The organism is Rathayibacter sp. AY1E8, assembly GCF_002931415.1.
Classification (GTDB): domain Bacteria; phylum Actinomycetota; class Actinomycetes; order Actinomycetales; family Microbacteriaceae; genus Rathayibacter.
In genome coordinates, this window is the sequence record NZ_PSVI01000025.1 from 1 (window position 1) to 52,978 (window position 52,978).

Here is a 52,978-nt window from a genome sequence, read left to right on the forward strand (position 1 = left end):
GCGCCGCCCACGGCCGAGCCGACCCGCACGCCGGCTCCCGCTCCGGCCGGCGCCCCGCAGGCGCCCTCCGAGAGCACCTCTCCCGACACCGAGGACGCCCCCACCGGAAGCTGACACCGGAAGCTGACACCCGACCACTCGCCCCACCCGCCCCGCTCGCGGCGGGAACGCCGACGGCCCGGAGGACACTCTCCCCCGGGCCGTCGGCGTCCGTCAGCGCGCGTCGCGGCGGCGGCGCGTCACTCCGAGCGCGAGCGCTCCGCCGGCGAGCAGGGCGAGGGCCGCCGCGGCGGTCCAGCCCGTCTCGACGCCGGTGCTCGCGAGTCCCGAGCCGGTCCGCGGAGGAACGGCGCCGGCCGGAGCGGGAGCCGGCGTGCGGGTCGGCTCGGCCGTGGGCGGCGCGGTGGGCTGCGCGGTCGGCGCCGTGGTCGGCTCAGCCGTCGGCGCCACCGTCGGCTCGACAGTCGGTCCCGGAGTCGGCACCGTCCCCGCCCCGAACACGGACTCCGCGGAGCCGAGCGACGCGAGCACCGTCTCGCCGTTCGCGTCGTCCACGCCGTCGTTGTCGGTCACCGCGAACACCTCGCCGGAGCCGGTGATCCCGAGACCCTCGAGCTTCTCCTGGGTCCAGCCGTTCCCGGCCTGCAGCGCGGGCAGCACGTCGACCGCGAGGGTCTTCTCGAGCATCGGCAGCGTCTCGCCGATCGCCGCGCCCGCCTCCGTCGGCAGCGGCACCGTGTACACGGCCTTCAGCGCGGCGTCCGGCCCGTTGAGCTTGTCGCGCTCGATCACCGCGAGCGTGCCCGCGGGGGTCAGCGTGATCTCCGAGAGCCCGTTCCAGTCGCCGTCCGCCCCGGACACGGCCTCCAGCGGGTAGCCGAAGAAGCTCCAGCTGTCGGCGGCGACGTCGTAGCGCCCGATCCGGACCACTCCGTCGGCGTCGATCGAGGCCTCGCGCTGCAGCGCCGTCCAGACGATCTCACCGGCGGCGCCGTCCTCGACGGTCACGCCCTCGAAGCCCTGCTTGCCCAGCGCTGAGGCGAGCTCCGCGGGCAGGGCGATCCGCTCGGTCACCGCGGCGTCCGCGTCGAGTCGCAGGAGCGCGTTGCCGTCGCCTGTCCCGCCCTCCGTCACGGCCCAGAAGCCGCCGTCGACGCGGGCGGCGATCCCCTCCAGATCCAGAGCGGCGGGCTCGCCGCCCTCGGTCACCGTGAGGGTCGTGTCGAGCAGCGCCGGCGAGACGGAGGTGTCGATCGAGTGGAGTGTGCTCGGCGCGTAGGCGCTGTCGCTCACCGCGTACAGGCGGTCGGGCGCCGCCGGATCGGTCGAGAGGCCCGAGAGCGCGCCCCAGGGCAGCGGCGATCCGTCGACGTCGGCCGACAGCACGGTCGGGAACGCGGGGGCGGAGGCGCCGAGCGCGTAGAGCTGCACGCTCGCGCGGACGGCGGCCTCGGCGTCGTCGGTCTCGCTCGAGACGACCAGCAGGTCGCGCTCGGGCAGGGCGAGCAGCCCCTCCGGGCCGGGCGTCGACGGCAGCGCCTGCACGAAGCGCGGCGCGGTCGGCTCCGACACGTCGTAGACGGCCACGAAGTTGGCCCGCTCGGCGCCGACGAACACGTAGGGGACGCCGTCGAAGGTGGCCGAGAGCAGGCCCTCGGGCTCGGAGCCCTTCGCGTCGGAGCGCTTGTCCGGGTAGAGCCCGAGGCGCACCGCGAGGTGGTCGAACGAGTTCCCGGCGTCCCACTGCACGGCCCCGGTCGCGGCGTCGAGGATCGACCAGCCGCGCGTGCCGCCCTTCCAGTCGCCCTCGTTCGCGATCGCGACGTGGTCGTCGCCGACCCAGCCGATCGCGTCGGGCTCGCGCGGGACGTCGGTGATCGAGCCGGTCAGCGAGATCGAGTCGTCGTCGAGCGTGTCGATGCCGCTGACGGAGGCGGTGCCCGCGGTGTACGAGGCGGTGACGGAGCGGGTGGCCAGGTCGACGATCGCGACGGCGTTGTTCTCCTGCAGCGTCACGGCGACGGCCGTGTCGGCCGGGTTGATCGAGACGTACTCGGGCTCCGGGTCCGACGGGGTGTCGAGGCCGGCGAGACCGGTGAGGTCGACGTGCTCCGGCACCCAGGCGGAGGGGTCGCCCGCGAGGTCCATCACCACGAGCTCCCCGGCGGGCGCCTGCGGGAGGTCGCCCTCCTCGCCGCCCTCGGGGGCGAGGTCCTCGTCGCGCTGGTTCTCGATCGCGATGACCGCGGTCGAGCCGTCGGTGGTGACGTCGATGGAGTCGGGCTGGCCGCCGAGCTCGATGCTCGCGACGGGCGCGAGGTCGTCGGCGTGCAGCACGCTGACGTGGCCGGAGGGGTTCGCGAAGTCGCCGTCGCTCGTGTCGACCACCGCGAGGACGTACTCGCCGGTCGCGTAGACCGACGTCGGCTCGCCGCCCACGCCGACGCCGCCGCGCGGCTCGGGGGCGTCGGGGTCCGAGATGTCGAGGACGTCGATGCGCTGCCCGGCGGAGTCCGTCGAGTAGACCAGGCGGCCGTCGGGCGACGCGCTCGAGATCTCGGCGACGGCGGAGTCGGCGGACGGGTCGGCCGCGTTGAGGTAGGCCGGCACCGTGGCGATACGGGTGAAGAAGGAGTCGCCCGCGGCGGAGGCGGGCAGGGCCGCGGCTCCGAGGGTGCAGCCGGCGAGGGTGACGGTGAGGGCGAGGGCGGCGGTGCGGGTGCGGGTATGACGAGAGGACACGGGTCTCCTGAGCGGCTTCGAAGGAACCCGCCCACGCTGGCCGCCCCCGGTGAACGCGCCGCCGCCCGCAGGTGTCCGCCCGGCGAACGCGCGGTGGCGGAGCCGCGACCGGGCGGGGTCTCGAGACGCCGCGTGCCGCAGTCCGCCGGCACGGACGCCTCGAGATCCGCCAGGCGGCGTGGTCAGCGCGCGAGGCCCTCCGCGGCCGAGCCCCAGGAGCCGAGGGCCGCGCGGACGCGCTCGTCGCGCGCTAGCGTCAGCGCCTCCGCGTACCCCTCCTCCAGCACGTCGTCGAGCCGCACCCGCGCACCCGTCTCGGAGGAGCGGACCGCCGCCTCCACCATCGCGAGGCTCCGCACGTTCGAGTGCACCTCGCCCGAGGGGACCGCCCCCGAGCCCAGCACCCGCACGAACTCCGCGAGCGAGCCCGCGATCTCCTCGGGCACGGGCTCGAGCGTGGCGGTCCGCACCGCCTCCGACTCGCGCGACTGCCACTCCGGAGCGCCGTCGCCGTCCCAGTGCGCGGTGCCGCCGGCCCCGTTCACGCGCCAGTCGCCGTTCCACGAGGTCTCGAGACCGTCGGCGCACCAGCTGCCGGTGTAGCTGAAGCGCACTCCGCCGGCGAACTCGAACACGGCGCTCGCCGCGGCTCCGTCGGCGTACCAGCTCCAGCCCGGGTTGTACTCCTCGCAGTAGACCGCGACCGGGTCGCTGTCGAGCAGGTACCGCGCCGCGTCGAAGGCGTGGATCGCCATGTCGACCAGGAGCACGTGGTCCATCTCGTCGCGGAAGCCGCCGAAGCGGGGCGCCTTCGCGAAGTGCACGGAGGCGGTGCCCAGCTGCCCGAGCCCGGCGATCTGCTCGCGGAAGGCGGTGATCGCCGCGTAGTAGCGGCGCGACTGGCTGGTCATCAGGAGCCGGCTCGAGGCCTCGGCCGTCGCCGCGAGCACCAGCGCCTCGGCGATGGTCGGCGCGATCGGCTTCTCGGAGAGCACGGGCAGCCCGGCGAACAGCGCCTCCGAGCTGACGGGCAGGTGCGCCCGCGGCACGGTCACGTTGACCACGGCGTCGGCGCCGGAGCGCGCGGCGACCTCGGCGACGGAGGTGCCGACCGCGACCGGGCCGACCCCCTCCTCCTCCGCGGCAGCCGTGGCGAGGTCGACGTCGAGGTCGACCAGGCCGACGAGCTCGGCGTCCGGGGAGTCGCGGATGGTGCGGATCCAGGCGCGGCCCATCGCGCCGGCGCCGACCTGGACGAGGCGGACCGTCATCGGACGAGCGCTCCCTCGTAGTCCTGGCCGTTGTGGAAGTCCTCGGTCTCGTAGCGCTGCAGCACCGGGAGGCGGCGCTCGGGGCGCGAGGAGCGCACCCACTCGACGCCGTTCGCGATCACGCGGCGCACCTCGGCCTGGTGGTAGACGGGGTAGTCCTGGTCGCCGGGGGAGAAGAAGAAGATGCGCCCGTGGCCGCGCTTCCAGGTCATGCCGGAGCGGAAGACCTCGCCGCCCGAGAAGGTCGAGAGGAACACGAGCTCGTCGGGCGCCGGCACGTCGAAGAACTCGCCGTACATCTCCTGCTGCGGGATCAGGAAGGGGTGCGGGATCCCCTGGGCGATGGGGTGCGTGGGGTCGACGGTCCAGACCAGCTCGCGGTCCTGCTCCGAGCGCCAGCGCAGCGTGCAGGTGGTGCCCATGAGCTTGCCGAAGATCTTCGACCAGTGGCCGGAGTGCAGGACGACGAGGCCCATGCCCGAGAGGACGTGGCGCTGGACGCGCTCGACGATCTCGTCGGAGACGTCGCCGTGGGCCATGTGGCCCCACCAGACGAGCACGTCGGTGGCGTCGAGGACGTCCTCGGTGAGGCCGTGCTCGGGCTCGTCGAGCGTGGTGGTGGAGACGGAGGCGCGCTCGCCGAGGTTCTCGCGGATGCCGTCGGCGATCGTGCTGTGCATGCCGTCGGGGTAGATCGCGCGGACCTTCTCCTCGATCTGCTCATGGCGGTTCTCGCCCCAGACGAGGACGCGGACGGGGGAGGAGGGTGTGGTCACGGTGTTCCTTCTTCGACGGTGGAGACGGTGCGGCAGTGGGCGGCCCGACACGGGGTTAACCGCTTTACCGGCCGCGTCTCCTAGGATGCGGGAGACGTCCGCCCCGCGTCAACCACGGCCGGGCGGCGCGAGCGGAGGAGGCGCGGTGGCCACGATGAGAGATGTCGCGCGCCTCGCGGGGGTCTCGATCGCGACGGTCTCGTTCGTGGTCAACGACACCAAGCCCGTCTCGCCCGAGACCCGCGAGCGGGTGCGGGCGGCGATGCACGAGCTCGGCTTCCGGCCGCACGCCCTGGCCCGCGCCCTCGCGCGGCGCCGCTCGGGGATCGTCGCGGTCGTCTATCCGCTCGTGTCGAGCCGGCCGCTCAACACCGCCACCTCGTTCCTGCTCGGAGCCGCCGAGGCCGCGGCGGAGCAGGACCACTCGATCGTCCTGTGGCCGACGGTCGGCGGCTCCGACCGCCTCGCGGACCTGCGCGCCGACGGCCTGATCGACGGCGTCGTGCTGATGCAGGTCACCAGCGAGGACGAGCGCGTGCCGGTCCTTCGGGACTCCGGCACGCCCTTCGCCCTCATCGGGCGCACCCGCGACCCGTCCGCCCTCGACTGGGTCGACATCGACTTCGAGGGCATGGTCGAGGAGGCGCTCGGCCGGCTCGCCGGCCTGGGGCACGCGCGGGTGGCGCTCGTGCTCGGCCCGGACCGCGACGCCGCGGCCGACTTCGGCCCCTACGCGCGCACCCAGGAGGCGTTCGCGCTCGCCTGCGCGGCCCGCGGCGTCGAGGGCGTGCTGCTGCGCTGCGAGGAGTCGCCCGCCGGTGGCCGCACCCTCGCCCGCTCGTTCGACCCCGCCTCCGCGACCGCCGTGGTGATCGTCAACGGGGGCGCCGCCGTCGGGTTCGCGCACGAGGTGCGGCACCGCGGGCTGCGCGTGCCCGAGGACCTCTCGATCGTCCTGCTCGCCTCCGACCCCGACGTCGCCGACCTGGCCGACCCGGCGCTCGACCTGCTCGTCGCGCCCGGCCGCGAGCTCGGCCGCCGCGGAGTGGAGGCGCTGCTCGCCCGCCTCGCCGACCCGGCGGCGCCGCTCCTCCAGGAGCGCATCGGCGGCCCGTGGCGCCCCGGCGGCTCGGTCGCCCCTCCGCACTGACGGGCGCCCCGGGAAGCCCCGGGAGCGCGCGCTACGGCACGATCGAGTCGATGTAGCCGCCGTCGACGCGCACGGCGGCGCCCGTGGTGGCCGAGGCGAGCGGGGAGGCGAGGTACGCCACCATGTGGGCGATCTCCTCCGGCTCGATGAGGCGCTTCAGCAGAGACTGCGGCCGGTGCAGGCGCATGAACTCGCGCTGCGCCTCCTCCCACGGGAGCTCGCGGTCGACCAGCTCGTAGACGAAGTCCTCGACGCCGCCCGTGTGGGTCGGCCCGGCGAGCACGCTGTTCACCGTCACCCCGGTGCCGGCGGCGGCCTTGGCGAAGCCTCGCGAGACGCCCAGCAGCGCGGTCTTCGACACTCCGTAGTGGATCATCTCGGCGGGCGTGACGACGGCGGAGTCGCTGCCGATGTAGAGGACGCGGCCCCACTCGCGCTCCATCATCCCCGGGAGGTAGGCACGGGTGAGGCGCACGCCGGTGAGCACGTTGACCTCGAAGTAGCGGCGCCACTCGTCGTCGTCGATGGAGAGCGCATCGGCGGAGCCGAAGATCCCGAGGTTGTTGACGAGCACGTCCACCTCCGCGGCCGCGCGCAGGAGGGAGGCCGTGCCCTTCTCCGTCGACACGTCGGCCGCGACTCCGCGCACCCGCGCCTCCGGCACCGCCGCGCCGACGGCCTCGATCGCCCGGCGGATCGACCGCTCGGAGCGGGCGTTGACGATCACCTCGGCGCCCGCCTCCGCGAGCGTCGTCGCGATGGCCAGCCCGATGCCCTGCCCCGACCCCGTGACGAGGGCCGTGCGCCCGGTGAGATCCAACCCGATCATGCTGCTCCGCTCCGCGCCGCCGCCCGCCGGCCGCGCTCGGGGTCGAGCATGCCACCGAGCCCTGACATCCGGCCCGCTTCCGGCTGAGGACGCCCGCGGGTCGCCGCGGCGTCGCTCGGAACGGCGGAGACCGTTGCCAACCGGACACTCGTGCGTTACGGTCTAATCAATCGGCAATACGTATTAGCCAAGGGTAGTAGGCCGATAACCCAGACTGTCGACGAGGACGAGGCGGACGCGTGACCCCGATGCAAGCAGATGTCGCCGTGATCGGCGGCGGCCTCGGAGGAGTGGCGGCGGCGATCGCCCTCGCCCGCAACGGCCTCTCGGTCGTGCTGACCGAGCAGTACCCGTGGCTGGGCGGCCAGCTCACCTCGCAGGGCGTCCCGCCGGACGAGCACACCTGGGTCGAGCAGTTCGGCGTCACCGCCGACTACCGGCGCCTCCGGGACGGCATCCGCGGCTACTACCGCCGCAACTACCCCCTCACCGCCGAGGCGATGCGCGACGACCGCCTGAACCCCGGCCGCGGACTCGTGAGCAGGCTCTGCGCCGAGCCCCGCGTCGCCGTCGCCGTGCTCGACGAGATGCTCGCCCCCTACCGCTCGAGCGGAGCGATCCGCGTCGTCACCGGCGTCGTCCCCTTCGCCGTCGACGGCGGCCCGGGCCGGATCGAGCGCGTCCTGCTGCGCGACCCGGTCTCGGGCGAGGAGCTCGCCGTCTCCGGACGGTACGTGGTCGACGCGACCGAGACGGGGGAGCTGCTCCCCCTCACGGAGGTCGACTACGTCACGGGCTCCGAGTCGCGCGACGAGCACGGCGAGCCCAGCGCTCCCGCCGTCGCCGACCCGATGAACGTGCAGGCCGTCACCTGGTGCTTCGGCTTCGACAGCGCGGACGGCGACCACACCATCGAACGCCCGGCCGACTACGACTACTGGCACGAGTACGAGGTGCCGTTCTGGGGCGGGAAGCTCCTCTCCTTCACCGCGCCGAACCCGAGGACGCTGCGCCCCGAGACCCGCACGATGCACGTGAACGCCGTGGGCGACACCCGCACCGCGGACCAGCGCGCGCAGGGCGGGGACACCGACCTCTGGATGTTCCGCCGGATCCTCGCGACCGAGACCCTCCGACCGGGCGCGCTCGACAGCGACATCGTGCTCGCGAACTGGCCGATGCTCGACTACCTCGACAGCTCGATCCTCGACGTGCCGGAGCCGGAGAAGCACCTCGCCGGCGCCCGCGCGCTCTCGCTGTCGTACTTCTACTGGCTCCAGACCGAGGCGCCCCGGCCCGACGGCGGCCGCGGCTGGCCCGGGCTCCGGCTCCGCGGCGACGTGATGGGCACCGCCGACGGCCTCGCGCAGGCCCCCTACATCCGCGAGTCCCGCCGGATCCGCGCGCTCACCACCGTGCGCGAGCAGGACGTGTCCGTCGCCGCCCGCGGGACGGGGAGCCCTGCGCGCTTCGACGACTCCGTCGGCGTGGGCATGTACCGGATCGACCTGCACCCGACCACCGGAGGCGACAACTACCTCGACGTGGAGTGCTCGCCGTTCGAGATCCCGCTCGGCGCCCTCGTGCCGCGCACCCCGACGAACCTGCTGCCCGGGGGCAAGAACATCGGGACGACGCACATCACCAACGGCGCGTACCGCCTCCACCCCGTGGAGTGGAACATCGGCGAGGCCGTCGGCGAGCTGGCGGCCCTCGCCCTCGCCGAGGACCTGTCGCCCCACGAGATCGCCGCCGACCCCGCCCTCGTCGCCCGCCTGCAGGCGAGGCTCGAGTCGCGCGGCGTAGAGACCCACTGGCCCGACGTCGTCGGGTACTGACCGGGAACACCGAGAAGACCATTGGAGAAAGAGAGACGATGAGACCAGCGAAGAAGCTGATGGCCTCGCTCGCCGCAGTCGGAGTGATCGCCGCCCTCTCGGGCTGCGGCGCCGCCGGCGGCGGGGACGACTCAGCACCCGTCGCTCTGAGGATGTCCGTCTGGACCTCCGACGAGAAGCAGCTCGCCCTGTTCGACTCGATGGCCGACGAGTACATCGCCGACCACCCCGAGACCGAGTCCGTGACCTTCGAGTCCCTCCCGTTCGCGGACTACAACTCGACCCTGACCACGCAGGCCGCGGGCGGCAACGCCCCCGACCTCGCCTGGGTGGGCGACATCGCGAAGGATCTGATCGACGCCGGAGCACTCGCTCCGCTGACCGAGACCTTCGAGGGGACCGAGGGCTACGAGTACGACGACATCCTGCCCAGCGTGGCGCAGTCGTTCAGCCAGGACGGCGAGCTCTACGCGTACCCGTTCTCCAACTCGCCGTTCGCGCTGTACGTGAATCAGGACCTCATCGCGCAGGCCGGGCAGACCGTCGACCCCGCGACGCTCAGCTGGGAGGACGTCGACCGCATCGGCGCGGCCGTCAACGAGTCGACCGGCAAGGCCGGCTACATCATCCGCGACTTCGACTTCTCGGGCTGGCTGAGCCTCGCGAACCTCTGGGCGGGCTGGGGAGCCCAGCCGTGGAGCGACGACGGGACCCAGTGCACGATGGACTCGCCCGAGATGGTGGAGGCGTTCCAGTTCTTCCACGACTCGGTCTACGTCAGCGGCGCGACCCCCGGACCCGGCGTGACGGCGGACTTCTTCGCCGGCGACGCCGCGTTCACGACCGCGCAGGTCTCGCGGGCGAGCCTGCTCGACGGCTCGTTCCCGTTCGAGATCTACCCGCTGCCCGTCGGCCCCGCCGGCGAGTACGGCAACATCGGCCAGGCCGGCATGGCCGCGCTCGCAGGCGGCGACCACGTGGAGGAGGCGACCGGCTTCCTCTCGTTCATGACCAACCCGGAGAACTCCGCCAAGCTCGCGCAGTTCTTCCCGCCGCCCCGCGAGTCGCTGCTGTCCGGTGAGGAGCTGGCGAAGGTCAACACCCGCCTCAGCGCCGAGCAGCTCGACCGCGTCGTGGTCGACGAGCTGGCCGACGTGTCCGCCACCCCTCCGGTGACGAGCCCTGCCGAGATCACCTCGGTCGGCAAGACGGCGCTGGACCGCATGTGGTCGGCCGACGCCGACGTCGCCGAGGTGCTCGGAGGCGTCTGCGACGCCATCGCGCCCGTCCTCCAGGGGAAGTGATCCCGTGACCGCGACCTCGACGGACAGCCGCCGATCCGCTCCCGCCGGCGCCTACTGGAACCTCCGGCGCCGCGACGCGCTCGCCGGCTGGCTCTTCATCGCGCCCCAGCTGCTCGGTGTGATCGTGTTCGTGCTGCTGCCCGTCGGGCTCGCGGTCTGGTTCAGCCTCAACGAGTGGAACGTCTTCACCGGCTCCATGACCTTCGTGGGCGGCGAGAACTACGAGCGGGCGATCAACGACCCGAGCATCGGCGCGGTGCTCGGCACGACCGCGGTCTTCTCCGGGGGAGTGGTCGTCCTGAACCTCGCCCTCGGGCTGGGCCTGGCCGTGCTGCTCAACCGGAGGATCCCGGGCGGCGCCCTGTTCCGCACGCTCTTCTTCTCGCCCGTCGTCATCTCGGTGGTCGCCTGGACCCTCGTCTGGGGCTTCCTCCTCCAGGACAACGGCGCGATCAACGGCCTGCTCTCGCTGGTCGGCCTCGACGGGCCGAACTGGCTCCAGGAGGGACCCACCGCGATGGCGAGCGTCATCGTCACGCAGGTCATCCGCAGCGTCGGCGTCAACATGGTGCTCTTCCTCGCCGCGCTGCAGGGGGTGCCGGGCGACCTCTACGAGGCGGCCCGCCTGGACGGCGCGAGCCCCCGCGCGATCTTCTTCCGGATCACGCTCCCGCTCATCTCGCCCACCCTGCTCCTCACCGGCATCCTCACGATCGTCGGCTCGCTGCAGGCGTTCGCGCAGGTCGCCGTCCTGACCGAGGGCGGGCCGGAGCTGTCGACGACAGTGCTCGTCTACTACGTGTTCCAACAGGCCTTCGAGTTCAGCGACATCGGCTACGGCGCGACGCTCTCGCTGATGCTGCTCCTCTTCGTCCTGATCCTCACGGTCGTGCAGTGGCAGCTGCGCAGGAAATGGGTCTTCTATGAGAACTGACGCCGTCGTCGAGCAGGGGACCCCGCTCACGCCACGCCTCGAAGCCGTCCCGGAGCCGCCCGTCAAGCGCCGCCGCGGCCGCAGCCCGCTCATGACCGCCCTGCTCGTCGTGACGCTGATCCTGCTCGTGCTGCCGTTCGCGGTGCCGACGTTCTGGATGATCGCCTCGTCGTTCAAGCCGGTGAACGAGATCTTCTCGAACCCGCCGACCCTGCTGCCGGACTCGCCGAGCCTGGCGGGCTACGCCGAGGCGTTCCGGTTCCAGCCGTTCGCGCTCCAGTACTGGAACAGCCTCTACATCGCGGTCACGGTCACCGTGGTCACGCTGCTGGTGTCGAGCCTGGCCGGCTACGCCTTCGCCCGGATCCCGTTCCCAGGCCGCAACGCGGTGTTCCTCGTCGTCCTGACCGGCCTGCTGGTGCCGACGGAGGTGACGATCATCCCGCTGTTCCAGATCTTCCGGCAGCTCGGCTTCATCGACACCCACGTGCCGCTGCTGCTGGTGCCGATGGTCGGAGCGCCGGCGGTGCTGGGCACGTTCATCATGCGGCAGTACTTCATCGCGATGCCCGGCGAGCTCGAGGAGGCCGCGCGCCTGGACGGCCTCGGCCGCTTCGGGATCTGGCGGCGCATCTTCCTGCCGCTGTCCAAGCCCGCGCTGTCGGCCGTCGCGATCCTGACCTTCCTCGGGTCCTGGAACATGTACCTCGAGCCGACGGTCTACCTGACCTCGCCCGAGCTCTTCACCCTGCCCCAGGCGCTCACCCGCTTCACCGACGCCTACGGCGGGGAGATGTGGGACGTGCAGCTCGCCGCGGCGACGATGACGGTCGTGCCCGTGCTGGCCGTGTTCCTCCTCGCTCAGCGGCAGTTCGTGGAAGGGCTCGCGCACTCCGGTCTGAAAGGCTGACCCGGTGTTCACGGATCGCCCCCTCGCCGCCCTCCGCGAGTTCCGTGCAGAGGTCGCGGAGCCCGACGACTTCGACGCCTTCTGGCGGGCCACCCTCGCGCTCGGGTGGGAGGGCGGCTCCGCCGTGAGCGCCGCGCCGGTCGACGCGGGCCTCCCGCTGGTGCGGGTGCGGGACGTGCGGTTCCCCGGCTTCGCGGGCGAGCCGATCGCCGCCTGGCTGGTGACCCCCGCGGTCGACCCGGGCGCCCCGCTCCCCGTGGTGATCGAGTACCCCGGGTACGGCAGCGGACGGGGCCGGCCGATCGAGCACCTCTGGATCGCCTCCGCCGGGTACGCGCACCTGGTCGTCGACGCGCGAGGCCAGGGAGCCGGCCGCCTCGCCCGCTCCGGAGCCACCCCCGACCCCCACGGCAGCGGACCCGCGTACCCCGGGGTCACGACCCGCGGCATCGAGTCGCCCGAGACGTACTACTACCGGCGCCTGATCGCGGACGCGGCGCTCGCCGTCGACGCGGTGGAGGCGCTCCCCGGGCTGGACCCGGACCGCGTGTCGGTCTTCGGCGGCAGCCAGGGCGGAGCGCTCGCGACCGCCGCGGCGGCGCTGCGCCCCCGGGTGCGCGCGGCGATCGCCCTGGTGCCCTTCCTCTCCGACGTCCTGCGCGCGACGACCGTCACGAACGAGGCTCCCTACGTGGAGATCGCCCGCTACCTGGCGACCCGCCCCGAGGACCTCGACGCCGTCGAGCGGACCCTCTCCTACGTCGACGGCGTCCACTTCTCGCGGCGCCTGCGCTGCCGGGTGCACCGCTCGGTCGGCCTGATGGACCCGATCTGCCCGCCCTCGACGGTCTTCGCCTCCCACAACGTCTCGGGCGGCGAGACGTCGATCGACGTGTGGCCGTACAGCGGGCACGAGGGCGGCGGGGTCGGCGACCGCGAGCGGGCGCTGGAAGTGCTGCGAGAGGTCCTGTGACCGGACGGGCGTGACCCCGCGTCTCAGGACGTCGGCGCCTCCTCCATCCCCAGCCGCATCGCCAGGTCCATGGCGCGCAGGCGGGCCGGCGAGACGTCGTAGGGCAAGCTCCGGATGATCTCGCCGGCGCTCCGGGCGCGGGAGCCCTGTGCGGGATCGGGGGCCGGCGCGGGGTCCTCGGGCGGGTGCGCCTCGTCCCACGCGTCGAAGATCGCCTCGTCCTCCTCGAGCTGACCGGACTCCTCGACGACGCGCATCAGCCGGGCCTCGAAGGCGTGCCGCTCCCGCGCCACCTGCTCCACCCGGGGGTCGTCCTCGGCGACCGTGTCGTCGAGGGCCTCCTCGGCGGCGTCGACGCGGTCGGCCTCCGCCCGCAGCGCCGGATCGGCGGCCAGGACCACGAAGCGGCCGGCCTGGGAGACGGCGCCCAGCGGGCCGAACATCCGCTCGGTGACCAGCAGGGTGTCGAGGTCGGCCTGGCGCAGCGAGCCCTCGGGTGCGCCCTCGAGGCGGCGCGAGACGATGTCGTCGAGCAGCCCCAGCCGGCCGCCGAGGGTCCGCATGCGCCGGACCGAGGCCCGCTTCCGCTGCAGCTCCTCCTCCTGCGCGGCGAGCGCGTCGTCCAGCCGCGCGAGGACGCCCGCGACCTCGTCCTCGCGGTCGGCGCTGTCCTCGGCGCCGGCCGGGGCTGCGACGGCGAAGGCGTCCCGGATGTCCTCGAGTGCGACCCCGGCGTCGGCCAGGCGGCGGATCCAGAGCAGCCGGATGATGTCGTCGTAGCCGTAGCGCCTGCGGCCGTCTCCGCCCCGCTCGCGCTCGGGGAGCAGGCCGAGCCGGTGGTAGTGGCGGATCGCCCGCGGAGTGACGCCGGCGAACGCGGCGGCGTCGCCGATCTGCACCTGGCGGGGCGGGGCGGGGAACGACTGCATGGGGGGAACCTCTCCGATCGGGACGGTGTGCATCGAGCAGACCACATGACGCAGGGGCAGGAGCAAGCCGACCCGGCCTGCTCCCGCCCCTCGTCCCCTCGCGCTCAGCGCGCCAGGCGCACCGTCGCGATCTCGAACGGACGCAGCTCGAGCCGCACGTCGGCCGACTCCGCCTCGACGGAGCTCTCAATGCGGACCTGCTCGGTCTGGCGCTCCATCAGGTCGGTGCGGGTGACCGCCCGGACGGCGAAGGCGGCGCGGAGGGTCGCTGCGGCGCGGCGGCCGAGCGACTCGTAGAGCCGCACGATCACGTCGCCGCTCCCGTCGTCCGCCGCCTTCACGGCCTCGACGATGACCGAGGGGTCGTCGATCGACACCAGGGGAGCGACGGGCGCGGCGCCGGTGAGCCTGCGGACCGGGGTGTTCAGCGCGTAGCCGGCCTCGACGGCGTCGGGCAGCTCGGCGCCGACCACGAGCGAGACGGCGAGGCGGTGGCGGCCCTGGTCGGCGTCCGGGTCGGGGAACAGCGGCGCGCGCAGGAGCGAGAGCCGGACCGTGGTCGTCGGGGTGCCGGCCGCGGCGCGGTCGCGGGTGATGTCGTGCCCGTAGGTGGAGTCGTTGACGACCGCGACGCCGAAGCCCGGCTCGCCGACGTGCACCCAGCGGTGCGCGACGGTCTCGAAGCGGGCGGCGTCCCACGTCGTGTTCACGTGGGTCGGGCGGTGCACGTGGCCGAACTGGATCTCGGACGTCGCCCGGTCCGAGAGCAGGTCGAGCGGGAAGGCGAGCTTGAGCAGCTTGCGGCGCTCGTGCCAGTCGATGTCGAGGCCGAGGTCGACGGCCGCCCGGCCGATCTGCAGCGAGACGGTCTGCACGACCGTGGAGCCGCCGAACGAGCGGGTGATCACGACCGCCGGCACCTCGCGGCCGAGCGGGTCGCTCACGGTGCCGGCGCGGACCGAGTCGACGCCGACGAGGTCCTCCACCGTGCGGCGGTAGTTGTCGTCGAGGTCCCAGGCGTCCCACTTGTTCGGGGTGTCGCGGTGGAGCTGGAGGAGCCCCGCGGCGGCACCGGCGGGCACGACCTCCCGGCCGCTCGCGAGGTCCACGACCGACTCGAGGAGCCCGGAGGCGCCGATCCGCACCCGGACGAGCCCGTTGTCGAGGACGTGGGCGTCGCCGTCGGAGCGGAGCGTCGGGGCCGAGTGCTCCGCGGCGGGGTCGGCCGCGGCCGCGCCGAGCGCCGGCACGCCCCCGACGGCGAAGGGGGAGGAGTTCACCAGCAGCTCCGCGGAGCCCTCGCCGGCGAGGGCCCGGACGGTCTCGGCGATCATCTCCTCGATCCGCTGCGCGATGCGGGCGTAGTTCTCCTCCGCCTCGCGGTGCACCCAGGCGATGGAGGTGCCGGGCAGGATGTCGTGGAACTGCTGCAGGAGGACCGTCCGCCACATCTCGCGCAGCTCGTCGGCCGGGTACGGGACCCCGGCGCGGACGAGGGCCGTGGTCGCCCACAGCTCGATCTCGCGGAGCAGGTGCTCGCTGCGGCGGTTGCCCTGCTTGGTGCGCGCCTGCGACGTGTAGGTGCCGCGGTGGAACTCGAGGTAGAGCTCGCCCGACCAGGTGGGCGCGTCCGGGTACTCGGCCTGCGCCTCCTCGAAGAAGCGGCGGGGCGTGGACAGCTCGACGGTCGGCGAGCCCTCGAGGCTGCGCGTGCGGCGGGCGGCCGCGATCATCTCGCGGTTGGGGCCTCCTCCGCCGTCGCCGTAGCCGAAGGGCACGAGCGACATGGTGCCGCTGCCCTTCTCGGCGTACTGGCGCTCGGCGCGGGCGAGGTCCTCGCCGGAGAGGTCGGAGTTGTAGAGGTCGACGGGCGGGAAGTGCGTGAACACGCGGGTGCCGTCGATGCCCTCCCACCAGAAGGTGTGGTGGGGCATCGTGTTGGTCTCGTTCCACGAGATCTTCTGCGTGAGGAACCAGCGCCCGCCCGCTCCGGCGATGATCTGCGGCAGCGCGGCGGAGTAGCCGAAGGAGTCCGGGAGCCAGACCTCCTCGGTGTCGATCCCGAACTCGTCGAGGAAGAAGCGCTTGCCCTCGAGCAGCTGGCGCACGAGCGCCTCGCCGCCGGGCATGTTCGTGTCCGACTCGACCCACATCCCGCCGACCGGCACGAAGCGGCCCGCGAGCACGTGGCCGCGGACGCGCTCGAACAGCTCCGAGTGGTCGCGCTTCAGCCACGCGTACTGCTGCGCGGAGGAGGCGGCGAAGACGAAGCCCTCCTCGCGCTCGATCAGGTCGCAGACGTTCGAGAAGGTGCGGGCCACCTTGCGGGCGGTCTCGCGGGCGGGCCAGAGCCAGGCGGAGTCGATGTGGGCGTGGCCGACGGCGTGCAGGTGGTGCACGCTGGCCGAGGCGGGGCGCTCGAGGACCGTCCGCAGCGCCTCCCGGCCCGCGGCGGCGGTGCCGGACACGTCGTCCGGATCGAGGACGTCGACGGCGCGGTCGAGGGCGCGGACGATCTCGGCGCGCCGCTGGGAGGACCCGGGCAGCTGCCCGATCAGCCCGACGAGCACGGCCATGTCCTGCTCCAGCTCCCAGACCTCCCGGTCGAGCAGCCCGAGCTCGAGACGGCGGAGGCGGTAGAGCGGGTCGGACGGCAGGGCGCCGTCGGCGGGGCGGCCGCCGAGCGCCGTGGGGGTGAAGGACCAGTCACCGGTGATGTTCGGGTTGGCGGCGGCCTCGATGTAGAGCTCGACCGTGCGGTCGCCCGCCTCGCGGCCGGGCAGCCGGTCGAGCGGGACCGACTGGTTGAACGGCTCGACGGCCTTCACGACCGTGCCGGTCGCGGTGAAGACGAGCCCCTCCGCCTCGAAGCCGGACTGGGCGCCGGTGTAGCCGAGGTCGACGACGAGCTCGGGCTCGCAGCCGTCGACGCCGACCCAGGAGGCGGGGATCTCGCCGCGCACGTGGAACCACACGGTGCCCCACGGGGCACCCCACGGCTCCCCGATGCGGGCGGGCGCGTAGGACGCGGCCCGCGCCTGCTCGAAGGGGACCGGCTCGCCCGGAGCGGTCCACGACTCGATCCCGAGCGGCTCGACCGCCCGGTGGATAGCCGGCCGGAGGCTCTCGGCGCGGAAGCGGGCGATGCGGGCTTCGATGCGGGTGCTGTCGTCATGCATGCGTTCTGGTGCTCGTTCCGTGTGCAGTGGGGGAGGGCGGCGGCGCGGAGGGCGCCGCCGCCCGGGGTCAGGAGGCGATGACGACGCGGTGCCCGTCGGGGAAGACGGCCACCTTCCGCCAGGTGTCGCCGGAGCGCTCCCAGCCCTCGTTGACCTGTCCGGCCGGAGGGGTCGGGATGGTCTCGGGGGCGCGGGCGACCGTGGTGTAGCCGGCCGCGCGCTCCACCCGGCCGCGGCCGAGCTCGAACGAGGTCAGGCGTCCGTCGTCGACGATCAGCGAGCCCTCGTCCACTCCCGCGGCGCCGCGCTCGATGAACGGGTTCACGAGGCGCGTCTGCGAGGAGTCGCTGCCCAGCACGATCGCCTTCTGCTGCGGGAAGCGGCCGAGGCTGAGCCCGTAGAAGCCGCCGAGGACGGTGAGGTTGCGCACCTCGAAGTCCGCTCCGCCGTTCGTCAGGCCGACGCCGAGGCAGTTCGCGCCCGAGGTCGGGAAGAAATTCGGGTTCACGATCATGTGGCTCGTGCCGGCCTCGATCAGCACCTCCCAGCCGTCGCGGGAGCCCTCCGAGCGGAAGTTGATCAGGGTCAGGCCGGAGTTGACCGAGCGCCGGTTCTCGTTGCGGATCGACCGGAGGCCGACCGTGCCGCCGATGGCCTGGCAGTCGAGCAGCGTCATGTTCGTCGGCGCGAGGAGGAAGCCGCCGAGGCCGGGGCTGATCGCCTCGACGTTGGTCATCGACCCGCCGATGGAGGCCTTGCCCGAGTCCTCCACGCCCCAGCCGGCGGGGGCGACGATCTTGATCTTGTTCCAGGAGTTGGCGTACGAGTACTCGTCGTCGACGCCCGACACGAAGGTGGCGCGCTCGCGGAAGATGCCCGACTTGCCGGTCTTCTGGATCCACAGGTTGCGGAACTCGCAGTTGACCAGCGAGCGCAGCGACATCCCGTGGCCGCCGGAGGGCGTGCCCGTCATCTCGAAGTCGGCGAGGACGACGCCGGTGGCCTTGTTGTTGTTGGCGGGACCGGCCGCGTCGCCGGTCTGGCCGGAGACGGTGAAGATGTCGCGGGTCGAGCCCTCGATCTGGACGATCCTCGTCTGGCGCATGCCGGCGCCGACGATCTTCGGCCCGGCGTAGCCGTAGGGCGGCCCGTTCTCGGGCTGCACCGGGTAGCCGCGGTAGTCGACCACGAGGCCCGTCACCCGGATCTCGCCGGCGGGCAGCGACACCTCGCCGCCCGGAGCGGTCATCGCCTTGTCGATGGCCGCCTGCACCGCGCGGGTGTTGTCGGCGCCGGCGCGGTCGTCCCAGCGGAACTCCTTGTCGAGCGGCGAGATCGGCCCCTCGGTGACGCTCAGGCGCTTCTTCTGCCCGGGAGCGTCGGCCGGGGGCGCGGCGGCGGCCGGAGTGGCGGCGCCGACGGCTCCTGCCGCGCCGGCGAGGGCGGCGGCGCCCCCGGCGAGGAAGAGGCGGCGGGAGTTGTCGGGCCTGCGCTGCGGATCGTGCTCGGGCTGCTGATCGGGCTTGTGCTGCCGATCGGGCCTCGGGGAGGCCGTGGTCTGGTTGTCTGGGTCTGCGGGATTCATCATCGTCGACGTTCCGCCCTCTCTCGCCCCGGATGGGCGTACGGCGATCCTTCGTCATCGGTAGCCTGAGGTCAAGACGTAATACCTATTACCAGGATGAAGCGGGGGTGTCCGGGTGCCGCGGATCACGCAGAAGGACATCGCGCGTCTCGCGGGAGTCAGCCAGACGACGGTGTCGTTCGTGCTCAACGACAAGGGCGAGCAGCTCGCCCGGGTCCCGGAGGCGACGCGGGCGCGGATCCTCAAGGCGATCCAGGAGACGGGGTACGTCGCCGACCCCATCGCGCGCCGCCTCAAGCAGGTCGGCACCGGCATGATCGGCGTCTACACCTACGAGAGCCTGTTCCCGCTCGATCGCGAGGACTTCTTCCATCCGTTCCTCGCCGGCATCGAGGAGGAGGCGCAGAACCGCGACATCGACCTCCTCCTGCTGACCAGCGGTCGCGTCGGCGGCCGTCGCGGCGGCCTCAGCGGCGGCACCACCCGGCTGCGCCTGGCCGACTCCTGCATCCTCCTCGGGCAGCGCATGCCCCGCGAGGAGCTCGAGTTCCTCAACGCGAGCGGCTTCTCCTTCGTCAGCATCGGCCGCCGCGACGACGCCGGCGGGCCCGTGCCCTACGTGGCCGCCGACTACGCGTCGATCGTCCGCGAGCTGATCTCCTGCGCGCGCGCCCTCGGCCACACCCGCTTCGCCTACGCCGGCCACGGCGAGGGCGTCGAGTCGTACACCGACCGCATGGCCGGCGCGCGGGCCGAGCTCGGCGACGGCTTCCTCCACCTCGTCCCGGGGCCGGAGGCGTCGCCGCGGAAGTGGATCCGCCGGATCGCCGCCGAGGGCGTCACGGTCGTCCTCGCCGAGCAGGAGGAGCAGTTCGTCCTCCTGCAGGAGGCCGCCGAGGCCGAGGGGGTGGCGGTGCCGGGCGACCTGTCGCTGGTGTCGCTCTCCGGATCCGCCGATCGCACCGGCTGGCAGGCCGGCTTCGAGCTGCCCCGGCGCGACATGGGCCGCCGCGCCGTGCAGATCCTCATCGAGGGCGACCCCGCGCGACGGGAGCAGCAGTTCCTCCGCTGCACGCTCGTGGACGGCGCCTCCCTGGCCGCGGCTCCGGCCTGACCGGTCGGCCCTGACCGCTCGGTCTGAACGGCCGGGCTCAGCCCGAGTGGTGGCGCCCGATCGGCAGCACCAGCGGCGTCCGCGAGACCGGGTCCTCGATCACGCGCGACTCCATCCCGAACACCGCGCGCACCGTCTCCGGCGTCACCACCTCGGCGGGCGTGCCCGAGGCGTACAGGGCTCCGTCGCGCACGGCGACGAGGTGGTCGGCGTAGCGGGCGGCGAGGTTGAGGTCGTGCAGCACGATCACGATGGTCGTCCCGCGCGAGCGGTTGAGGTCGGTGAGCAGGTCGAGCACCTCGACCTGGTGCGACACGTCGAGGTAGGTCGTCGGCTCGTCCAGGAGGAGCACGTCGGTCCGCTGGGCGAGGGCCATCGCGATCCACACACGCTGGCGCTGCCCGCCCGAGAGCTCGTCCACGGGGCGGTCGGCGAGCTCGAGCGTGCCGGTGTCGCGCAGCGCCTCCTCGACGATCGCGTCGTCGTCCGATCCGGAGCCGCGGCCGAAGAGGCCCCGGTGCGGGTAGCGGCCCCGGGCGACCAGGTCCGAGACGGCGATCCCCTCCGGCGCGATCGGGGTCTGCGGCAGCAGCCCCACCTGCTGCGCTACCTGGCGCGTCGGGAGCCGGTGGATCGCGCGCCCGTCGAGCAGGACGCTCCCCGAGCGCGGGGTGATCAGCCGCGCCATCGCGCGCAGGAGCGTCGACTTGCCGCAGGCGTTCGCGCCGACGATCACCGTGATCCGGCCGGGCGGCACGGCGAGCGAGAGCCCGTCGACCACGACGCGCTCGTCGTAGGCGAGGGTGACCGCGTCGGCGGCGAGGGTGGGCGGGGCGTCGGTCACAGGGAGCCTCCGGAGCGGTTGCGGCGGGCGAGGAGCCAGAGCAGGAAGGGCGCGCCGAGGGCGCCGGTGACGACGCCGACCGGGAAGCGCGCGCCCGAGAACAGCGCGCCGACGACGTACTGGGCGAGCAGGTCGGCGGCGAGCACCACGACCGCGCCGACCAGGGCGGAGGGGATCAGCAGCGTGCGCGCGCTCGGCAGGATCCGCCGCGCGATCGGCCCCGAGACGAAGGCGACGAACGCGATCGGGCCGGTGGCGGCGGTCGCGACGGCCACGAGGCCGACTCCGACCGCGAGCAGGGCCAGCCGGCTGCGCCGCACGTCGAGCCCGAGCGCGGTCGCCGACTCGTCGCCGAGCTGCAGCACGCCGAGCCGGCCCGAGAGCAGCAGCGCCAGCGGCACCAGCACGAGCATCGTCAGCGCGAGCGGCGGGACGGAGGGCCAGGCGGCCGAGTTGAGGCTGCCGGTCAGCCAGCGCAGCGACTCCTGGACGTCCTCGAAGTCGGCGCGGGTCTGCACGTAGGCGATCACGCTCTGGAACATCGCCGCGACGCCGATGCCGATGAGGATCAGCCGCGCCCCGATCACTCCGCCGCCCTCGGCCAGCCCGGCGATGATCAGGGCGGTCGCGAGCCCGGCCGCGACCGCGATCACCGAGACCGCGCCGCCCGAGAGCCCGAAGAACGCGATCGCGACGACGGCCGCCGCGCTCGCCCCCGAGGTGATGCCGATGATGTCGGGGCTGGCGAGGGCGTTGCGCAGCATCGTCTGGAAGATCACGCCACCCATCCCGAAGCCCACGCCCACCAGGACGGCCGTGATCGTGCGCGGCAGCCGCAGCGTGCCCACGGTGAAGGAGGCGCCCGGCACGGTCTCGCCGAGGATCACGCGGACGACCTCCGGCACCGAGTAGACCGTGCTGCCGACCGTGAGCGAGACGACGACGAGCGCCAGCGCGAGCACCGCGAGGACGGCGCAGCCGATGACCGTGCGCCGACGGCGCAGCGTGCGGCCGGCCGCGATGCCGACCGCGGCGGGCGCCTCCGCGGTCCTCACAGCGCCCGCACCTTCGAGCGGCGCACGATCGCGATGAGCACCGGGGCGCCGATCAGCGCGGTCACGATGCCCACCTCGACGTCGCTCGGCCGGGCGACCACGCGGCCGACCACGTCGGCGACGAGCAGCAGCAGGGCGCCGAGCAGAGCGGAGGAGGGCAGCAGCCAGGCGTGCGCGGGGCCGGTGACGCGGCGGGCGAGGTGCGGGACGACGAGGCCGATGAATCCGATCGGTCCGGCGATCGCGGTCGCGGCGCCGCAGAGCAGCACGGCCGCGAGCCCCGCGACCAGGCGGATGCGCCCCACGCGCCGGCCGAGGCCGGTCGCCAGGTCGTCGCCGAGCGCCAGGGCGTCGAGCCCCCGCGCGCTGGACAGAGCCAGCACCGCGCCGACCGCGAGGAACGGGAGGACCTGCAGGATGCTCGCGGTCTCGGCGCCGCCGACTCCGCCGACCTGCCAGAAGCGGAAGCGGTTCAGCGTGGTCTCCTGCGTGAGCAGGACCGCGCTGATGAGGGAGGTGAGCGCGGCGGCGGTGGCGGCTCCGGCGAGGGCGAGCTTCAGCGGAGTGGCGCCCTCGCGGCCGAGCGACGCGACCGCGTAGACGAACGCCCCGGCGGCGGCGGCTCCGAGGAACGCGAGCCAGATGAACTGCGGCAGGCTCGTCGCGCCGACCCCGGCGATCCCGAGCACGACCGCGAGCGAGGCGCCGGAGTTGAGGCCGAGGATGCCCGGATCGGCGAGCGGGTTGCGGGTCAGGCCCTGCATCACGGCTCCGGCGAGCCCGAGCGCGGCGCCGACCAGGATCGCGAGGACCGTCCGCGGCACCCGCCCCTGCACCGCCGCGTCGACGATGGACGCCGGATCGGGCGAGGTCAGCGCCGGCCAGACCTCGCCGAGCGGGATCTCGCGGGAGCCGTACACGAGCGAGAGGACCGAGGCGACGGCCAGCGCGACGAGGGCGACCGCCAGCGCGGTCGCCCTCGTCTTCCGGGTGGGTGCGGTGCGGGTCACGACACCTTGTCGGCGGCCGCGGCGAGGCCGGCGGTGTACTCGTCGAGCACCCACGGGATGCTGAGCAGGTTCGGCGACGAGGTGGCCATGGCGGCGGAGGAGCCGTCCTCCAGCACGTAGACGGAGCCGCGCTCGACGGCCGGGATCTTGGAGAGCAGCGGGTCGGCCTGCAGTGCGGCGAGGGTCGTGTCGTCGCCGTAGACGACGAGCACGTCGGCGTCGAGCTGGTCGGCGTTCTCGGAGCTGATGGTGCCGCTGAACGCCTCCGAGTCGCCGGAGAGCTCGGCGACGCTCGGGGCGACGTCGAGCCCGAGGTCCTCGACGAACTTCACGCGCGCGTCGTTCGGCGTGTAGTAGGTGAAGGTGCTCGCGTCGGTCGGGTCGTACCAGCCGTACATGAACGTGGTGCCCGCGAGCTGCGGGTAGGACGCGGTGGTCTGCGTGATGTCGCTCTCGATCTCGCCGACCTTCGCGACGGCCTCGTCCTCGAGGCCCAGCGCGGCGCCGTCGAGCTTCGCGGAGTCCTGCCAGGTCGTGCCCCAGGGCAGGCCCGGGTAGGCGACGGTGGGGGCGATCTGGCTGAGGGTGTCGTAGTCCTGCCGGGTGATGCCGGAGTAGGCCGAGAGGATCACGGTCGGGCTGAGGTCCGAGATCGCCTCGAAGGGCACGCCGTCGGTCTCGTCGAACAGGGTCGGGGTCTCGGCGCCGGAGGCGTCGAGCGCCTCCTTCGTCCACACCAGCAGGCCGTCGCCGTCCTCGTCGCCGTAGGAGGCGCGGGTGAAGCCGACCGGGGTCACGCCCAGCGCGAGCGCCACGTCCTGATTGGTCCAGCTCGTCGCGACGACGCGGTCGGCCGACTCGACGGTGGTGCTGCCGAAGGCGTGGTCGACGGTGACGGGGAAGCCCTCGCTGCTCTCGGCGGCGCTGCTCTCGGACGTGCCCTCGGAGCCGGCGTCGGCTCCTCCCGAGCAGGCGGTGAGCAGCAGCGCGGCGAGGCCGAGCGAGGCGACGGCGGTCAGGCGGAGGGGGGTGCGAGTGGCGGGCACGGCGATCCTTCGAAGGGGGTGGTGTGGGTTGCGAAGGTTAACCTAACCTAACCGCCTGGACGGGGCCAGTGGCCGGGCGGATCAGCGGACGGCTCGCACAGCCACCACCGCATCCATCCGTCGTCCGCGGCCCGTGCCCGCCGCGGGGACGGGCCGCTGCTGACGGATCGATCGCGGGTGCGGCCCAGCGGGAGCATCGTTAGCGTGGAGGTCCGCGCCGATCGCCGGCGCCGAGGGGAGCCCCATGGATCAGACCGTCGAGATCGACGCCCGGGCGGAGGCCCTGCGCGCCGACCCCGAGAGCTTCGCCGCGATGGACGCGCTCTGGCGCAGCGTCTACGCCCTGCCGATGTGGTGCTTCATCGCGCGGGGGCCGGACGACGCGCCCACCCCCTTCGTCGGCGGCCTGGAGTCGGGGCCGATGGTCTTCGCCTTCACCACGGGGGAGCGCGCCCGCGCCGGGGCGCTGCACGCCGGCCTCTCCGACGAGGACGCGTCGCGCGTGCTGAAGGTGCCGATGCCGGCCGCGCTCGAGTGGATCGCGGCGATGGGATCCTCCGGAGTCGCGGGAGTGGTCTTCGACCTGCCCCGCTTCGGGTACTTCGCGCCCCTCCAGAACCTGCTGCCGATGCGCGACTTCATGGCGGCGAACCCGCCGGCCTGAGCCCCGCCCCGTCGAGACCAGCGGATCCGCCGATACCAGCTGATCCGCCGGTTGTCGCCGCCCCGAACTGGTCACTGGACGACACCCGAGGATGGTGGGCCGGAGGCGCGCCCGTCCTCCGAGGACGAGGCCGGGAGACGCCGATGGGGAAGCTGCACTACGACGGATCGGTCGAGATCGACGTCGAGGACCGGGTGCTCGCCCACCTGCAGATCGTCCTCACCGCGAAGCTGCGCCGGGGGGAGTCGTGCCTGCTCACCTGGCGCGACGAGAACGGGATGAGCGACGGCCGCAGCGCGATCTGGCTGCACCCCTCGCACACGCTCCGCTACACCTACGCCGGCGGCCGCATGCCCCGCATCAACCCCGCCTGGATCTCGGCGCTCACCGATCTCGCGAACTCCGCCGGCGGCCTCCGCTTCGTCCCCGAGCCGCCGGAGCCCGTGCATCCCCCCGGCGGGAGCCCTCGCCGGTGACCGGCGGCCGGCCCCGTGCCCGGCCTCGGGCTCAGCAGCCGGAGTCGGCGGCGTCCGCGTCGAGCGCCGCCGCGGTGCCGAGCGCGATCAGCGACTGATCCGTCGCGACCGCGACCCTCGGGAAGCCGAGCGCTCGCAGCAGCCCGGCGCGCTCGCGGTCGCCCGCGTAGGCCCCGGCGCCCTTGCCCGCGCGCCGGGCCGCCGCGGCGATCCTCGGCAGCGGGTCGTCCGGTCCGTCCGCGGCGAGCAGGTCGGACAGGTCCCGTCCGAGGCCGATCGCGAGGTCGAACGGGCCGACGAAGACTCCGCTCACGCCCGGCACCGCGAGAATCCGATCGACGGCGTCGAGGCCGGCCTGCGTCTCGATCATGACCCAGAGCGCGGTGCGCGCCTCTGCGGCCGACGGGGGAGCGGCGCCCCAGAGATCGGACATCGGCCCCCAGCTGCGGCGACCGAGCGGCGGGTAGTGCGCGGCGCGGACGGCCGCGAGCGCCTCCTCGACCGTCTCGATCATCGGGACGACGACGACGTCCGCTCCGGCGTCGAGCGCCCTGCCGATCAGCGCGTCGGAGAGCCCGGCGACCCGGACGCCGACGGGCGGCCTCCCGCTCACGACGCCGAGCGCGCGAAGGGAGGCGAGGACCGCGGCGTCGTCGAACGCGCCGTGCTGCGCGTCCAGGCACAGCCACGCGGGCCCGCCGCGAGCGATCTGCGCGACCGTCAGCGGCTCCCCGAGCCGGCACCACACCCCGTCGGCCCGACCGTCACCGAGAACCCGTTCCGCATCCACGGGTCCGATCCTCGCGCACGGAGCGCCGCCTAGGCGAGGACCGCCAGCGCCGTCGACAGGATCCCGAGGACGACGCCCGCCCCGAGCAGGATCAGGCCGGTCAGGCGCAGCGCCCGCACCGCGTCGCTCCACCGGTGCAGGCGGATGCGGTGCGGATCCTCCTCGCGGTAGTGCACCTCCCGCTGGTCCGACCGCGTCGGCGTCAGCGGGTCCCCGGCGGACAGCGGACGCGACCGGACCTCGCCGGCCCGGGTCACCCAGTGCAGCGCGAGGGGCGGACCCTCCTCGAGGTAGGCGGTCGTCGTCAGCCAGCGTCCGTCGATCAGCGCCGCGACGAACGCGGCGAGCAGGAACAGCACGCCGAGGGGGAGGGTGACCAGCGAGAGGGCCTCGGAGATCGTCTCCAGCATGCAGCGTCCCTCCGACCGGATCCGGTGCTGAGCGTACCGAGTCGGCGGCCGGAGCGTCCGCAGTGGGACGCGCCCCGCCGCCGAGCCCGCGGGCCTCAGCCCCAGGCGACCTCGAGGTCGACGACGAACGTCACTCCGAAGCGATCGCGCAGCATCCCGTAGAGGGGCGACCAGGCCGCCGGGGCCAGGGGCACGACGACCGCCGCCCCCTCCGAGAGGCCGTCCCAGAGGCGGTGCAGCTCGTCGGCGTCGGAGCCGCGCAGCGACACGAACACCGGGATCGTGCCCGGGTCGTAAGCCGTGTGCGCGGGGACGTCGTACGCCATGACGCGGAAGCCGGCCTCGGAGACGACCTGGCCCCACATCAGCTGGTCGGCCTCGTCGGGCGCGGTGACAGCGTTCGCGTCCGCGTAGGACATCGCGTCGACCCGGCCTCCCGTGACCGAGGCGTAGAACTCCAGTGCCTCGCGGGCCTGTCCGCGGAAGTTGAGGTGGGTCGTCGTGGTGATGCTCATGGTGCGCTCCTCGCAGTCGTGCCGGGTCGATCACCCGGTGCCCCGACGCTCCCAGGAGAAGAGGACGGTGACGGTCCTCTTCTCGGAATGCCCTCGGGACGTGCCCACGACGACCGAGCGGCTCCTCCTGCTCCTCTCCCTCCTGCAGACCCGCCGCGACTGGCCGGGCGGAGTGCTCGCCGAGCGCCTGGGGATCGCGCCGCGCACGGTGCGTCGCGACGTCGACCGACTCCGCACGATGGGCTACCGGATCGACGCGGCGAAGGGCCCCGACGGCGGGTACCGGCTCGAGGCCGGCGCCGAGCTCCCGCCGCTGCTCTTCGACGACGAGCAGGTGCTCGCCCTCACCGCCGCCCTGCGCGCGCCGATCACGGGGCTCGAGGAGGCGTCGGCCCGTGCGCTGGCGACGGTGCGGCAGGTCCTGCCCGCCCGGCTCCGGCCCCGAGCGGATGCGCTGCGCTTCACGGTCGCGGCGGCGCCGGCTCCCGCGGTCCCCTCGGAGCGGCTGGTCGCGGTCGCGGCGGCCGTCCGGACCTGCGAGGTGCTCCGCTTCGCGTACGCGGAGGCGGTGCGCCGCGTCGAGCCCCACCACCTGGTCGCGCGTCAGGGCCGCTGGTACCTCATCGGCTTCGACCTCGACCGCGACGACTGGCGGGTGTTCCGCGTCGACCGGCTCGAGCCGCGGTCACCCCGCGGTGCCCGCTTCCGCCGCCGGGCGCTGCCGGTCCGGAGTCCCGCCGAGTTCCTGGAGGCGCGGTTCCGCGGCGGAGCGCCCGGGGAGGGGTGGCCGTGCCGAGGCTCGGTGGTGCTGGAGGCGCCCGCCGCCGAGGTCCTGCCCTACGCGGGCGACGGGGAGGTGGAGGACCTCGGCGACGCGGGCTGCCGACTCGCCCTCGGCGCCTGGTCGTGGGAGGCGCTCGCCGCGTCGTTCGGCCGGTTCGACGCTCCGATGGCCGGGGCCGAGCCGCCCGAGCTGGCCGCCGCGTTCCGCGTGCTCGCGGAGCGGTACGCCGCGGCGGGAGCCTGACCGGACCGCGGCGGCCGTCCGGCGCCGCTACTTCACCGAGTACCGGGCGCTCCCCGTGCTGCCGTCCGCCGTCGTGACCGTCAGCGTCCAGCAGGTGCCCCGCTTCGCGGGCACCGTCCACGCCTTCACGTAGCGGTTCGTCGCGGTGTCGTAGCGGAGGCGTCCGGTCAGGGTGGTCGTCGGCGCTCCGGTGAGGACGGCGCCGGCGGTGCAGGAGGTCTGCCTCTGCGTGACGCTGCGCACGTCGGCGAGGGCGGAGTGGCGGAACGTTCCCGCGGAGGACGTCGAGGTCACCTGGAACGTCATGCCGGTCGCGGCTCCGGCGGCCACGCTCTTCACCGAGGTGCTGAGCCCGCCGATCGTCCACGGGGTCACGGTGTAGGACGCGGTGAGGGTCGAGACGTTGCCCGCCCGGTCGGTCGCGGTCGCCCGGTACACGTGCGGTCCGACGGAGCGGCCGCCGCCCGTGATCACGCAGTCGCCGGTGAGGCCCGAGAGCGCGTCGTCCGCGAGACAGCGCGCCTCCGGGAGCACGGTGCCGAAGGGGTAGGACCCCTCGGGCCTCGACGTGAACGAGAGCTGCGGCTTCGTGGTGTCGATGGCGATGCCGCTGCGGGTCGTCGTGGCGCGGTTGCCCGCGTTGTCGACGGCGGTGCCGGTGACGCTCTGGCCGGGGCCCTCGCGCAGGATCCGCGCGGGGGTGCAGCTGCGGATCCCGGAGCCGCTGCCGTCGGCGCAGGAGAAGCCGACGGAGACGGGGGAGCGGAACCAGCCCGCGGCGTTCGGAGCCGTCGGCGCGGTCGTCGCGACGATGGTGGGGACGCCGGTGTCGACGATCCGGTAGGTCGCGGCGGCGGTCGTGGTCAGTCCTCCGGGGTCGGTCCAGGTGCAGGTCGCCGTGCGGGTGCCGAGGCCGTTCACGAGCGTGCCGGTGACGACGGCCTCCTCGCTGAACGTTCCGCTCTCCGCATCCGTGATCGCGCAGGCGGCCCTCGGCTCCGAGCCCTTCTCGTAGGAGGCGCCGTCGGTGGCGGAGGCGACCGTCACGACGGGCGGGGTGTTCGCGGGGACCACGGTGACCGTGTGCGGCACGCCGGCCGTGGTGCCGTACGCGTTCCGCGCGCTCACCGTGAAGGTGGAGTCGCCTGCGGTGGTCGGCCTGCCCGAGACGACGCCCTCCGGCGAGAGGGCCACCCCCGCGGGAAGGGCGCCGGACGAGACCTCGAAGGTCGCAGCCGGGCCGGACGCCGTGAAGGTCGCGGAGTAGCGGGTCCCGGTCTTGACGAGCGTCTCGGCGGTGTCGGCGGTGAGGGTCGGCAGCGGGCCGATCGCGAAGGCGTGGTTGAAGCCGACCGCGATGCCGGTGGCGCCGGTGATCCCGGCCGGGACGTCCAGCTCCGTGTCGCCGTCGGGGTGCAGGGAGACGACGGTGCCGTCGGACGTCAGCAGGACGCTGAAGCCGATGCCGGCGGCGATCGCGGTGATGCCGCCGAGATCGGCGGGGACCCGCGGCAAGCCGGAGTCGACGGGGTCGCCCCAGGTGACGACGGTGCCGTCCCGCTCCAGGGCGAGGCTGTGGGAGTAGCTGACCGAGACGGCGACGACGTCCCGGAGGCCCGCCGGGGCGGTGTACGCGCCCCTGTCGTCGCCGCCCCACGCCACGACCGTCCCGTCGGCGCGCAGCGCGAGGCTGTTCCAGCCGCCCGCGGCGATCGCGACCACTCCGGAGAGACCCGCCGGCACGTCGGTCGCTCCGAACTGATCCGAGCCCCAGGCCGCCACGGTCCCGTCGCCCCGCAGAGCGAGGGTGTGGTAGCTGCCCGCGGCGACGGCGGTCACGCCGCCGAGTCCGGCCGGGACGTCGGTCTGGCCCTGACGGTCGTCGCCCCACGCGACGACCGTCCCCTCCATCGTGAGGGCGATGCTGTGGAGGTACCCGGTCGAGATCGCGGTCACCTCGCGGAGCCCGGCCGGCACGTCCCGCTCGCCCTCCAGATCCGCTCCCCAGGCCTCGACGGTGCCGTCGGTGTGGAGCGCGAGGGTGTGGCTGTAGCTGCTCGCGACGTCCGTGAGGTCGGACATGCCCGCCGGCACGTCCCACTCCCCGTTGAGGTAGCGCCCCCAGGCGGCGACGCCGTTGGCGAGGTGGTCGTTCCCGACCGGCACCGGGTCCGGCTCGGCGGAGGCGAGGGGGGCCGCAGTGCCGGCGAGCAGCGCGACGGTCGCGGTCAGAGCGAGCAGAGTGCGGCGCAGGCCCGCGGCGGTGCGGGCGGGGCGCGGAGAAGCGGGGTCGGTCACGGGCTCACGCTAGGGCCGGCTCTCCTCCGCGGCGGGGGCGGGGGCGCCCTGTAGCGGACATGTCCTCTAGAGGGCGGAGCGCCGCTCCTCCAGGGCGGAGCCCGTCCCCTCCAGGGCGGAGCCTGGCCCCTCGAGGCCCGCGGCGGAAGGGCTTGCCCGGATCCGCGGCGGGGGATTGGCTGGAGGACAGGAGAGAGAGGTGTCACCATGACGCAGACCTTCCCCGCCTGGTTGCGGGATCAGCAGAAGAGGGACGACGAGGTCGGCCGCTTCGCGCAGGCCTTCGGCGGTCGCGACGACCTGCCCGAGCACGGCGGCCGCGCGATCTACGACGGCTACTTCGCCAGCGAGCCCGAGTCGGCGCAGGCCGATCTGGACCGCGCCTGGATGGAGTTCGAGGCGCACCCCGAGCCGTCCGCCACGTCCGACGAGCCGGAGGGACTCCGATGAGCGACCAGACCCCGAGCCCCGTCGAGGACCCGGACGACCAGTCCGACAAGCCGTCGCAGGCCGAGGGCGAGGACGAGCGCGACACCCCGCACGAGGTCCTGCCCGCCGAGGGCAAGCCCTCGAAGGCCGAGGGCTGAGCCGACGCACTGAGCCGACGCACTCCCCGGAGGGGCGCATCCTGCAGAGGGTGCGCCCCTCCGTCGCGTCAGCGCCCGGTGACCGCCAGCAGCTCGTGCGCCGCGGCGCTGTCCGGGTTGCGGGAGAGCACGCGCTCCAGATCGCGCCGAGCCGGAGCCGTGCGCCCGTCCGAGAGGAGCGTGCTCGCGCGCTCGAGCAGCGCCTCCGCCCGCAGCTCCACGGGCCGCGCACTGGTGACGGTCGGGCGCACCACCCGGTCGAACGCCTCGAGGGCGCCCTCGATCACGCCGAGCTCGCGAAGAGCGACGCCGCGGCGGATGAGCACCGCAGCGGAGGCGGCGTCCACGTTCTCGACGGGCGCCGAGAACTCGGCCACGTCGCTCCAGCGGCGGCGGGCGGAGTAGAGGGAGGCGAGCGTCGACGCCGCGAGGTCGACGGCTCCAGGGTCTCGACCGCCACGACCGCTGCAGCCGGATCCATCGGTGCTGCGAGCTCGGCGTAGAGCAGGCGCAGCGCCGGGGCGTCGAGCGGCACCTCCACGTCGAGGCCGCCGCTCAGCGGCAGGCGGACGGTCAGCGCGATCCCGTAGCGGCGGAGGAAGGAGTCGGCCGACGGGTCGTAGCGGATGCGCACCAGCCAGCCGGTGAGCCGCAGAGCGCGATCGTCGTCCGCGGAGTGCAGGGCGTCGCGGACGAGCTCGACGACGGCCGCGAGGCGCGAGCCCTCGGGGGAGCCGGTGGTCGCCTCATGCAGGTCCTCCGCCGGCGCCCCGGCGCGCACGAGCCGGAGCAGGGGCGCCTCCCACGCCGGAGCGAGGGCGGAGGGGCGCACGAGACCCGGCCCGCCGGGCATGCTGAGCCAACCGGACAGCCGGGAGCGGTGGTCCTCGGGGGAGAGCGGGTCGCCGGCCGCCCGGAGCCGGGGGCGCGCGAGGGCACGGAGCTCACCGCTCCGCCGGAAGCCGACTGCCACGGCCGATCCCCCTCCGCGTGCGGCGGCGGCTGAGGACCGTCGATCCGCCGAGTCTACGGCGTCGCCCCCCGCCGTCACCCCCGAACGGGGAGCGACGCGCTGGCGGCGATCCCCCGCCTCCCGTCGTCGCCCCCCGGCGCTGTCAGGCGCCGATCGAGCCCGCCGTGCGCTGCGGCATCACGTCGGGCTTCTCTGCGGTGCTCGCGATCGTCACGACCGCCTTCTCCTCGTTCGAGCGGAGCACGGCGTCCATGATCTCGAGCACGTGCAGGGCCACGCGGCCGGAGGCGCGGTGCGGGCGGTCCTCCGCGATCGCCTCCGCGAGGTCGGCCAGTCCCACTCCGCGACCGGTGTCGATCACGCCGGCGGAGTCGGGGACGACCCGCCAGTCCTCGTCGCGGACGGCGACCTCGACCGGGTCCGAGAACATGTTCGGATCCGGGACCGAGATGGTGCCCTCGGTGCCGTAGACCTCGAACTTCGGGGCCTGGCTGCGCCAGACCTCGAAGCTCACGGTGACGGTGGTGGCGACTCCGCTCGCGTGCTCGAGCAGCGCGGTGATGTGCGTGTCGATCGTCACCTCGATCGGCGTGCCCGCCTTCGGCCCGGTCTCGATCGTGCGCGGGCGGTCGGAGCGGGTGGCCAGGCCCGTGACGCGGACGACCGGCCCGAAGAAGTGCACGAGCGCCGTCAGGTAGTACGGGCCCATGTCCAGCAGCGGGCCGCCGCCGGGCTGGTAGTAGAACTCGGGCGCCGGGTGCCAGCGCTCGTGGCCGGGAGCGGCCCAGTGCACCTGCGCGGCGATCGGGGTGCCGATCGCGCCGGAGTCGAGGGTGAGGCGCGCGGTCTGCACGCCGGTCCCGAGCACCGTGTCCGGGGCGCTCGCGAAGCGCAGGCCCAGCTCGTCCGCGAGGTCGAGCATCGGCGCGGCCTCGGCCGGGTTCAGCCCGAGCGGCTTCTCGGCGAAGACGTGCTTGCCCGCCTTCAGGGCGCGGGTGCCGATCTCGACGTGCGCCGCCGGGATCGTGAGGTTCAGCACCGCGTCGATCTCCGGGTCGTCGATCAGCGCGTCGACGGTGAGGGCGCGGACGCCCTGCTCGTCGGCGACCTGCTGCGCCCGCTCCTGGTTCAGGTCGGCGACCGCGACGAGGCGGAGGCCGGGGAAGGTCGGGAGGTTCGCGAGGTACTGCTCGCTGATCTTCCCGACGCCGATGATGCCGACTCTCAGCGGGACGCCCACAGCATTCCCCTCTCGATGATCGTGCGGACGTTGTCGTCCTGGAGGATCTCGACGCGGTGGCCCGGCGTCGAGACGAAGATGCGGCCCTCGCCCCAGAGGCGGGTCCAGATCGCGGGGGAGGTGATGGGGCGCTTCCACGGGTCCCACGGGCGGACGGCCTGCGTGGTCGTGGCGAGCACGTCGTTGTAGTCGTCGTGCAGCACCCAGTACTGCTCCGTGACCAGCTCGAAGTCGGTGATGCCCTGCGTGATCGGGTGGTCGGCGGCGAGGGCCGTCATCTCGATCGTGTGCGGCATGTAGTTGTCCGACTGCTCGCCGGTGCGCTCGTCCGGGTGCTTGCCGGGGTGCGAGGCGAACTGGCCGCCGATCAGCTGCAGGTAGTCGGAGTTGTCGCGGTAGGAGTCGGCGATCCCGCCGTGCCAGCCGGCGAGGCCCGTGCCGCGCTCGACCGCCGCGCGGAGGCCCAGGAACTCCTCCCACTGGATGGAGGTCATCGTGTTCGACTGCACGATCAGGTCGACCGTCCGCATGTAGGCCTCATCGGCGTACACGGCGGTCGACTCCTCGACGCGCACGTCGTAGCCGTTGTCGCGGAGGAACGGCAGGAACAGCTCGGTCGCCTCGACCGGTTGGTGGCCGTCCCAGCCCCCTCGGACGACGAGGGCCGTCTTGCCGGGAGTGGTCGGGGAGTGGTCGGTCATCGTCGTCCTCACGTGCGGGCGGATCGCTCCGCGGTTCGTCATCGAACAGGACTTGCGCAACTTCTATGCGGGAGCCCCGGCGTCCGACCATCATGCACCGCGGTTCCCGGCGGAGCAAGCCGTCCTGGCGCAGGGCTAGTTGCGAAAGTCGGTATCCGCTACGGTGGGCACATGCCCGACCACGACGACGTCTCCGGAGCGACCACCCGCCCGACCATGGCGCTGATCGCCGAGCGCGCCGGGACGAGCGTCCCCACCGTCTCGAAGGTGCTCAACGGCGGCACCGACGTCTCGGAGGCGACCCGTCTGCGCGTGATGGAGGCGGCGCACGCGCTCGGCTACCGCCGCCGACCGCGCCTGCGCCCGCCGGTCGAGGATCCGCACTCCGCCCAGATCGTCGACGTCGTCGTCGGCCACATCGGCGGCACCTGGATCGGACCGGTCCTCGAGGGGATCGAGGCCGAGGCCTCCGCCGCCGGGGTCGACCTGGTGCTCACCCGCGCCCGCGACGACGGCGCCTGGATCAGCCGCCTCCTCCGCCGCCCCTCGCTCGGCGCCATCGTGGTGCTGGTCAACGTCTCGGCCGCGCAGCTGCACCTGCTGACCACCGCCGAGCTGCCCGTCGTCGTCGTCGACCCCAGCACGCGGCCGCCGGCCGACGTCGCGAGCGTCGGCGCGACCAACTGGGACGGGGGCCGCATGGCCGCCGAGCACCTCCTCGACGCCGGCCACACCCGCTTCGGCGTCCTCGGCGGCACCCGCACCCAGCTCTACAGCAGCGCCCGGATCGACGGCTTCACCACCGCGCTCCGCGCCGCCGGGGTCGAGGATCCGCGCGTCGCCTACTGCGACTGGGACCGCGAGCTGGCCCGCGAGGCCGCCGGGCTGATGCTCGCCGAGCCGGACGCGCCGACCGCCTTCTTCGCCTGCTCCGACGTGATGGCGCTCGGCGTCTACGAGGCCGCCGACGACGCCGGCCTCCGCATCCCGCGAGACCTCAGCGTCATCGGCTTCGACGACGTCGAGGAGTCGGCCTGGGCGACCCCGCCGATGACCACGATCCAGCAGCCCATCGGCGAGATGGGCGCCATCGCCTTCCGGATGCTGCACCAGGCGCACCGGTCCGCGACCCCGCTCGCCTCGGGAGCCTCGGCCACCCGCATGGAGCTCGAGACGCGGCTGATCCGCCGCGCCTCCGTCGCGCCCGTGCGCGTCTAGCGCCGCCCGCTCGCCCTCCCACCCCGCCCCCTCGGGATCGATGCGTCACGAACGGCCCCTCTCCCGCGCCCGTGACGACCGTTCGTGACGCATCGACCCCGGTGGGCGCCGCGGTCCCGCAGCCCCGACCCTCAGTGCCCCGCGCCGAGGTTCCCGGCGAGGCGGCCGTGCATCCGGGTGGAGGCGTCGTTCATGCCCGCGATCACGGCGCGGGTGCCGTGGCGCTCGTACTTGGTCGTGACGGCGTCCAGCGCGGCGACGGTCGAGGCGTCCCAGATGTGGGAGCCGGAGAGGTCGATCACGACGTGCGCAGGGTCCTCCGCGTAGGAGAACTGCGTGGTGAGGTCGTTGCTGGAGGCGAAGAACAGCTCGCCGGTGACCGTGTAGTGGGCCGTCGATCCGTCGGCCGAGAGGGTGCGCTCGACGGTGGCGAAGTGGGCGACCCGGCGGGCGAAGACGACCATGGCGGCCAGGACGCCGATGACGACTCCGATCGCCAGGTTGTGGGTGAGGACGACCACGACGACCGTGGCGATCATGACGACCGTCTCGCCCACGGGCATCCGCTTCAGGGTCGACGGGCGGATGCTGTGCCAGTCGAAGGTCGCCACCGAGACCATCACCATCACCGCGACCAGCGCGGCCATCGGGATGATCGCGACGAGGTCGCCGAGCGCGACGACGAGGATCAGGAGGAACACGCCGGCGAGGAAGGTCGAGATGCGGGTGCGCGCGCCGGACGCCTTCACGTTGATCATCGTCTGGCCGATCATCGCGCAGCCGCCCATGCCGCCGAACAGGCCGGAGAGCACGTTCGCGGCGCCCTGCCCGAGCGACTCGCGGGTCTTGCGGGAGGGGGTGTCGGTGATGTCGTCGACGAGCTTCGCGGTCATCAGCGACTCCAGGAGTCCGACGAGCGCCATCGCGACGGCGTACGGCGCGATGGTCGTGAAGGTCTCCCAGGTCAGCGGTACGTTCGGCAGGAACAGCTCGGGGAGGCTGCGGGGCAGCTCGCCCTGATCGCCCACGGTGGGGACGGCGACCGCCGTCACGACGACCGCCGCGGTGATGAGGACGATGGCGACGAGAGGCGCCGGAACGGCCTTCGTCAGGCGCGGCATCACGACCATGATCACGATGCCGACGGCGACCAGCGGGTAGACCAGCCAGGGCACGCCGATCAGGTTGGGGATCTGCGCCGAGAAGATCAGGATCGCCAGCGCGTTCACGAATCCGACCATCACGCTGCGGGGGATGAAGCGCATGAGCTTCGCCACTCCGAGCAGCCCGAGCACGATCTGGAACACGCCCGCGAGGATCACCGTCGCGATGAAGTAGTCCATCCCGTAGTCGCGGGCGACGGGGGCGATCACGAGGGCGACGGCGCCCGTGGCGGCGGTGATCATCGCGGGGCGTCCGCCGAGGAACGCGATCGACACGGCCATCACGAACGACGAGAAGAGGCCGACCCGCGGATCCACGCCCGCGATGATCGAGAACGAGATCGCCTCGGGGATGAGCGCGAGCGCGACCACGAGGCCGGCGAGGACCTCGCGGGTCAGGATGCGGGGGGTGCGCAGCGCCGTCATCACGGTGGGCTCGGCGTGCGGGCGGGCAGGGGTCTTCGAGGCGAGGGCCATCGCGGCGGCTCCAGGGAGTGGGAGGGGTGCTCGACGAGGAGCGCGGAGGGCTGCGGCATCGGGTCGGCGGAAGCGGGCGGGGATGCCAAGCTTGCAGAGGCGTGTCAGCAGCACGGGCAACCCTACCCTCACGTAAGGGTAGATCTGAAGGGGTGAGCAGGATCGGCACCATGCACATCGGCGAGCTCGCCGAGCGGACCGGCCTCTCGCTCCGGACCCTGCGCCACTACGACGAGATCGGCCTCGTGAAGGCGTCCGGCCGCACCGAGGGCGGCTTCCGCCTCTACACGTCCACCGACTACGACCGCCTGATCCTCATCCGCCGCATGAAGCCGCTCGGCTTCTCGCTGGAGGAGATGGCCGCGCTGCTCCGCGTGATCGACACCCTCGAGGCCGAGGGCGACGACGCGCCGGCCGAGGTCCGCGCGCAGCTCGACGCCTTCGTCGCGCAGGCCCGCAAGCGCCGCGAGGCGCTGAGCGCCCAGCTCGCGATGGCCGACGAGTTCGTCGAGCTGCTCACCAGCCGCTGAGCCCGGCCGCCTGCGCGATCGATGCGTCGCGAACGGCTCCCACGCGGCTCCGATGACGACCCTTCGCGACGCATCGGATCCTCGGGAGCGCGGGAGAGCCGCTCAGGTCGCGCTCGCGTCGGGGAGCTGCTCCGGGCAATCGCCGCCCGGCTCGGTGGCGAGCTCGAAGTGCCAGATCTCGTTCGCGTAGATCTGGCAGAGGCCGTAGTCGGTGCCGTGCTGCGCGAGCCGGCTGTCCGCGTCCGTGTAGCCGATGTCGACCGCGCCGCCGGTGAGGTGGGCGGAGGAGGTGACGGATGCGACGCGGCGGCCGCGGCCCGACGGCGGCCGTCAGCCGCGCGGGCCGCGGGCCAGCAGGGCGTGCAGCAGCGGCAGCGCCGACGCGATCATCAGCACCGTGCCGAAGCCGCTGTCGTCCGGGCGCACGACGGCGCCGGCGATCAGCAGTCCCGCGAACAGCACGGCCGAGATCACGCGGCGGACGGTGCCCTCGAGCCGGTTCAGCCGGCGCTCGATGGTGGGGACGGTGACCGCGAGCTCGCCGTCGTCGAGGGTCGTGACGAGCTCGTCGAGCCGGCGCGGCAGGCGCCAGATCAGGCCGAGCGTGTCGACGGCCTGCTTGCCGACGTCCTGCACGACGGAGCCGCGCTCCTCGCGGATCAGCTGCTGCGCGTAGGGCTCGACCGAGTCCCACAGGTTGAAGGCCGGGTCGAGCGCGCTGCAGACGCCCGAGGTCAGCGACATCGCGCGGATGACGAGCAGGAAGTTCTCGGGGAGCTGGAACGGCAGCGCGCGCACGACGTCGCCGAACTGCACGGCGAAGTCGCGGAACTCGCGCGGATCCACCTCCCGCAGCTCGGCGAAGCCCATGCCGCCGAAGCGGGCGAAGAGCTGCGTGAGCGCCCGCTCCAGCTCGCGGGAGTCGGCCGAGGGGAGGAGGACGCCGACCGCGCGGGCCGCGTCGACGAGCCCCTTGCCGTCGCGGGAGGCGGCGGCGATCAGCATCCGGCGCAGGCCCGCGCGGGTGCTCGGCGGCACCTCGCCCATCATCCCGAAGTCGATGAAGGTGAGGCGCCAGGGCAGCTCGCCCCCGGGGGTCGGCGTGACGAAGACGTTGCCGGGGTGCGGATCCGCGTGGAAGTAGCCGTTGGTGAAGAGCTGGTCGAACATCACGGCCGCGAAGACCGGAGCGACCTCCCGCGGGTCGATCCCGGCGGCCAGCAGCGCGGCGTGGTCGGTGATCTTGATCGCGGTGACGTCCTCGAGCGTGAGGACCTTGCGGGTCGAGCGCTCCCAGACCACGTCCGGGACGGCCACCCGGGCGTCGCCCGCGAAGTCGGCGGCGAAGCGGACGGAGTTGGCCGCCTCCTGCAGGTAGTCGATCTCCTCGAGGCTGGTGACCGCGAACTCCTCGACGAGCGCCGGGGCGTCGACGCGGTCCGAGACCAGGCGAACGTGACTGAGCCAGCCGCCGACGCGGCGCAGAGCCGCGAGGTCGACCTCGACGATCTGGTCGATGCCCGGCCGCTGCACCTTCATGATGGCGGCGGAGTAGCCGGTGTCCCCGGCGTCGACGGAGGAGAGCCGGGCGCGGTGGGCCTGGCCGAGCGAGGCGGCGGCGACGGGCGACTCGTCCACTCCGGCGTAGGCACGCTCGAGCGGCAGCCCGAGCTCGGACTCGGCCAGCGCCCGGATCCGCGGGAACGGGACGGGCGGGACCTCGTCCTGCAGCCCCTCCAGCTCGCGCGTGATCTCGGGCGGCAGCACGTCCAGGCGCGACGACATGAACTGGCCGACCTTGATCATCAGGCCGCCGAGGTCGACCGCGAGCACGTGGAAGCTGCGGGCGAAGCGGCGCATCCGGCCGGGCCGGGTGCGGAGCGCGACGCGCGTGAGCCCCACCCGCGGCAGGAGCAGGTCGAAGAACCAGGTGACCGCGAGATGCCACGCGGCGAAGCGGAGGATCCGGCGGTAGCGCCGCCGGTCCTCCCGCTCTCGGTGGCCCGGGGCGGCAGGACCCGGGCTGACCGAGGCCACCCGGGTCAGTCCTGCGCGAGGATCGCGTACAGGCGGCGGCGCACGTCCTCGAGTTCGGCGACGGCCTTGCGGATCTGCTCAGGGGTGCCCGAGCGTCCGACCTGGGCCGCGGCCTGGGCGAGCTCGAGGCCCGCCTTGGGCAGGGCGCCGAAGTCGACGTGGTCGGAGTCGTTCCACGGGGTCGAGGTGCCGTGCTCGGCGACCGTCGCGCGGCCGGCGTCGGTCAGCGTGTAGGTCTTGCGGCCGTTCTGCTCGTCGGCCATGATGAGGCCCTCGTCCGCGAGGAGCTGGAGGGTCGGGTAGACGGAGCCGGGGCTCGGCTTCCAGTCGCCTCCGCTGCGCTCCTCGATCTCGCGGATGATCTGGTAGCCGTGCATGGGCTGCTCGGCGAGGAGCGCGAGCACCGCGGTGCGCACGTCCCCGCGGCCGACCCGGGAGCCGACGCGCTTCTCCATGCGGGAGCGGGCCTGCTCCATCGCGCGCCAGATGCTCTCGATGGGCGTGCCGGTGCCGAACGCGCCGGTCGATGACGATCCGTTCATGATGACCTCCTGTTTCTCCGAACGATACTCAGCGATATGGGTGGCGACTGTGAACGACTGCCGCGTCGGCTCAGAGCTTCGCGAGCTTCGCCCGGGCGACGAGGAACAGCCCGTACATCACCAGTCCCGCGCTGACGAGGGTCAGGGCGATCGTGCCGTACGGAGGGACGTCGAGGAAGCGGATGGCCCCGTCGAGCCCGGTCGCCTGGCGGGCGTCGCCGGTCAGCGCCGCGACCACGAAGATCCCGCCGGCCAGGCCCAGAGCGAGCCCCTTCGTGATGTAGCCGGTCGCGCCGAGGATCAGCACTGCCGTCCCCGTCGGGCCCTCGGGGATGCGGACGAGCTTGCGGAAGCCGCGCCGGATCCCGATCGCGACGAAGCCGATCCCGCTGCCCAGCACGATCCCGCCGACGATCACGAGGATCACGACGCCGACCGTGCTCGTCAGCAGCTCGGTGTTGATGCGGCGGATCGTGGCCGAGGAGCTCGTCGAGCCGCCGAGCGCGAAGACGAGCGTGGTGCCCGCGAGCGTGAGCGAGGCGAAGCCCTTGCCCGACTCGACGATCCGGCGGCCCAGGCGGGCGGGGAGCCCCGGCGCGGAGGAGCGCCCGCCGAGGGAGAGCTGCCAGAGCCCGAGCGCGACCAGCCCGACCAGCGCAGCCCAGACCACCACGAGCCCGACGGGGGAGTCGGCCATGCGCCCGATCGCTCCGGACGCGTCCGCCTCCCGCGAGGTCTCGTCGCTGACCGCGACGCGCAGGGCGAGGCCGCCGATCAGGAGGTGGATCAGTCCGTTGACGGCGAAGCCCGTGCGGGCGAGGCGCCGGAAGCGCCGGGTCCGGACTCCGGCGCGCGGCGACGGCACGCTCGCAGTGGACATCGCGCAACCCTCTCATCCCCGGCGCCTCCTGACCCGCCGACGCGCGCGTGGCAACCCTCTCCCCGGCCCGGGTGCCCACGTCGTGTGATGGAGGTGCGGTGCGGTTCGCGCCGCAGCAGGACGAGAGAAGGAACCCCATGCGTGCACGCCGACGTCGCGCGGGCGGTCGCCGAGGGCCGAGGCGGGGCGGACGTCCCGGACCGGTCCCGGGCAGGGGAGGGCGGCGACGATGACCGGAGCGACGCTCCTGGTCCGCCGCCCGTCGAGCCCGGCCTCGCGGGTGCTGGTGCTCCACGCGACTGCGGTCGAGCTGGAGCTGCTGGTGGCCGCGCTGCTCGGGCTCGCCGAGGAGACGCCGTGCCTGGACGTGCGGGTGGCGGCGAGGTCGCGGGCGGCGCTCCTGCTGGCGACCGTCGATCCGGAGGCGGTGCTGCCGCTGGCCGAGGCGCGGCGGGTCCGCGTCGAACTCCGCCGCGAGCGCGAGGAGCTGGAGCGCGGCGGGATCGGGTGCCGGCACGTCGTCGAGGCGCGGGCAGGCCGTCGGTAGCTCCGGAGCGGGTCCCATCGGCCGCCGGCCTCGTGACGAAGTCCTGACGGAGGTCGTCCACCGCCGATGTGCACCGCGCCGTCCCGCCCCCGTCAGCAGCAGCCGCAGGCCTCGGAGTCCTCGCTCGTCAGCGCGGAGATCGGCGTCGTGCAGGACTCGCCGCGCCAGGCCTCCAGGCCCTCGCGGACGGCGACCGCGGCGATCACGAGGCCGGCGACGGGGTCGGCCCACGTCCATCCGAGCGTGCTGTTCAGCAGCAGGCCCACCAGGACGGCGGCGGAGAGGTACGAGCAGAGGAGCGTCTGCTTCGAGTCCGCGACGGCCGAGGCCGAGCCGAGCTCGCGGCCGGTCCGGCGCTCGAGCAGGGAGAACGCGGGCATCACCAGCAGGCTGACGGCGGCCAGCACGATGCCGACGGGGGAGTGCTGGGCCTCCGAGAATCCGAGCAGCGCCCGGACCGAGTCGACGGCGACGAACGCGGCCAGGCCGAGGAACGAGACGGCGATCACCCGCAGCGCGGTGCGCTCGCGCGCCTCCGGATCGCGGCCCGAGAACTGCCAGGCGACGGCCGCGGCGGAGAGCACCTCCACCACGGAGTCGAGGCCGAAGGCGACGAGCGCGGTGGACGAGGCGACCGTCCCGGCGGCGAGGGCCACGATCGCCTCCACCACGTTGTAGCCGATGGTAGCGCCGACGATCCAGCGGATGCGCCTCTGCAGCACGCGGCGGCGGGCGGGGAGGAGCGGAGCGCGCAGGGCGCTCATGCGCAGCGGCAGTCGTCGCCGGAGCAGCAGTCCGGATCGACGACCAGGGCCAGGCGGAGCAGGTGGTCGAGCGCCCCGGCGATCCGGGTCTCGGCCAGCCGGTACCAGGTGTACCGGCCGTCCTTCACGGCCTCCACCAGCCCGCATCCGCGGAGGCACGCGAGCTGATTCGACATCACCTGCCGCGAGACCCCGAGCGCGTCCGCGAGGTCGGAGGGGACGGCCGGAGCCTCGCGCAGCGCGAGCAGGATCCGGGACCGGGTCTCGTCCGCCAGGGCGGATCCGAGGCGCGCGAGAGCAGCGGAGTGGGTGAGGGTCGCGGTGGCGGGCACGGGAGCGACGGTACACGCGATCCTGTATTGAGCGCGAGGGCGGTGGTCTCTCCTCGAACGTGCGAGGTCCCTTCCTGCTCCCCCCGTCGGGTGGGCGGACGGGCCGCACTGCCGCGGATCCCCGGGGCCGGCCTCCACGGCGCGCCCCGTGCGGCCCGCGCGCCGTGCCAGGATCCCCTTGATCGCGGCGCCCGTCCGCCGCTCCGCCGCTCGGTCTCCTGGAAGGGCCACGGACCCGCCTTGCTCGATGCCACGACCCTCCGCGTCGCCTTCGGGGTCACCGCCCTCACCCTCTTCCTGCTGTTCGCGCTGGTCACCTACCGGTCGACGCGCTCGTCCTTCAGCTTCTGGTGGTGCACGGCGCTCGCGCTGTTCATGGGCGGCTCGCTCGCCTACCTCCGCGACGGCACGGCCGACCAGGTGTGGGCGAATCCGCTCGGCAACGGGCTCATCGTGGCCGGCGCCGCCGCGGTCTGGGCGGCGAGCCGCTCCCTCCGCGGCCGGCCGACGCCGTGGTGGCTGGTGGTCGCTCCGATCGTGGTGGTGACGGGCGTGTCCAGCCTCGACTCTCCCGCCGTCAACGACTGGTCGGGAGGGCCGCTCTACCTCGCGTCGATGGCGCTCCTCATCGGCCTGTCGACCCGCGAGATCGCGCTGCTCGGCGCCGGGCGCTCGCGCACGCGCTGGCCGCTGCTGCTGAGCTCCGGCGCCCTCTCCCTCTACTACGCGCTCCGGTCCGCCGTGTTCCTGGCCGCGGGGCTGCGCAGCGAGCTGTTCGCGACCTGGTTCGGGACCCCGACCACCACGCTGATCACGCTGGTGCTGCTGGTCGTGGTGTCGTTCAGCATGGCGTCGCTCAGCGGCGAGCAGGTCGCGCAGATGCTCACCGCCGGCGCCGCCCGCTCGCGGCAGGAGCTCGCCGACGGCGAGAGGGTGCAGCGGCGGCTCGAGCCCCGCTCGGTCCTGGATCTCCCGGGCTACGACGTCGCCGGCGCCTGCGTGCCCAGCGGGACGGTGAGCGGCGACTTCTTCGACTGGCGCTGCACGCCCGACGGGCTCGCCGTCACCGTCGCCGACGTGATGGGCAAGGGGGTCGGCGCCGCGATGATCGCCGCCACGGTCCGCGCCGCTCTGCGCGTCACTCCTCCCGCCCTCGGCCCCGCGGCGACGATGGCGCTCATCGACCGGGTCGTCGAGCCGGATCTGTCGGCGAACGACGCGTTCGTCACGCTCCTCCACCTGCGGCTCGGCGCCTCGACCGACGACATCGCGCTCGTCGACGCCGGGCACGGACTCGGGATCGTCTGCCGCGCCGACGGCTCGCGCGAGCGCATCCCCTCCGCCCACCTGCCGCTCGGCCTCCTCGGCACGCAGGAGTGGGAGCCGACCGGCCTCCGGCTCCACCCCGGCGACCTGCTGCTGATCTGCAGCGACGGCGTGCTGGACCTCTTCGACGGCTCCCTCGCCGCCCTCGACCGGGTGGCCGACGCGGCCGTCGCCGCCCCGGCGACCGCCGCCGCCGCGGTCGCCGGCGTCACCCGCCTGGCGGCCGAGGGGCTGCTGGCGGACGACGTGACCGTGGTCGCGATCCGGTGGACCTCGGGGAGCTGACCCGGCCTCAGCCCCGCCCCGCCTGCAGCCGGAGCCCGGCCAGCAGCAGGTCGAGGCCGGAGCGGAACACGTCGAGGTCGTCGTGCGTCGCCATGACGTCGGCCGCGTGGTGGCCGAAGGGGAACTCCTCCGGATCGAGGGCGCGCCAGCGGTCGGCCAGGTGCTCGAGGAACTCGCCCCTCTCCATCCCGCTCTCGAGGAACTCGCGGGGCGGCGGCTGCGCCAGGTCGGCCGCGACTCCGACGACGTAGCTGACGATGGACGACACGGCGTGGAACCGCTGCCGGGGCGTCAGGTCGAGAGCCATGAGCTGCTGCCCGAGGCGCTCGTACATCGCCATCGAGTTGGGCTGCACCCCGGTCGTGCGGAGCATGTAGAGGCCGAACCAGGGTCGGCGGACGCACTCGTCGAAGAGGGCCAGTGCGACGGCGCGGACGTTGTCGATCGGGTCCGGCCCGTGGGTGAGCGGCTCGCTGTCTGCGAGGACCCGACCCATGACCTCGTCGGTCGCCCGCTCCAGCAGCTCGTCGCGGCTGCCGACGTACCAGTAGATGCTCGCCACACCGCCGCCGAGTCGGGCCGCGAGCGCGCGGAACGTGAGGGCCGACTCCCCGGACTCGTCGAGGATCGCGATCGCCTCGGCCAGCACGGTGTCGAGCGAGTGCGACGCTCGGCGGCGGCCCCGGGCGGGGGAGGGCGCGGCAGCGGTCTCCGTCTGGCGATCTGCAGGCATGGCTTGCATCTTACCGAACGGCGTTCCATACTATCGAACGCCGTACGAGAGCCGAACGGCGTTCGATAGGAAGGCGCCTCGATGTCCGCTCCGACGACCACCTCCGCCGAGTCCCGCGCTCACACCTCCCTCCGCTCCGCGGCACTCCCGCTCGCCGCTCTCTGCCTCGCGTTCTTCGTCGAGATGGTCGACAACACGCTGCTCTCGATCGCCCTCCCGACGATCGGACGCTCACTCGACGGGTCGACCGCCGGACTGCAGTGGGTGACCGGTGCCTACTCCCTGACCTTCGGCGGGCTGCTGCTGACAGCCGGGTCCGCCGCCGACCGGTTCGGCCGCCGCCGCGTCCTCCTCACCGGCCTCGCCGCGTTCGGGCTGATCAGCCTCGCCGTCGTCCTCGTCACCGACATCGGCCAGCTGATCGCCCTCCGCGCGGCGCTCGGCTGCGCCGCGGCCGCCATGGCGCCCGTCACGATGTCGCTGGTGTTCCGGCTCTTCGACGACGAGAGGCTCCGCATGCGGTCGATCACGATCGTGATGATCGTCGGGATGTCCGGCATGGTCCTCGGCCCCCTCCTCGGCGGCTCGATCCTCAGCACCGTCAGCTGGCAGTGGCTGCTCGTCGTCAACGCCCCGATCGCGCTGCTGGTCTGGATCGGCGTGCGCCTCGGAGTCCCCGCGGACCAGCGCGCCGACCTCACCTCCGGTCGGCTCGACCTGCCGGGGACCGCCCTCACCGTCGCCGCGGTGGGGCTCGGCTGCTACACGCTCACCAGCGGAGTCGAGAACGGCTGGCTGTCGCTCCTCACGATCGCCTGCGCCGCGGGCACCGTCGCCGCCGTCGCGGGATTCGCCGTCCGCGAGCGCCGCGCCGTCTCGCCCATGATCGACCTCGCGATCTTCCGCGCCGGCCCCGCGCGGGGAGCGGCGCTCACGCAGCTCGGCGCCTCGGTCGCCTTCGCGAGCGTCCTGTTCGGCCTGATCCTGCACTTCCAGTACGCCTACGGCTGGAGCCCGGTGCGCGCCGGCCTCGCGAACCTGCCCGTCATCGTCACGATGCTCGCCGCCACTCCGGTCACCGAGCGCCTCGCCGCGAAGCTGGGGCACCGCGCGGCCTGCCTGATCGGCACCGGGCTCCTGGTCGGCGCGCTGCTCGGGATGTCCTGGGCGGTGGACCGGGGCTACCTCGCGATCGCCGTGATGATGGTCGTGATGACGGTGGGCCTGCGGACGATCATGACCATCTGCGCCGTCGCCCTCGTCGAGGCGATGCCCGCGAACCGCACCTCGATCGGTGCGGCGCTCAACGACACGGCCCAGGAGATCGGCACCAGCATCGGCACGGCCGTCGTCGGCACGCTGATCGCCGCACTGGTGGCGACCACCCTCCCGGCGGGCGCGTGGAGCGCGGACCTCGTCCGGAGCTTCTTCGCGGGTGAGCGGGTCGCTTTCCTGGTCGTGGCGGTCCTCGTCGGCGTGATCGCGACGATCGGCTCGCTGTCCCTCAGCGACTCCCGCTCCACCGAGGAGCCGGCGGCGGCCTAGTCCATCGGGTCGCGCCGGGCGTCCTCGAGGTCGGCGATGTCCGTGTACTCGAGGAAGTCCAGCGGAGGGATGTCCGTCATCTCCTCGCTCCACGAGGGACGGGCCGGCTGCATGCGGCGCGTCTCGAGCTCGATGTGGGCGATGACCTCCGCGGAGCGCCGGACGCTCAGGGCAGGACGGTTGACAGCCGCCCGTCGAGTCCGGTGGGGGAGGTGTCGCGCGGTGGAGCCCGCGCTCAGAGCTGCGCGAGCAGCCTCCCGCACGCCTGCTCGCAGCGGCGGCAGGTCTCGGCGCAGATCCGGCAGTGCTCGTGCATCCCGGCGTGCTGCTCGCAGTCGTCGGCGCAGGCGCGGCAGGCGAGGAGGCAGGCCTCGACGAGGGCGCGGACGGCCGCGGATCCGACGACGCCTCGGCGCGACAGCACGGCGCCGGTCGCGGCGCACACGTCGGCGCAGGCGAGGTCGGTGCGGATGCAGTGGACCAGCTCGGCGACCGACTCCTCGCCGAGGCACGCGTCGGCGCAGGCGGTGCAGGTGAGTGCGCAGGCGCCGCACGCGTCGATGCACTCGGCCAGGACCTCCGGATCGACGCCTCGCAGCTCCTCGGGGTGGCTCCGGATCATGTCGCTCGTGCTGCTCATGGCGCGTCCTCTCGTCGTGACCCCGGCGGGTCGATCGGTCCGGGCGACGCTACGGGCCCGCCCGCGACCGGGCGAGGGCCTGGCCAGGCACCGCGGCCGGTGATAGCCGCGCGGTCAGCCCCTCACGACGAAGGCGTCGTGGATCAGGTTGCCCCCGGTCGCCGCCGGATTCCGTGTGCTGCCGCGGGTGATCGTGACGGTGTGGGTGCCGGCGGGCAGGGTCCCGCTGGTCCAGACGGTCTGGGCGGAGCGGGTGGTGGCGCTGTAGCGGTCGACCGAGGCCACGAGGACGCCGTCGAGGCGGACCTCGTCGATCCCGGACGTGCTGGACCGGCGGCTCACCCACGAGACTCCGGTGCCGGTGAAGCGGAGGGTGGCGGAGGCGCCCCCTGTCGACGAGAAGGAGACACCGCCGCCGCTGTCCGCGGAGGAGGAGGTGGTGGACCAGGTGCCCGTGACGGCGACGGCCGGCGAGCCGTTCTGGTGGGTGCCGGCCCCGACGGCGGCGAGCGGAGTCGCGGTGGCGGTCGGCGTGGAGGTCGAGGTCGGCGCGGCGGTCGCGGTCGGCGTGGGCGCGGCCGTCGGCACCGGGGTGGCGGCCCTCTTCGCGAGCACGATGGACGCCGTCGCTCCCTTCAGCCCGTTCGGCCGGAACGTGATCGTCGTCGCGGTGCTCGTCCTGCTCGTCACGCTCAGGGCGGCGCTCGAGGACACCGTGCCCGCGGTCGGCCGCGCGAGCGTCACGGTGAGCGCGCTCGTCGAGACCTGCGTCGGGTCGACGGTCGAGACGGTCACCGTGTCCGCGTCCTCCCGGATCGAGACCAGTCCGGCGCCGGTGATGCTCGCGACCCGGGTGCCTCCGACGAGCACGGGGCTCGTGGTCCCGGCCTTCCACGACACGGCGCTCACGGTGCCGGTCGAGCGGTCGCGGGCGGCGCTCAGCTGGGGTGTGTTGCTGAGCACGGTCACGTCCGGGTCCGCCGCGTACGCGGCGGTCGCCGCCTCGGAGGCGCCGGGGAGGACCGTGTACGCGTACGAGGCGCCGGTCGGGTTCGTGCCGTGGCTCGTCGTGAGGGAGTAGTAGTGGCCGGTCACCGGCGCCGTCGGACCGGCGGCGCTCACGGCGCTCCAGGCTCCGGTGCGGGTCCGCCCCTGCGCGGTCAGGGCGATCGGCGTCGGGAAGACGTAGCCCACCGACTCCGCGGAGCCGGTGATCGAGGCCCAGCGGGCGGTGCTCGTGGCGGTCGCCTCCGCACCGCGGAGGACGCCGTCGACGCGGAGCCTCGCGTCGGGAGCGACGTCGCGGCGGTCGTCGATCACCGTCTCCGCGCGCCGGCGCACCCCGTCCCAGCCGGTCCCGGACATGTCGGTCGCCGTGATCCCGGAGCCGAGCGCGAGGATCTCGTCGTCGAAGGTGAACCAGGCCTTCTTCGCGACCAGGCTCACCGACGCCGCGTCGAAGTCGAGCGCCGCGATCCCCGTCCGCCGCGACGGGCTCTCGAGGCTCCCGGTGAAGGTCGTCGTCGGGCGGGACGACGCGCCCTCGCCCGCGCTCCGGACGATCGTGTCCTCGGTGGTGCCGGGCATCCGGTACGGGTTCGCCGTGGCCCAGTAGCCGTCGTCGTACTGGCGCCCGCTGCCCAGGTGGAGCGAGGTCGCGCCGTCGCCGGTGTACCAGCCGCTGCGGTTCTCGCCGTTGAGCGACTCGTAGCGGGCGATCCGTGTGCTCGACAGGCCGACGGCGAAGCCCGAGGTCGCCGTGGTCCGCGTGAAGCGGTCCATGCCGGCGAAGGCCCGGACGCCCGAGCCGATCGGGGTCGCGGTCAGGCCCGTGTCGGCGAGGACGAGCCGCGCGCGCACGACGTCGCTGACGGATCCGGCCGTCTCGATGCTCACGGGGCTGCCGGCGTTGCAGGCCAGCCAGCTCTTCGCCAGCGCGTTCGTCCGGGTCCGGGCCGCGGGCGGGGCGCTGTCGGCGAGGCGCAGCACCGCCGCCTGCAGCTGGACTCCGACGTCGCCGTCCTCCGACTCCGCCCGCGCGGTCTCGCGGCCGCGGACCGTCGACATCACGGCGCCGCACCAGGTGACGGGGGCGAAGGAGGAGGCGAGCCGGTCGTACACGCCGAGCCCCTCCGGGCTCGTGATCTCCCAGCGGGAGCCGTCGAGCAGCGCGTACAGGTCGTCGAGGGTGTCGAGCATCGAGAGCCCGTACCCGCCGCTGTAGGCGAAGACGCTGTGCTGCACGAAGGAGCCGTCGGCGTGGAAGCCGTCGCCGGACGCCACCGTCCGCAGCGCCGGGTCGATGCCGGCGGCCGCCTCCGCGATCTTCGCCGGCTGCTTCAGAAGCACTGCCCGCCCGGCGATGACCGCCGCCGTCCAGACGCGGTTGGCGCCGGTCCGGGTGACGGTGTCGGCGAAGCGCGTCGAGGCCGACAGGTAGGCCTGCACCTGCGCCGCCGAGAGGTCGGGGTAGAGGAGGGCGGTGATGCTGTTCAGCTCGAGCGGGATGCCGATCTGCTGCTCCCACCAGCGGGAGGTGCCGGTGGTGGAGCGGTTGTAGCGGTTCGCCGAGAGCCAGTCGGCGGTCGTGACGACGTCGCGGAGGAGCGCCGGGTCGCCGGTGAGGGCGGTCCCGGGGGTCTTCAGCGCGGTCGCGAGGACGGTGACCCGCTTGTAGGCGGCCCACACCTCCACCGCCGAGGTGCCCGTGACCAGGTCGGGCCAGGGCTCGCCGCCGTCGGTCTCGAGCGTCGACCAGTAGCCCTCGGCCTCGGCGACGAGGCGGCCCTTCGCCGCGGCGAGGCCGCCGACGCTCGCGCTGCCCGGGATCGTGCCCGTCAGGTCGGCGACGAGGCCGAGGCGCATCGCGTCGTACTCGTCGCCCGCCGAGTCGACGGCGGACGCGGTCGGCGCGGCGGCGAGCGGGAGGATCAGGGCGGTCACCAGCAGGAGCGCCGCAGCGAGCGGGCTCCCGCGCCGGGGCGCGTCGGATCGAGAGGGTCGGTTCGTCTCCGCGCGCGTTCGGCGGAGGGGACGCGGCTGGGTGGGCACGGGCGCTCCTGAGGCGACGCCCACGAGCCTGCGGGCTTCGGGTGCTCGCGGGTCGCCGGGGGAGCGTCGGGTGAAGAGTAGGGGTCCGCTCCGTCCGGTGGCAAGAGGCGGAGGCGAGGACGGCCGGGATCGGCCACCGCCGACGCTCCCGACCGCGCGATCTGCGACAGCCGTACCCCGTGAGGGGTACAGAGGCGCCGAAGGTCCCCCACCCGTCAAGCGGAGCGATACGGTCGGAGGTGCGTGTGCGCTCCGGGGAGTCCCGGCGCGGCGCGCAGGGGGAAGGGGGCACGGATGATCGAGGCCGAGCAGGATCCGCGGCTGGTGGCGCTCGAGGCGCTCGAGATGATGGGGTCGGCTCCGGAGGAGCGCTTCGACCGGATCACGCGGATGGCCGAGGAGCTGTTCCGCGTGCCCGTGGCCGAGATCCACTTCCTCGACGACACCACGCTGTTCACGAAGTCCCCGCAGCGTCCGGACGCCGTGCTCGCCTACCCGCGCGCCGGCACCTTCTGCGACGCGACGCTCGAGAAGCGCACCACCTTCGTCGTGCCGGACCTCGGTGCCGACGAGGCGTGGGTCGGGCACGAGCACGTCGCGGGGTACCCGCACGTCCGCTTCTACGCCGGGCGGCCGCTGTCGGTCGAGGGCGACCTGCAGCTGGGCACCCTCTGCCTCATCGACTTCGTGCCCCGGAGCCTCACCCCGGACGAGCGGCAGCTGCTCGAGGAGTTCGGCGAGTGGGTCGAGCGCGAGCTGCGCGACACGGCGGAGCGCGACCGCGCCGCCGACATGCAGACGCAGATGGCTCCCTCCTCCCTCCACCACCCCGCCGGCTACGAGCTCTCGGGGCTCTCGCTGCCGCGGTGGACGATCACCGGCGACTTCTACAGCTGGCGCGGCGACGACGAGACGGTCGACCTGACCCTCGTGGACGTGATGGGCAAGGGGACGGCAGCGGCGATCGTAGCCGCCTCGATCCGCTCCGCGTTCCGGGCGCGCCTGGGCGGCGACCCCGACGCGGTCGTCAGCGCGGTGAGCGCCCAGCTGCACGACGACTTCACGGCCACGGAGACCTTCGCGACCCTCTTCCACGGGCGCCTCGACACCGCGTCCGGCCGGATCGACTTCGTCGACGCGGGCCACGGGCTCACCGTCCTCCTCCGCGCCGACGGCTCGTTCCAGCGGCTCGCGGCACTGGGCCTCCCGCTGGGCATCGCGGAGGACGGCGGCTGGATCACCCAGACCGTGGAGCTCGCGGTCGGCGACTCGCTCCTGGCCTTCACCGACGGTGTCCTCGACCTCTACGACGGGACCCTGCAGTCCCTGGCGCGCGCGGTCGACCTCGCCCGCGACTCCGCCGACACCGCCGAGTTCCTGCATGCGCTGAGGGCGCTCGCCGCCTCCGGCTCCGCGTCCGACGACATCACCGCCCTCGTGCTGACCCGCACGGGCGCCGACCGCTCCGCCGAGAAGGACCCCGCATGACGTTCACGACCGAGACGACCGCCCCCGACATCGCCGTGCTGCGGGGGGAGGGGCGGCTCAACGCGGCCTCGGCTCCGGAGCTCCGCTCGGCCGTCCGCCGGGCGATCGACGAGGGCAGCCCCCGCATCGTCGTCGAGCTCAGCGCGGTGACGTTCATGGACTCCTCCGGCCTCGGCGCCCTGGTCGGCGCCCTCAAGACCGCGCGGCAGGCGGGCGGCGACCTGCGGATCGCGGCTCCCAGCGAGCAGGTCGTGATGGTGCTGCAGCTGTCCAACCTGGACCGGGTGCTCACCCTCTTCGACACCGCCGGCGACGCGTACCGTGACTGAGCGCAGCGTCGGGTTCCGCACGCCCCCGGACGACACCGAGGTCGTCCACGAGATGCTCGCCGAGCTCTGGGGCGAGCGCCCGGACCTGCCGGCCCGCGACCGCATGGCCGTCGAGACGGCGCTGGTCGAGCTGGTCGACAACGTCATCCAGCACGCGACGTCGACGACGACGATCGTCTGCCGCCTCGTCGTGCGCGTCGAGGGAGACGCGATCCACGCGGAGCTGGTCGACACGGCCGATCCGCCGGACATCGGCACGGGGCCGCGGGAGATGCCGGACGTCTTCGCGGAGTCGGGCCGCGGGCTCGCTCTCATCCAGGCTCTGACGACCACGTTCGAGCACGAGCGCTCGGAGGGGCGCAACGTCTGGACCCTGACCCGGGCGCTGGACTCCTAGCGACTGGCGCGGATCAGCGGATCGTGTGCGCGGTGATGACCGCGGCGGCACGCGCCAGGTCGTCCGCCATGCCGTTCAGCCCGGGGGAGGCCTTCAGCACCTCCGCGCTGACCTCGTCGTAGCGCTCGTCCACCTGCGCGAGCAGCTGCTCCCCGGAGTCGGTGAGGCGCAGGAGGACGCTGCGGCGGTCCTGCGGGTTGGCGAGCCGGTCGACGTGGCCGGCGGTCGCCAGCCGGTCGAGGAGCGCGGTCACGGCGCCCGTCGAGAGGGAGAGCTCGAGACCCAGCCACTTCGGCGTGAGGTCGGGCGACTCGCCGAGGACCTCGAGCGCGGTGAGCTCCGAGATGCCCACGCCCACGCCCGCGGCGATGCTCGCGCGGAGGTGCCGCTGCGCGTTCTCGAGCAGGCGGAGCGACTGCCGCAGCTGCACGGCGGGCGCGTCCTGGTCGACGTCGCGCGGGGTCGGTCTCTCGGTGGTCATTCGTCCTTCTCGGGGTAGGGCTGGGGTCATCGTACGGGTCGCCCTCGGGGGTCCCGGCCTGTCACCCGGACAGGGGGTGAAAGAACGATTGCAATGTATCTTGGTCATCAAGTAACTTAGCGGTCAATCGAGTTCGGCGTAACACCAGCCGGACCCTCCCCCTTCAGCATCAGCCCGCCCCACTCGATCAGGAGTCCTGCCATGTCGACCCACACCGCCAAGTCCAAGCGCGTCCGCTTCGCTCCCCTCGCCATCGCGACGAGCATCGCCGCCGCCGCTCTCCTCTCCGTCTCGATGTCCGGCACCCTGTCCGGCTTCGTCGCGAGCATCTCCAACACCGGCAACACCGCCGCCTCCGGCTCGCTCGTCATGGAGGAGAAGTCGACCGGCGCCAGCCCCATCACCTGCCTCAGCACCGACGGCGGCTCGATCAGCACCAACACCGCGACCTGCGCGACCATCAACAAGTTCGGCGGATCGACCACGATGGTCCCCGGCCAGACCGTCACCACCGCGATCACGCTGAAGAACACCGGCACCGTCAACGCCAACACCTTCACGCTGACCCCCGGCGCCACCTGCTCGCAGAGCAACAACGTCGCGGCCGGCGCCTCCGGCTCCGCCACCGACTTCTGCGGCAAGCTCAACGTCGTGATCACCTCCGGCGGGACCACCGTCTTCACCGGCACCGCCGCGACCCTCGCCGGCTCGGCCGTCAAGACCCTCAACACCGCCCCGGTCACCCCCGGCACCTCCACCCCCTTCTCCATCGCCGTGACCCTCGACTCGTCGGCCACCAACGCCTACCAGGGCCTGTCCGCGTCGCTCCCGCTCACCTGGACCTTCGCGAGCTGATCCCCTCTCCACCCGGCCCGGAGCGCCCCCGCGCGACGGGCCGGGGGAGGAGCGTCCCGCGGCGCTCCTCCTGCACCGCCCCCGAGAATCCCCGTCTCCTGGATCGCCTTGAGGATCCGCGCCCGCGTCGCCTCCGGGACCCGGGCGAGCTGCTCGCCCTTGTCGTTGAGCACGAACGACACCGTCGT

Annotated in this window: 50 protein-coding genes; 21 read left to right on the forward strand and 29 right to left on the reverse strand. The window is 73.6% G+C overall.

The window, feature by feature from the left end; translation table 11 throughout:
- Nucleotides 1-213: 213 nt before the first annotated feature.
- The 3 genes from C5C74_RS09120 to C5C74_RS09130 all read right to left on the reverse strand — a co-directional run bounded on the left by C5C74_RS09120 (nt 214) and on the right by C5C74_RS09130 (nt 4,789).
- Entirely contained in the window at nt 214-2,742 is a 2,529-nt protein-coding gene (locus tag C5C74_RS09120) for an esterase-like activity of phytase family protein (RefSeq protein WP_181134678.1), read from the reverse strand.
- A gap of 182 nt (nt 2,743-2,924) precedes the next feature.
- The gene (locus C5C74_RS09125) at nt 2,925-4,013 is read right to left on the reverse strand and encodes a Gfo/Idh/MocA family protein (RefSeq protein WP_104351380.1); all 1,089 of its coding nucleotides are present in this window, start codon (nt 4,011-4,013) and stop codon (nt 2,925-2,927) included.
- The gene (locus tag C5C74_RS09130; protein WP_104324580.1) at nt 4,010-4,789 is read right to left on the reverse strand and encodes a ThuA domain-containing protein; all 780 of its coding nucleotides are present in this window, start codon (nt 4,787-4,789) and stop codon (nt 4,010-4,012) included. Before C5C74_RS09130 ends, C5C74_RS09125 begins: the two co-directional genes overlap by 4 nt.
- 154 nt (nt 4,790-4,943) lie before the next feature.
- Here C5C74_RS09130 and C5C74_RS09135 point away from each other — a divergent pair, with 154 nt between their 5' ends.
- The gene (locus C5C74_RS09135; protein WP_258063345.1) at nt 4,944-5,939 is read left to right on the forward strand and encodes a LacI family DNA-binding transcriptional regulator; all 996 of its coding nucleotides are present in this window, start codon (nt 4,944-4,946) and stop codon (nt 5,937-5,939) included.
- Nucleotides 5,940-5,970: 31 nt separating this feature from the next.
- Here C5C74_RS09135 and C5C74_RS09140 read toward each other — a convergent pair whose 3' ends face one another.
- Complete coding sequence (locus tag C5C74_RS09140) at nt 5,971-6,765, reverse strand: SDR family NAD(P)-dependent oxidoreductase (protein ID WP_104224325.1); 795 nt, start codon at nt 6,763-6,765, stop codon at nt 5,971-5,973.
- A gap of 251 nt (nt 6,766-7,016) precedes the next feature.
- Between C5C74_RS09140 and C5C74_RS09145 the strand changes: the two genes are divergently transcribed.
- Genes C5C74_RS09145 through C5C74_RS09165 form a run of 5 tightly spaced genes read left to right on the forward strand, consistent with a single transcriptional unit; the run spans nt 7,017 to nt 12,727 of the window.
- Nucleotides 7,017-8,606, forward strand: a complete 1,590-nt coding sequence (locus C5C74_RS09145) for an FAD-dependent oxidoreductase (RefSeq protein WP_104351405.1) — start codon at nt 7,017-7,019, stop codon at nt 8,604-8,606.
- Nucleotides 8,607-8,644: 38 nt separating this feature from the next.
- Entirely contained in the window at nt 8,645-9,910 is a 1,266-nt protein-coding gene (locus C5C74_RS09150; protein ID WP_104351381.1) for a sugar ABC transporter substrate-binding protein, read from the forward strand.
- Between the two features lie 4 nt (nt 9,911-9,914).
- Nucleotides 9,915-10,844 (forward strand): carbohydrate ABC transporter permease, encoded by a 930-nt coding sequence (locus tag C5C74_RS09155; protein ID WP_104224314.1) that lies wholly within the window; start codon nt 9,915-9,917, stop codon nt 10,842-10,844.
- Nucleotides 10,834-11,754: a carbohydrate ABC transporter permease gene (locus C5C74_RS09160; RefSeq protein WP_244229554.1), complete on the forward strand. Its 921-nt coding sequence runs from the start codon at nt 10,834-10,836 to the stop codon at nt 11,752-11,754. The genes C5C74_RS09155 and C5C74_RS09160 overlap by 11 nt, the downstream gene beginning before the upstream one ends.
- Nucleotides 11,755-11,758: 4 nt before the next feature.
- Entirely contained in the window at nt 11,759-12,727 is a 969-nt protein-coding gene (locus C5C74_RS09165; protein ID WP_104224313.1) for an acetylxylan esterase, read from the forward strand.
- A gap of 23 nt (nt 12,728-12,750) precedes the next feature.
- Here C5C74_RS09165 and C5C74_RS09170 read toward each other — a convergent pair whose 3' ends face one another.
- The 3 genes from C5C74_RS09170 to C5C74_RS09180 all read right to left on the reverse strand — a co-directional run bounded on the left by C5C74_RS09170 (nt 12,751) and on the right by C5C74_RS09180 (nt 18,423).
- Nucleotides 12,751-13,656 carry a MerR family transcriptional regulator gene (locus tag C5C74_RS09170; protein WP_104297735.1) on the reverse strand — a complete coding sequence of 302 codons (906 nt, stop codon included), beginning with the start codon at nt 13,654-13,656 and terminating at the stop codon, nt 12,751-12,753.
- A 104-nt stretch (nt 13,657-13,760) separates the two neighbouring features.
- Nucleotides 13,761-16,835 carry a glycoside hydrolase family 38 C-terminal domain-containing protein gene (locus C5C74_RS09175; RefSeq protein WP_104351382.1) on the reverse strand — a complete coding sequence of 1,025 codons (3,075 nt, stop codon included), beginning with the start codon at nt 16,833-16,835 and terminating at the stop codon, nt 13,761-13,763.
- A gap of 67 nt (nt 16,836-16,902) precedes the next feature.
- On the reverse strand, nt 16,903-18,423 hold the full coding sequence (locus tag C5C74_RS09180; protein WP_104351383.1) for a hypothetical protein: 1,521 nt from the start codon (nt 18,421-18,423) through the stop codon (nt 16,903-16,905).
- A 112-nt stretch (nt 18,424-18,535) separates the two neighbouring features.
- Between C5C74_RS09180 and C5C74_RS09185 the strand changes: the two genes are divergently transcribed.
- A complete protein-coding gene (locus tag C5C74_RS09185) occupies nt 18,536-19,534 on the forward strand; it encodes a LacI family DNA-binding transcriptional regulator (protein WP_104351384.1) in 999 nt (332 codons plus the stop codon).
- A 37-nt stretch (nt 19,535-19,571) separates the two neighbouring features.
- On the opposite strand, the gene C5C74_RS09190 is transcribed toward C5C74_RS09185, so the two are convergent.
- The 4 genes from C5C74_RS09190 to C5C74_RS09205 are packed head-to-tail and all read right to left on the reverse strand — an operon-like array spanning nt 19,572 to nt 23,489.
- On the reverse strand, nt 19,572-20,378 hold the full coding sequence (locus tag C5C74_RS09190; protein ID WP_104224308.1) for an ABC transporter ATP-binding protein: 807 nt from the start codon (nt 20,376-20,378) through the stop codon (nt 19,572-19,574).
- Entirely contained in the window at nt 20,375-21,433 is a 1,059-nt protein-coding gene (locus C5C74_RS09195) for an iron chelate uptake ABC transporter family permease subunit (protein ID WP_104238784.1), read from the reverse strand. The genes C5C74_RS09190 and C5C74_RS09195 overlap by 4 nt, the downstream gene beginning before the upstream one ends.
- Nucleotides 21,430-22,443 carry an iron ABC transporter permease gene (locus C5C74_RS09200; protein WP_104224306.1) on the reverse strand — a complete coding sequence of 338 codons (1,014 nt, stop codon included), beginning with the start codon at nt 22,441-22,443 and terminating at the stop codon, nt 21,430-21,432. Before C5C74_RS09200 ends, C5C74_RS09195 begins: the two co-directional genes overlap by 4 nt.
- Nucleotides 22,440-23,489: an iron-siderophore ABC transporter substrate-binding protein gene (locus C5C74_RS09205; RefSeq protein ID WP_181027213.1), complete on the reverse strand. Its 1,050-nt coding sequence runs from the start codon at nt 23,487-23,489 to the stop codon at nt 22,440-22,442. Before C5C74_RS09205 ends, C5C74_RS09200 begins: the two co-directional genes overlap by 4 nt.
- 244 nt (nt 23,490-23,733) lie before the next feature.
- On the opposite strand from C5C74_RS09205, the gene C5C74_RS09210 reads away from it, so the two are divergent.
- A complete protein-coding gene (locus C5C74_RS09210; RefSeq protein WP_104224305.1) occupies nt 23,734-24,153 on the forward strand; it encodes a hypothetical protein in 420 nt (139 codons plus the stop codon).
- A gap of 143 nt (nt 24,154-24,296) precedes the next feature.
- On the forward strand, nt 24,297-24,629 hold the full coding sequence (locus tag C5C74_RS09215) for an ATP-dependent DNA ligase (RefSeq protein ID WP_104263292.1): 333 nt from the start codon (nt 24,297-24,299) through the stop codon (nt 24,627-24,629).
- Between the two features lie 31 nt (nt 24,630-24,660).
- On the opposite strand, the gene C5C74_RS17400 is transcribed toward C5C74_RS09215, so the two are convergent.
- The 3 genes from C5C74_RS17400 to C5C74_RS09225 form a co-directional block, all read right to left on the reverse strand.
- Nucleotides 24,661-25,419, reverse strand: a complete 759-nt coding sequence (locus C5C74_RS17400; RefSeq protein WP_181027211.1) for an HpcH/HpaI aldolase/citrate lyase family protein — start codon at nt 25,417-25,419, stop codon at nt 24,661-24,663.
- Between the two features lie 29 nt (nt 25,420-25,448).
- A complete protein-coding gene (locus C5C74_RS17405) occupies nt 25,449-25,829 on the reverse strand; it encodes a hypothetical protein (protein WP_104267914.1) in 381 nt (126 codons plus the stop codon).
- A gap of 95 nt (nt 25,830-25,924) precedes the next feature.
- Nucleotides 25,925-26,344 (reverse strand): VOC family protein, encoded by a 420-nt coding sequence (locus tag C5C74_RS09225; protein WP_104224302.1) that lies wholly within the window; start codon nt 26,342-26,344, stop codon nt 25,925-25,927.
- Between the two features lie 100 nt (nt 26,345-26,444).
- On the opposite strand from C5C74_RS09225, the gene C5C74_RS09230 reads away from it, so the two are divergent.
- Nucleotides 26,445-27,371 carry a YafY family protein gene (locus tag C5C74_RS09230; RefSeq protein ID WP_104351386.1) on the forward strand — a complete coding sequence of 309 codons (927 nt, stop codon included), beginning with the start codon at nt 26,445-26,447 and terminating at the stop codon, nt 27,369-27,371.
- A 27-nt stretch (nt 27,372-27,398) separates the two neighbouring features.
- Here the strand turns inward: C5C74_RS09230 and C5C74_RS09235 are convergent, their stop codons facing one another.
- Complete coding sequence (locus tag C5C74_RS09235; protein ID WP_104351387.1) at nt 27,399-29,669, reverse strand: PxKF domain-containing protein; 2,271 nt, start codon at nt 29,667-29,669, stop codon at nt 27,399-27,401.
- A gap of 207 nt (nt 29,670-29,876) precedes the next feature.
- Here C5C74_RS09235 and C5C74_RS09240 point away from each other — a divergent pair, with 207 nt between their 5' ends.
- Both C5C74_RS09240 and C5C74_RS17410 read left to right on the forward strand, forming a co-directional pair.
- The gene (locus C5C74_RS09240; RefSeq protein WP_104227148.1) at nt 29,877-30,119 is read left to right on the forward strand and encodes a hypothetical protein; all 243 of its coding nucleotides are present in this window, start codon (nt 29,877-29,879) and stop codon (nt 30,117-30,119) included.
- Nucleotides 30,116-30,256 carry a hypothetical protein gene (locus C5C74_RS17410; protein ID WP_159940045.1) on the forward strand — a complete coding sequence of 47 codons (141 nt, stop codon included), beginning with the start codon at nt 30,116-30,118 and terminating at the stop codon, nt 30,254-30,256. Before C5C74_RS09240 ends, C5C74_RS17410 begins: the two co-directional genes overlap by 4 nt.
- Before the next feature lie 68 nt (nt 30,257-30,324).
- On the opposite strand, the gene C5C74_RS09245 is transcribed toward C5C74_RS17410, so the two are convergent.
- The 4 genes from C5C74_RS09245 to C5C74_RS09260 all read right to left on the reverse strand — a co-directional run bounded on the left by C5C74_RS09245 (nt 30,325) and on the right by C5C74_RS09260 (nt 33,170).
- Nucleotides 30,325-30,633 (reverse strand): tetratricopeptide repeat protein, encoded by a 309-nt coding sequence (locus C5C74_RS09245; protein ID WP_104351388.1) that lies wholly within the window; start codon nt 30,631-30,633, stop codon nt 30,325-30,327.
- On the reverse strand, nt 30,540-31,229 hold the full coding sequence (locus tag C5C74_RS09250; protein ID WP_104351389.1) for a hypothetical protein: 690 nt from the start codon (nt 31,227-31,229) through the stop codon (nt 30,540-30,542). The genes C5C74_RS09245 and C5C74_RS09250 overlap by 94 nt, the downstream gene beginning before the upstream one ends.
- A gap of 142 nt (nt 31,230-31,371) precedes the next feature.
- Nucleotides 31,372-32,469, reverse strand: a complete 1,098-nt coding sequence (locus C5C74_RS09255) for a Gfo/Idh/MocA family protein (protein ID WP_104351390.1) — start codon at nt 32,467-32,469, stop codon at nt 31,372-31,374.
- A complete protein-coding gene (locus C5C74_RS09260; RefSeq protein WP_104227162.1) occupies nt 32,454-33,170 on the reverse strand; it encodes a ThuA domain-containing protein in 717 nt (238 codons plus the stop codon). The genes C5C74_RS09255 and C5C74_RS09260 overlap by 16 nt, the downstream gene beginning before the upstream one ends.
- 171 nt (nt 33,171-33,341) lie before the next feature.
- Between C5C74_RS09260 and C5C74_RS09265 the strand changes: the two genes are divergently transcribed.
- Nucleotides 33,342-34,388: a LacI family DNA-binding transcriptional regulator gene (locus C5C74_RS09265; RefSeq protein WP_104224297.1), complete on the forward strand. Its 1,047-nt coding sequence runs from the start codon at nt 33,342-33,344 to the stop codon at nt 34,386-34,388.
- Between the two features lie 131 nt (nt 34,389-34,519).
- On the opposite strand, the gene C5C74_RS09270 is transcribed toward C5C74_RS09265, so the two are convergent.
- Nucleotides 34,520-36,028, reverse strand: coding sequence for a SulP family inorganic anion transporter (locus tag C5C74_RS09270; RefSeq protein WP_104351391.1), 1,509 nt, complete (start codon nt 36,026-36,028; stop codon nt 34,520-34,522).
- A 170-nt stretch (nt 36,029-36,198) separates the two neighbouring features.
- Here C5C74_RS09270 and C5C74_RS09275 point away from each other — a divergent pair, with 170 nt between their 5' ends.
- Nucleotides 36,199-36,558 carry a MerR family DNA-binding transcriptional regulator gene (locus tag C5C74_RS09275; protein WP_104351392.1) on the forward strand — a complete coding sequence of 120 codons (360 nt, stop codon included), beginning with the start codon at nt 36,199-36,201 and terminating at the stop codon, nt 36,556-36,558.
- A 330-nt stretch (nt 36,559-36,888) separates the two neighbouring features.
- Here the strand turns inward: C5C74_RS09275 and C5C74_RS09285 are convergent, their stop codons facing one another.
- The 3 genes from C5C74_RS09285 to C5C74_RS09295 form a co-directional block, all read right to left on the reverse strand.
- The gene (locus C5C74_RS09285; protein ID WP_104351393.1) at nt 36,889-38,595 is read right to left on the reverse strand and encodes an AarF/ABC1/UbiB kinase family protein; all 1,707 of its coding nucleotides are present in this window, start codon (nt 38,593-38,595) and stop codon (nt 36,889-36,891) included.
- A 5-nt stretch (nt 38,596-38,600) separates the two neighbouring features.
- The gene (locus tag C5C74_RS09290) at nt 38,601-39,137 is read right to left on the reverse strand and encodes a PadR family transcriptional regulator (RefSeq protein ID WP_104351394.1); all 537 of its coding nucleotides are present in this window, start codon (nt 39,135-39,137) and stop codon (nt 38,601-38,603) included.
- Between the two features lie 70 nt (nt 39,138-39,207).
- Nucleotides 39,208-40,017, reverse strand: a complete 810-nt coding sequence (locus C5C74_RS09295) for a DUF1206 domain-containing protein (RefSeq protein WP_104227140.1) — start codon at nt 40,015-40,017, stop codon at nt 39,208-39,210.
- Nucleotides 40,018-40,246: 229 nt separating this feature from the next.
- Between C5C74_RS09295 and C5C74_RS09300 the strand changes: the two genes are divergently transcribed.
- On the forward strand, nt 40,247-40,564 hold the full coding sequence (locus C5C74_RS09300; RefSeq protein ID WP_104351395.1) for a hypothetical protein: 318 nt from the start codon (nt 40,247-40,249) through the stop codon (nt 40,562-40,564).
- Between the two features lie 92 nt (nt 40,565-40,656).
- Here the strand turns inward: C5C74_RS09300 and C5C74_RS09305 are convergent, their stop codons facing one another.
- Together C5C74_RS09305 and C5C74_RS09310 are read right to left on the reverse strand one after the other, a co-directional pair.
- A complete protein-coding gene (locus C5C74_RS09305) occupies nt 40,657-41,328 on the reverse strand; it encodes a cation diffusion facilitator family transporter (protein WP_104351396.1) in 672 nt (223 codons plus the stop codon).
- Nucleotides 41,325-41,660, reverse strand: a complete 336-nt coding sequence (locus C5C74_RS09310) for a helix-turn-helix transcriptional regulator (protein WP_104234042.1) — start codon at nt 41,658-41,660, stop codon at nt 41,325-41,327. The genes C5C74_RS09305 and C5C74_RS09310 overlap by 4 nt, the downstream gene beginning before the upstream one ends.
- Nucleotides 41,661-41,900: 240 nt before the next feature.
- On the opposite strand from C5C74_RS09310, the gene C5C74_RS09315 reads away from it, so the two are divergent.
- Nucleotides 41,901-43,271 carry a PP2C family protein-serine/threonine phosphatase gene (locus tag C5C74_RS09315; RefSeq protein ID WP_104351397.1) on the forward strand — a complete coding sequence of 457 codons (1,371 nt, stop codon included), beginning with the start codon at nt 41,901-41,903 and terminating at the stop codon, nt 43,269-43,271.
- Between the two features lie 7 nt (nt 43,272-43,278).
- Here C5C74_RS09315 and C5C74_RS09320 read toward each other — a convergent pair whose 3' ends face one another.
- Nucleotides 43,279-44,004 (reverse strand): TetR/AcrR family transcriptional regulator, encoded by a 726-nt coding sequence (locus C5C74_RS09320; RefSeq protein WP_258064137.1) that lies wholly within the window; start codon nt 44,002-44,004, stop codon nt 43,279-43,281.
- An 81-nt stretch (nt 44,005-44,085) separates the two neighbouring features.
- Between C5C74_RS09320 and C5C74_RS09325 the strand changes: the two genes are divergently transcribed.
- The gene (locus tag C5C74_RS09325) at nt 44,086-45,549 is read left to right on the forward strand and encodes an MFS transporter (protein ID WP_104351399.1); all 1,464 of its coding nucleotides are present in this window, start codon (nt 44,086-44,088) and stop codon (nt 45,547-45,549) included.
- 235 nt (nt 45,550-45,784) lie between these two features.
- Here the strand turns inward: C5C74_RS09325 and C5C74_RS09330 are convergent, their stop codons facing one another.
- Together C5C74_RS09330 and C5C74_RS09335 are read right to left on the reverse strand one after the other, a co-directional pair.
- Entirely contained in the window at nt 45,785-46,189 is a 405-nt protein-coding gene (locus tag C5C74_RS09330; protein ID WP_104351400.1) for a four-helix bundle copper-binding protein, read from the reverse strand.
- A gap of 114 nt (nt 46,190-46,303) precedes the next feature.
- Nucleotides 46,304-49,132, reverse strand: a complete 2,829-nt coding sequence (locus C5C74_RS09335) for a polysaccharide lyase 8 family protein (RefSeq protein WP_104351401.1) — start codon at nt 49,130-49,132, stop codon at nt 46,304-46,306.
- 402 nt (nt 49,133-49,534) lie between these two features.
- On the opposite strand from C5C74_RS09335, the gene C5C74_RS09340 reads away from it, so the two are divergent.
- From C5C74_RS09340 to C5C74_RS09350, 3 genes are read left to right on the forward strand one after another with little or no spacing between them, the layout of a single operon-like run.
- Nucleotides 49,535-50,728, forward strand: coding sequence for a PP2C family protein-serine/threonine phosphatase (locus tag C5C74_RS09340; RefSeq protein ID WP_104351402.1), 1,194 nt, complete (start codon nt 49,535-49,537; stop codon nt 50,726-50,728).
- Nucleotides 50,725-51,057, forward strand: coding sequence for an STAS domain-containing protein (locus C5C74_RS09345; RefSeq protein WP_104227127.1), 333 nt, complete (start codon nt 50,725-50,727; stop codon nt 51,055-51,057). Before C5C74_RS09340 ends, C5C74_RS09345 begins: the two co-directional genes overlap by 4 nt.
- Nucleotides 51,050-51,454, forward strand: coding sequence for an ATP-binding protein (locus C5C74_RS09350; protein ID WP_104351403.1), 405 nt, complete (start codon nt 51,050-51,052; stop codon nt 51,452-51,454). Before C5C74_RS09345 ends, C5C74_RS09350 begins: the two co-directional genes overlap by 8 nt.
- Nucleotides 51,455-51,467: 13 nt before the next feature.
- Here C5C74_RS09350 and C5C74_RS09355 read toward each other — a convergent pair whose 3' ends face one another.
- Entirely contained in the window at nt 51,468-51,935 is a 468-nt protein-coding gene (locus C5C74_RS09355; RefSeq protein WP_104297715.1) for a MarR family transcriptional regulator, read from the reverse strand.
- Nucleotides 51,936-52,136: 201 nt separating this feature from the next.
- On the opposite strand from C5C74_RS09355, the gene C5C74_RS09360 reads away from it, so the two are divergent.
- Nucleotides 52,137-52,790 carry a hypothetical protein gene (locus C5C74_RS09360; protein ID WP_104224276.1) on the forward strand — a complete coding sequence of 218 codons (654 nt, stop codon included), beginning with the start codon at nt 52,137-52,139 and terminating at the stop codon, nt 52,788-52,790.
- The last annotated feature ends 188 nt before the right edge of the window (nt 52,791-52,978 follow it).

Excerpts from the sequence above, each read along its gene's own strand:
- C5C74_RS09125 (WP_104351380.1), bottom strand. The coding sequence starts at position 4,013 with ATGACGGTCCGCCTCGTCCAGGTCGGCGCCGGCGCGATGGGCCGCGCC.
- C5C74_RS09135 (WP_258063345.1), top strand. The coding sequence starts at position 4,944 with ATGAGAGATGTCGCGCGCCTCGCGGGGGTCTCGATCGCGACGGTCTCG.
- C5C74_RS09145 (WP_104351405.1), top strand. The coding sequence starts at position 7,017 with ATGCAAGCAGATGTCGCCGTGATCGGCGGCGGCCTCGGAGGAGTGGCG.
- C5C74_RS09150 (WP_104351381.1), top strand. The coding sequence starts at position 8,645 with ATGAGACCAGCGAAGAAGCTGATGGCCTCGCTCGCCGCAGTCGGAGTG.
- C5C74_RS09160 (WP_244229554.1), top strand. The coding sequence starts at position 10,834 with ATGAGAACTGACGCCGTCGTCGAGCAGGGGACCCCGCTCACGCCACGC.
- C5C74_RS09170 (WP_104297735.1), bottom strand. The coding sequence starts at position 13,656 with ATGCAGTCGTTCCCCGCCCCGCCCCGCCAGGTGCAGATCGGCGACGCC.
- C5C74_RS09175 (WP_104351382.1), bottom strand. The coding sequence starts at position 16,835 with ATGCATGACGACAGCACCCGCATCGAAGCCCGCATCGCCCGCTTCCGC.
- C5C74_RS09180 (WP_104351383.1), bottom strand. The coding sequence starts at position 18,423 with ATGATGAATCCCGCAGACCCAGACAACCAGACCACGGCCTCCCCGAGG.
- C5C74_RS09210 (WP_104224305.1), top strand. The coding sequence starts at position 23,734 with ATGGATCAGACCGTCGAGATCGACGCCCGGGCGGAGGCCCTGCGCGCC.
- C5C74_RS09215 (WP_104263292.1), top strand. The coding sequence starts at position 24,297 with ATGGGGAAGCTGCACTACGACGGATCGGTCGAGATCGACGTCGAGGAC.
- C5C74_RS17405 (WP_104267914.1), bottom strand. The coding sequence starts at position 25,829 with ATGCTGGAGACGATCTCCGAGGCCCTCTCGCTGGTCACCCTCCCCCTC.
- C5C74_RS09225 (WP_104224302.1), bottom strand. The coding sequence starts at position 26,344 with ATGAGCATCACCACGACGACCCACCTCAACTTCCGCGGACAGGCCCGC.
- C5C74_RS09240 (WP_104227148.1), top strand. The coding sequence starts at position 29,877 with ATGACGCAGACCTTCCCCGCCTGGTTGCGGGATCAGCAGAAGAGGGAC.
- C5C74_RS17410 (WP_159940045.1), top strand. The coding sequence starts at position 30,116 with ATGAGCGACCAGACCCCGAGCCCCGTCGAGGACCCGGACGACCAGTCC.
- C5C74_RS09260 (WP_104227162.1), bottom strand. The coding sequence starts at position 33,170 with ATGACCGACCACTCCCCGACCACTCCCGGCAAGACGGCCCTCGTCGTC.
- C5C74_RS09265 (WP_104224297.1), top strand. The coding sequence starts at position 33,342 with ATGCCCGACCACGACGACGTCTCCGGAGCGACCACCCGCCCGACCATG.
- C5C74_RS09270 (WP_104351391.1), bottom strand. The coding sequence starts at position 36,028 with ATGGCCCTCGCCTCGAAGACCCCTGCCCGCCCGCACGCCGAGCCCACC.
- C5C74_RS09275 (WP_104351392.1), top strand. The coding sequence starts at position 36,199 with ATGCACATCGGCGAGCTCGCCGAGCGGACCGGCCTCTCGCTCCGGACC.
- C5C74_RS09290 (WP_104351394.1), bottom strand. The coding sequence starts at position 39,137 with ATGAACGGATCGTCATCGACCGGCGCGTTCGGCACCGGCACGCCCATC.
- C5C74_RS09295 (WP_104227140.1), bottom strand. The coding sequence starts at position 40,017 with ATGTCCACTGCGAGCGTGCCGTCGCCGCGCGCCGGAGTCCGGACCCGG.
- C5C74_RS09300 (WP_104351395.1), top strand. The coding sequence starts at position 40,247 with ATGACCGGAGCGACGCTCCTGGTCCGCCGCCCGTCGAGCCCGGCCTCG.
- C5C74_RS09305 (WP_104351396.1), bottom strand. The coding sequence starts at position 41,328 with ATGAGCGCCCTGCGCGCTCCGCTCCTCCCCGCCCGCCGCCGCGTGCTG.
- C5C74_RS09320 (WP_258064137.1), bottom strand. The coding sequence starts at position 44,004 with ATGCCTGCAGATCGCCAGACGGAGACCGCTGCCGCGCCCTCCCCCGCC.
- C5C74_RS09325 (WP_104351399.1), top strand. The coding sequence starts at position 44,086 with ATGTCCGCTCCGACGACCACCTCCGCCGAGTCCCGCGCTCACACCTCC.
- C5C74_RS09330 (WP_104351400.1), bottom strand. The coding sequence starts at position 46,189 with ATGAGCAGCACGAGCGACATGATCCGGAGCCACCCCGAGGAGCTGCGA.
- C5C74_RS09340 (WP_104351402.1), top strand. The coding sequence starts at position 49,535 with ATGATCGAGGCCGAGCAGGATCCGCGGCTGGTGGCGCTCGAGGCGCTC.
- C5C74_RS09345 (WP_104227127.1), top strand. The coding sequence starts at position 50,725 with ATGACGTTCACGACCGAGACGACCGCCCCCGACATCGCCGTGCTGCGG.
- C5C74_RS09355 (WP_104297715.1), bottom strand. The coding sequence starts at position 51,935 with ATGACCACCGAGAGACCGACCCCGCGCGACGTCGACCAGGACGCGCCC.
- C5C74_RS09360 (WP_104224276.1), top strand. The coding sequence starts at position 52,137 with ATGTCGACCCACACCGCCAAGTCCAAGCGCGTCCGCTTCGCTCCCCTC.